Source organism: Novosphingobium sp. PY1, assembly GCF_017312445.1.
In the GTDB taxonomy this organism is placed as follows: domain Bacteria; phylum Pseudomonadota; class Alphaproteobacteria; order Sphingomonadales; family Sphingomonadaceae; genus Novosphingobium.
The window spans coordinates 1-57671 of the sequence record NZ_BLTI01000017.1 but is presented as its reverse complement, the minus strand read 5'-3'; the positions used below and the strand labels follow the sequence as shown (position 1 = coordinate 57671).

The following is a 57671-nucleotide window of genomic DNA, read 5'->3' as shown; positions in this document are numbered from 1 at the left end:
AGTGCAGACCCAGACGAGCCTTGAGCGAGAGAATGCGGGTGATCGCCTCCTCGAGCCGCGCCTCGGATAGCAGGCCCTTACGCAGCCCATCGATCATCAAACGATAATCCTGCTCGGGTACACGGCTGAACAGGAACATGTCGCACCCGTTCTCGATCAGGGCCGGAACGGCTTCGGATCGTTCCATCCAGCTCGTAAGGCCGCCCATGCCGGTGGCATCGGATATGATCAGGCCCTTGAAGCCCAACTCTCCGCGCAGCAGTTCCTCGTTCAGCAGGCGTGAAACGCTGGCCGGCTGAAACGCTTCGCGACCGGCATCGGGCATACGCGCACGGATGTATGCCGGGAATGCGATATGGGCCGACATGACCGTCATCACCCCGGCGCGGATCAAGGAGCCGTAGATGCGTCCGTAGAGTTCATGCCATTCCTCGACCGAAAGCGGATTGACGCTGGTGACAAGGTGTTGATCGCGCTCATCGAAACCATCGCCCGGCCAATGCTTGAGGCATGCGGCGACGCCTTCCTCCTGCAGGACGCGAGCATAGACACTGGCCTGTGCAAGGACACGATCCGGATCGGAACCGAAAGAGCGGGTACCGACGATCGCGCTGCGAAAGGCGGAATTGATGTCGACCACAGGACCGAACGACCAGTCGTAGCCCAATACCCGGCTCTCGCGTGCGACAAGTCGCGCCACCGCTTCGGTTGTCGCCAGGTCGTCGCAAGCGGCAAGGCCCATGATGTTCGGGACTGCCGTCGCGAAGGGATAGCTGATCGTGCCCCCTTCGATGTCGCCGGTGAAGATCGGCGGCACATTGCTGCTTTCAATGGCGAACATCGTCGCATCGCGAAAGGCAGCGAGATCGGGCTTGGGAAAGCGATTGATGCCACCGGGCTTGAGGGCCGGCAATGGCGCCAGCTCCTCGCGGCTGTCCTGCGAGGTGGAGAACACGAAGAGCTGACCGACTTTTTCCTCGATGCTCATCGTATCGCGCATGCGTTCCACCCAGGCCCGGGCGGCATCGTCGATGGTGAGCGGATCGGTGTCCCCCGAAGCAGGCTCAATCATGCGTGCGCGCCCGAAGATCTGGGTTGCGAAGCGCGCTTGAACGGTGCGAAGCGTTCGCGGGCACGCTCAAGCCGGTGACGCATGTCGGCAAGCACTTCGGGATGGCGGTCGGCCTTGCTGTAGTTTTCGGCCGGATCGTCCCTGAGGTCATAAAGCTGCGGATATTTCGGGTCGGTCGGCCGGAAGGCGGCCAGAAAGTAGTCACCCGAGACGAACTTCCAGTGCTGGGTCCGGATCGCGACAGGGTCTTCATTGTCGAACAGGACAAGCTCTTCATGGGGAGACTGCTCCGCGCCGTCGAATATGAGGGAGGAAATGTCCTTTCCATCCAGTTCGACCTCGGGAAGCGGGACACCGGCAAGCGCACAGCAGGTAGGGAGAAAATCGATGGCCATGGCGATCGCATCGCAGTGGCTTGAAGCGGACACGGATCCTGGGCTCCAGGCGATCATCGGCACCTTGCTGGCACCATCGTAACCACCGCCGCCCTTGCGCTGGCGCAGCGGCCCGCTCGAGCCCTCATACCAGGGGCCATTGTCGGAGGTGAAGAGAACCAGCGTGTCACGCTCGATCCCGAGCTTTCGCAGCAGAGCAAGGATACGGCCGACCTTGTCGTCCACTTCTTCCACCGAATCGCCATAGGCTCCCGCGCCGGATCGACCTGCGAACGGTGCAGGCGGGCGGCACGGCAGGTGCGGCGCACTGAGCGCCAGTTCGACGAAAAAGGGCCGCTCCGCGTTCTCGGTGATGAACTGCTCCGCCTCTTCGCAGAAGATCTGCTGAAGCGGAGTGATTTCAGTCGAAACCTGGTGCGCTTCCTTGCCCGCTTCCGCCCGGACCAGAACCAGCGGACTCATGTCATGGCTATAAGGGATGCCGACAAAGCGATCGAACCCATGATGTGTCGGCAGCCAGTCCGGTCCGCGGTGACCCAGATGCCACTTGCCGAACAATCCCGTCGCATATCCTGCAGTCTTGAGCGCGGTGGGAATGGTGACTTCGCTCGTCGGCAGGACGCGGTCGTCATTGTAGAGAATGACCTTGTCGCCAAGGCCCGTGCGCACGGGATAGCGGCCGGTCAGCAGTCCTGCCCGGGAGGGCGTGCACAAGTTTGCCGCCGCATAGAATTGAGAGAACGTGCGCCCTTCGCGCGCCATGCGATCGATGTTGGGCGTCTTGATGCCACGCGCGCCGGTGATGCTCAGATCCCCGTAGCCCAGATCGTCGCACAGGATGACAATGACATTGCGCGGTCTGCGCGCATTCGCTGCCATGGCAGCCGGAGAAGTACACACCGCTGCGGTCGTCATGGCGGTTGCGAGGAAACTGCGTCGGTCCACGGCCTGTACTTTCCCAAAGAGACAAGAGAGCCGGGCGCAAGCGCCCGGCTCTCGGTGCTTTTTAGAAGCGGACGCCGAAGGTGGCGCCGAAGTAACGGCTGGAGTCCTTGTTGTACGTAGCGACCAAATCGTAGGGATTGGCGACGGTCGACATCAACGAGTTATGACCGATGTTGGTCAGGTAATTCGTATCGAACAGATTCTTCACGAATACCGTCAGGTTGTAGCGCTTGTCTGCGGTCGAGACGCCGACCGATGCATCGACAAGCGTATACGCAGGCTGGATAGTCAACGGATCGAGTTCCGAGCTCAGGTATTGCGCACTGGTGAAGTTGACGCCGATCTGAGCGAAGGCATTGAAACGATCACCTTCATAATCGTAGCGCGGGACCACAGAGATGCGCCAATCCGGGCTGGCCTGCAGCGGGCGACCGCGCAGGTTCTGCTGAGGCGTGGCGCCTGCGCTGGTGCGATAGCAGACGTTGATCGGGGTCCCGGTCATGACCGGTGCACCGGCCTGCAGCTGCAGCGCGCAGTTCAGGCCATCGATGTCGATACGCGACTGAGCGTAGGTGACGGCAGCATTGACAGAGAACGAGTCCGAAGGACGCATGGTCGCTTCGATTTCGAAACCACGGGTGCGCGACGAGCCCGCATTGGTGGTCGTGAAACGGATAACGCCTGTGTTCGGGTCCGAACGGTTTGCCTGCACCTGAAGGTTCGAGTAATCCGCCTGGAACAGGGCTGCCGAGATGCTCAGCGTACGGTCAGCGGTGCTGCCCTTGAAGCCGATTTCGTAGGCATTGACGTGTTCAGGCTGGATCGCGTTCTGATTGGCCAGATCGGCTGAGATTTCCATCTCGTAGCCCAGGCCCTTGTAGCCACGGGTATAGGTGCCATAGACCTGCGCATTGCGGCTGAATTCGTACTGCAGGCCGGCCTTGCCGGTCACAGCGGTGTCATGTGCGCTGAAAGTGCCGCTGGTGCTTGCGTTGCCAGGGAACACGTTGTCGCCGGCAACGATCGGAGCAGTGCGAACGCCGCTGTTTGTGCCCTTTTCATACTGCACGCGAATACCGCCGATAGCGCGCAGACCACCGACAAGACGGTAGTCGGCCTGACCGAACGCAGCGATGCTGTCCTGCTTCAGGCGAATGCGGCTCTGAGCCGATTGCCACACGATATTCGTGCTGGCGCACGGTTCGCCCACGACGCCAGCGGTGCAACGTGCGCGGCGGCGGTCGAACGGACGGTCGATGTCACTGTGCATGTAAAACGCGCCAAGGACGTAGTTGAAGTCCGAGGTACCGTTGTTTGCGATGCGCAGTTCCTGCGACCAGGCACTGAGATCGACGATCCCGTGATTCTGGTTCCAGAGCGTGTAAGGCGCGAAGGACGGGGGGCCCAAGTAGATCGGCGTAGTTGCGTTGATACGGTCGATGGGCTGATTAACCTCCAGATCATACTTCTGGTACGCGGTGATCGAGGTGACCGTCGATCCACCCAGGTCCCAGTTGGCCTGAAGCGAGTATGTCTGCGACTTGCTGTTCGCGTAGGTGTCAGTATCTTCGTTGATCGTGCGGTTCTTGCGCGATGCATCGATCGGCCCGACGACCGACTGCAGAACCGGATTCACAATGGAGATCAACGTCGATGCGCAGCAATCCGAGTCGGTCTTCTTGTATTCACCCGTCAGCAGGAAGGTCAGATTGCTGGTGGCCTCCCATTCCAGCTTGCCGCGCAGACCCCAACTTTTCGAGCCGTTGACCCATTTGCCGGTGCCGATGTTGCGGGTGATGCCCTGGACATCGCTATAGAATCCGGAAACGCGGGCACGCAGCGTGTCGGTGATCGGGCCCGAAACAGTGCCGCGTGCACGATACTCATTGTGCTCGGCGACAGTAATCTCACCCTTGCCTTCCAGCACGTCGGAGGGACGCGCGGTGGTTATGCTGATCACGCCGGCAGACGCGTTCTTGCCGAACAGGGTGCCCTGCGGGCCCCGCAGAACTTCGATCCGCTCGATGTCGGCGAGCTCCGAGAAGCCCTGTGCCGATCGTACGGCGACAACGCCGTCCACCACGACGGAAACCGAAGATTCCACACCCTGACCGAACAGCGCCGTACCGACGCCGCGGATTCGGAAGCTTGTGTTGGTTGGGTTTGCGCCCTGCTGGAACGACAGCGAAGGAATGGCAGTGACAAGCGAGTTGGTATCGTTGATCTGGCGCGCGGCAAGCGATTCCGCACTCACCGCAGTGACGGCAAGGGGAACGTCCTGAAGGCGCTCAGTGCGCTTCTGCGCGGTTACGACGATATCGCCCGGCTGAACCTCGTCAGCGGCTTCCTGGGCGAAGGCAGGCGCACTGACAGCCAGAGCTGCGCCCAGCGACAATACAGACACGGCGGACACGCGAATAGCGACTTTCAAAGACATACACTCCCTCCTCATAAACGGTCCGACTACAAGCATGCTGCGCAAGGGCAGACATGTGCGGCGGCTTCGAGTGACTCGATACGTGTAACGCTAAAAGCGCCTTCGACGCCGCGCGTCAACGGAATAATTTTAACGCTAATATATAGGGGCAGAATTGTTGCTGAAATATCACAGGCAGGCTTTTGCCCGCGCGCGCAGGGACTGAGCGGTATAACCCCGGGAATTGGATCCGTACCCTGCTCACTTTCAGTTGCGCATGATTGACACTGACAAGGACTGCACTTTTAGCGTTAAACTAGGTGCGGCCTGTCGCCTTGCGCCTGGGCTTGGATGATGTGCCCCCTTCCCCCGACTTCCATTGATGAGCCAGTTTGGTTCTGGAACGATCCACACGGAAGAGCCGTTACTTCGGAGATTTTCACAGTCGGGCTCGATCTGGGGACGAAAGTGTTCAAGGCGCACAGGCTCGAGGTTAGCCCTCATGCTGTCGAGAATGGATTGGCCAGCGCCTTTTCCCGATGATCGCATGTGATGCCTGAGGCGGATTTGGAAGGAGCGGTCCGATCGCTATTGTTATCCTTGTTGTCGATCTGGCCGAGAACTCTCGCAGCATGGTAGCCATCGATGCGGCGGACACGGTTGCTGTGCGTCGATCCATGCAGCGCCAGACTCTCAATGATCTTTTTGCCAAGATGCCGGCATGACCAAGGAAGCCAGTTTCTCCCCCGTGAGCAGCGCACCCTTTTCCTTCCCTCCAATGGCCCGGCGCTCAATGGTCGTGGCGGCGCTGTCAACGGCGGTGGAGTGGTACGACTTCACGCTTTACCTCTACTTCGCGACGGTACTGGCCCGCGTGTTCTTCGGCGCCGGCGCGAGCTCGATGACCGAGACGCTGGGCGGATTTGCAGTGGCCTACCTCATGCGCCCCTTAGGCGCTCTGGTATTCGGCCACCTTGGCGACCGGTTCGGGCGGCGCGTTGCAATGCTGGGCTCGATGGCGATGATGACAGCGGCGATGGCGGCAACCGCCCTGCTGCCGACACATGCACAGGCCGGGCCTCTCGCGGGCGTCCTGCTGATCGCGCTACGCTGCCTCATGTCGTTCTCGGTTGGCGGAGAGTACACAGGCGTCGTCGCCTACCTGCTGGAAGGCGCCAGCCAAGAACGTCGCGGGCTGGTTACCAGCTGTGCCTCGGCAGCCAGCGAGATCGGCGCCTTGACCGCGGCGGGAGCAGCGGCGCTGATGGTATGGGTCATACCTGAAACCGCACTCGTCAGCTGGGGCTGGCGCCTACCCTTCCTGTTCGGCGCGGCGCTGGCAGGCGTGGTGCTGATCGCTCGTGCCACGCTGGAGGAAACACCCGAATTCACCCGCCAGCAACGCACGGGGAAAGTGCCCCGGCGGCCGATCCGCCAGACGCTCTCGCGCCAGCGCATCGCCATAAGCCGCGGCTTTGCGATTTCGGCGCTGGGATCGATCACCTATTATGTGGGCATTACGTATGTGCCGGTCTTTCTCGATGCCACCGGCACCATGCCCGAAGCGCGTGCATTGTCGATCTCGACGCTCGCGGCGCTGACGGTAATCCTGGTGACGCCGCTAACCGGGCTCCTTTCCGACCGGTTCGGCCGCCGCCCGGTTCTGCTGGCTCTGGCGCTCGGCGGTATCGCGCTGCCGACCAGCCTGTTCGCGGCAATGACCAGCGGCGGTGTGGCGACGTGGGTGGGCGCCTTCATCATGGCAGCGCTGGGCGGCGCAGTGAGTGCGGTAGGCGCGGTAAGCACGGCCGAACAGTTCCCCGGCGAGGGTCGCCTCAGCGGCCTAGCACTCGGCGCGACGACTGCGACCGCCCTGTTCGGCGGCCTAACTCCGCTCGTTGCCCATCTTATCGTGACGCAAAGTGGCTGGGCGGGCGCGCCGGGAGCCATGATCGCCCTGGTAGCTCTCTGCGTGTTCGCAGTATTCTGGCAGATGCCCGAAACGGCGCCAGCGAGAACCGAAGCCTGAGATCCATTCGAAGCGTCACAAGGAATGCTTTCCCACCCCTTCTCACAACTTTGGCAATCGCCAGCGGCCCGACCACAAGTGCCTGGATGAGAGGGCAGCGGCATGAAGGAACGGCTACGTTCCCGAGCAAGATCGATTGCGCCGCGCCGTATCATTTCATGTATTATCGAAGCGGATCAATTGGGAGCTGCTGAATCCATGCTCGAAGAATTTGGGCTGTCCCTCTATTGCGTCGACGGACCGGACGTATCGTTCTTTGGCTTCCCCTATCCGACACGCATGGCTGCCGTGCGGCTTTCGAACGGCAAGGTGTGGATCTGGTCGCCCATCGCGCTGACGGATGAACTGGCCAGCGCCGTCGAAGCGATAGGGCCGGTGAGCTACATTGTTTCACCCAACAAGCTTCATCACTTGTTCCTTCAGCAATGGGCCGAACGATGGCCGGATGCCCGGCTCTTCGCGCCGCCCGGTCTGGCGCGCAAGAGGCCCGAGATGCGCTTCGATGATGAATTGGCCGATCTCCCACCCCCGTGCTGGGCGGCGGACATCGATCAAGTGATCTTTCGTGGCTCATTCGCGATGGAAGAAGTTGTCTTCTTTCATCGGCCATCGAGCACCGCGATAGTCTGCGATCTGATCCAGCGGTTCCATCCCCCATACCTGCGAGGCTTCAAGGGCCTGCTGATGAAACTCGACGGTTTGGCCGGCCAACATGGGAGCACGCCGCGCGAATGGCGGGCGAGCTTTCTGCGGCGAAAGCCGGCCCGCGCCGCGCGTCGCAAGCTCCTCGGTTGGCAGCCGCAACAGTTACTGATTGCGCATGGGAAATGCGAGAAAGCCAACGCCGCAAAAGTCCTCGAAGATGCATTGAGCTGGATCTAGGCTGCGCCCAAAAAGCAGCCAGCCGCCTTGCCGGGCCCCGACCGGAGTTACCTGCCTCAAGCCGCTTCCCGGGTGAGCGCGGTTCGGCGCCAGCTCGCCGGTGCTGAGCCGTAGGCCTTCTTGAAGGCGCGCGAGAATGCGGCCTCGGAATCGTAACCGACCGACAAGGCGATCTGCGCCAGGGACGCGGAAGAATTGCGCAGCTCCTGTGCCGCAATCTGCATGCGCCAATGGTAGAGATACTGGATGGGCGGCTGTCCCAGCAACCGCACGAACCTGTCTGCCAGTGCCGAGCGGGAGAGGCCGACTTCATGGGCTAGGTCGTCGATCGTCCATGCCCGCGCCACATCGCCGTGAAACAAAGAGAGTGCACGCGCGACGAAGGCATCGCGCAAGCCGGCGAGCCAGCCGGTCTGACCTTCGGGAAGAGTTTCCGCATAGCGTCGAACCGTATCCACGAACAGAAGCTCTGACAGCTTGGCGAGGACGGCTTCCGACCCCGGCCGGCCGCCGGCCACCTCATTGGCTGCGAACTGGAAAGTGGATCGAATCCACTCCGCTCCTCCGGCCTCGTCTATGTTGAGGACCAACAATGACGGCAGAGTGGAGAGGACCGGATTGGTCCGGGCGCCATCGCACCCCAGAAACCCGCAGACGATTTTTACAGGCCGGCCGCCACCGCCATGACTTATGGAGAACAGGCCTGAGTCTCCCGGCGGCTTGATCAGGTCGCTGGCGAGAATTGGCGTACAGGAAAACTCGCTTGCGAGAAGGTGCACGTCATTGTGCGGCACCACGACGACTTCGCCGGCCTGCAACCGGTGCACTTTCGATGGCTCGCGTTCAGTCCGCACGAAACATTCGCCATCGACGACATAATGGTAGGGAATCAGATGCTCGGCCGGTTGCATGAACGGCAGGCACAGTTGCGGCGTCATCTGTGACGCGATGCACCAAGGCGCGGTGAAATTGGCGTGCAGGAACACTCCGCCTTTCAGCCGCGCCACACGCAAAACGTCGGAAAGCGGATCCATCGCACTCTCCTGAAGAAGGGCCGGCGTTTCGATCATTTTTCCCGGCGAGCCGATCATAGATCGCAAGGGGGCTTGGGCGCAAAACAAACCTGTGTTCGGAACCGCGGCATCGGTCGGCACCTGCCAAACACCAGAGGCACCTATGCTCCAATTCTGCCGCGAAACGAACAGCGAATGACAAGAAAAAAGCACCGCGCACGCGGGCAAGGCAGCGATCGCGCTGCCAATGGCAAAGGAGCAGCGAGAATGAACGCCTTTACCGAAATCACGCGACCCAATCGCTACCAGCGATGCATCAGCGCTTCCAAGCGCGTGCGCTGGGATATTGACCAAGACGTCATCCGGAACCGCAGGTTTGCGAGGGTGGAGAAATTCCTGCCTGACGGGCTGTCCCTGATCGATGAATTCAAATCGCTTTCCCACGACGAGAAGCGCCTAGTCAGCCAGATCCAGGGCCGGACCTATGCGAATGTATTCGGGCTGGTCGAGCGTTACATCAACGCCAAGATCCTTGAGCTGAGCCAGGATTACTGGCTTGGCGATCAGACGGCGCTGGAGGCTCTCATCCGCTTCAGCGACGAGGAGCTCAAGCATCAGGCCCTGTTCCGGCGGATCGACGCCATGATCGGCGATGTCCTGCCGAAAGGCTATCGCTTCGATATCGACCCCGACGAAGTGGCGGGCGCGGTTCTTGGCAAGAGCACATGGGCCGTCCTGATGCTGACGCTCGACATCGAATTGTTCACGCAAGCCCATTACCGGCAGAGCATCGATTTCGACGCTGAAGTCTCGCCGCTGTTCAGGGACGTGTTCCTCTACCACTGGAAGGAGGAAAGCCAGCACGCGATCCTCGACGAACTCGAACTGCAGCGGCACGACGCTTCGATCTGCGCCGAGGAGCGGGACCGCGGCGTCGACGACTTCATCGCCTTGATCGGCGCCGTCGACGCAATCCTGCAGACGCAATCCGCTTGCGATGCCGCGTACTTCGCGAACGTTTGCGGGCGAATGGTCGATCGCGGCGAAGCCGCCGCAATCGAGGCTGCTTTCCTCAAGGCCTATCGCTGGCAGTACATCCATTCCGGCGCGCAGCACCCGCACTTCGGCGAAGTACTGACCGGGATGGTCACCGAAGTCCAGATGAGCCGCATCGGCGACATGATCGCAAGCCTCGCCTGAAAGACAACAACCCCAGGAAAGAAGAAGGAGACGTATGATGACCAGCGCAACCGAAATGACGAAGCCGGAAATCGTGAACGGCATCAATGTGGACGAACTCAAGGCTCTCGTGGGCGGCGTGGCCGCAGACCCTGAAAGTGGGGCAACCAGCTGGCGCGTATCGACGCAGTGGCAGGGGCAGACCCACTCCCGAAGCAAGGTCGACGGCTTTGGCCTTGCCGGCGAGCACATCGCCCGCCCCTTTACCATCGACATCGATGAACCGTGCGAGCTTGGCGGCTCAAACCGGTTTGCCAATCCACAGGAACACCTGCTTGCGGCCCTCAATGCCTGCATGACGGTGGGCTACGTCGCGCAATGCGCCATTCGCGGCATTGAGCTCGAAAGTCTCGAGATCGAAACCACCGGCGACATCGACCTGCGCGGTTTTCTCGGCCTCGATCCGGCAGTGGCCCCCGGTTACGAGGCCTTGTCCTACACGGTTCGGATCAAGGGCAACGCCACCCCTGCGCAGTTCGAAGAAGTCCACGCTGCGGTAATGGCGACCTCGCCCAACTTCCATAACATTTCAAAGCCGATCGGCCTCGATCCGAAGCTGGTCGTTGGTTGAGACCATTGCCTGCCCCCCGGCCAGGTCGAACCCGCCCGGGGGGCAATAATCGGGAGACGGACCGTGCCCAGGTACAATCTCACATGGTGGTTCTGGTTGGCCACCGACCTGATCCTGGCCAACTACCTGTTCGTCGACCGCAGTTTCATCAGAGGCCTGATCACGCTGAGTCTGGTTCGGTTGCTCAACTCCGGCAGGACCATCGGGCTCAGACTCGAAATCCCAGGCACAAGCAGTGCCCCGTTATCTTTCACCGCATTATCAAGGTGAACGTGAAACGGATTCATGGCAGTCTCGTGCAACCGGGTTGGCAAGAGGAGAGGCCAGATGGAACTCAAGAACCAGACAGATCATATCGCGCTGCTGTCGCTGACGATGGTCGGTTTGCTGATCAAGCGGCTTGACGAGCTCAACCAGCTCGATGAACCGACCCGAAAGCACCTTCACAAGCTGATCGATGGCGTTCGCCGCCATGCCGACAACCATGGCATTGGTGAGCTGAAAGTGCTCTTCGACAATATCGACAAGTCATTGAGCACCTGAATCTAGCGGCGCAGCACTCCGCCTCATGGCTTCAGTCTTTGCGCCGCTTGCGGCAGTGCCGGAGAGGCGGGCAATCCCACGCCTTCCGGCCCCGGCGTTCCGTGCAGTTTTCTGGCGCCGCTTCGAGATCGGTCGGCGCGGGCGAAAATTGGGCCCGCAGCTTGGCTATACGGCTGGCCTGGCAGCGACAGTCATCGAACACTTCGCGGCGCATCTCCACGAACCGGTCCTTCAACTGCGCGGTGATCTGCTCTTTGCCCTACTTGCCGCAGAGATTGTGATCCTCGTTTGGGTCGGTCATAAAACTCTACCTGCGCGAGGGGCTACCTTCAGGATATCACTTCAATGCAGCGCTACACAGTGCAAGCCAGGTGCGGCTTTCGCGGCGAGCTACTGTGCGATGCCTGATCCATATTCCGCACCTGCCGCGCGCCTTGTCTCGCCGTCAATTCGCCAAACGAGCGTTTGGCTTTAGTTCGCGCTAAAAGGCCAATCCAATTCCAATCACTGTTGACTGTTTAGCTGTACGCGCGGTAATGAGACAAGCATCACTTCGACGAAATCAAACATTCTTGTCTGTTTTTGATTCGGTCGATGCCTGCACCCGGAGCATTGAAGACCGGGGCCGGAGGGAGAAAGAAGAGATGCTCGATTCGGTGACAGATCAAAGGCCCGAGAACGACCATGCGCGCATGGAGTACGAACGGGACCGCAAGGCACCGCCCGAAGGTTTTCCCAAGCTACCCGACATTCCCGGCAGCCGCTACACCGATGCCGAGTTCCTGCAGCTCGAAAAGGAGATGATGTGGGACCGGGCATGGCTATACGCCGGCCATGTCGATCAGTTGCCCAATCCCGGCTCCTGGTTCCTCTCCCGCAATTCCGGCGCGCCGATCATCGTGGCGCGCAATCTCGCCGGGGAGATCAAGGCCTTCTACAATACCTGCCAGCATCGCGGCGCCCCCTTGGTGACCGAGGAATCGGGTGAAGGCCGCGGCTTCGTTTGCGGCTACCACGGCTGGAGCTACACTCTCGACGGCAAGCTGACGGCGGTTCGCGACAAGCGCGACTTCGTCGATCTCGACTTCTCCTGCCGATCGCTCGTACCGGTACGCTGCGAACTGCTGGGATCGCTGATCTTCATCAACAAGGATCCGGATGCCCAGCCGCTGATCGAGCATATCGGTCCGATGGCAGCGCAGCTCGAACAGTACCAGCTCGATAAGCTGCGCCTCGTCGACAGCCGCAGCTACGAGGTGGACTGCAACGTCAAGGTCCTGCTCGATGCCTTCCTCGAAGTTTATCACCTCAAGTCGATCCACATCGACACCGTCGATCGATTCCTTGACCACCGCGCGATGATCGTGAGCCTCTGGCCCAACGGCCACAGCCGCATGGCCACGCCCAACCGCCGGCCAGACTGGGTCGATCCCGGTACAGTAGGCATGCCGGAAATTCCGACAATCGGCGAGTTCCCCGCCAAGAACAACGTCAGCTACCAGATCTATCCCAACTTCGTGATGCCTCCGGCACCGACCGGCATCCCGATCCTGCAGTTCTGGCCGCTGGGACCGAAGCGCTCTCGCGTCGTCTCGAGCTGGCTGGCCCCGGATCACGATCCGGAGAACCCCCACCCGCTCTGGACCACGCGCCTCAACAACTGGGAACGGATCCTCTATGAGGACTTGCAGTACGCGCCGCAGATCCAGGAATCGCTGGAAAGCCCCGGCTTCAGGGGCATGCCGCTCAATTACCAGGAACGGCGCATCTACCATTGGCACGAGGAACTTGACCGGCGCATCGGCCTCAACCGGGTCCCCGAACATGCCCGCGTCGAACAGGTGCTGGAGCCCTGGGTCCAGAAGGACTGACCCACCGCCCCGTATTCGACGATACCATTGAACGACAAAAGACAATCGGGAGAGAGCATGGCAGATCTGGCAGGCAAGGTTGCCGTGGTGATCGGCGCAGCGAACCGCGACAACATGGCGCAGGTCATCGCCCGGCGGCTTGCCCACGATGGCGCGCGAGTCGTCGTCGCGGGCAGGAAGGCCGAGGAGCTCGATCGGCTCGCGGCTGAGATCGGCGGCCATGCAGTTGCCGATTGCGATCTCACCAGCGAAGAAGACCTTGCCCGACTGGCGCAGGAGGCGGTCGACACATTCGGCGGCATCGACATCGCCGTCAACGCCACCGGCTGGGGGCTTCTCAAACCCTTCCTCGATACGACCAAGGCCGAGATCGAACGCATGGCAGCGCTGCAGTTCACCGGCGCGGTCCTGTTCTACCAGGCGATGCTGCGCGCCATGCGCGACGGCGGCTCCCTGATCCAGATCTCCTCGGCCACGGCCTCGATCATGCTGGAAGATCATGCTGCATACATGGGCACCAAGGCCGGGGCGGATCACGTGATCCGCTGCATCGCCAACGAGTTCGGCCATCGCGGCATTCGCGCCAATTCGGTGGCCCCCGGCTTCACCGTCACGCCGATGACCGGCAAGGCCGCGCAGAATCCGGGGATCATCGAGAGTTTCACCAAGGAATATCCGCTGGGCCGGGTCGGCACGAGCGAGGACATCGCCGAAGCCGTCGCCTGGCTCGCCCGCGATGCCTGCTTCATGACCGGACAGGTGCTGCAGGTAAACGGCGGCCTCACCCTGCGCCGCAACCCCACCAATGCCGAAATCGTCAGTGCGGTGAAGGCAGCGCGGGCTTCGGCATGATCCGCGGCGTCCATCACCTCGCGATCTCGACACCGGATCTCGAGCGCTTCATCGACCACTATCGCCGCTGGTTCGGGTTCGAACGGGTCGGCGAAGGCGGCTGGGAACGGGGCAATGCGCGCATCGACACGATGGTCGGGCTGGAGAACAGTGCAGCGCGCTATGCCATGATCCGGCTGGGCAACCTGCATATCGAGGTGTTCGAATACGCCAGCAACGATCCCCGCGAGGTATACCCGCGCATGTGCGATCACGGCATTACGCACCTATGCCTTTACTGCGACGACGTCTTTGCCGAATACGAACGTCTGAAGGGCATGGGCATGACATTCAACTGCCCACCAGGAGGGTCCGGCATGACCCGGGCAACTTATGGAAGGGATTGCGACGGCAATGTCGTGGAGCTCCTGCAGATCGTCGATCCCGACTGCACCTTCGCCTTCGAAAAGCAATGCGCGACCTGCTAGGCTTCGGCGATCCGGCCGGCACACAAGGCTCCGCCTGCCGCCCTGCCCCGCCGAATGAAGCGCAACCGAAAGGGCCGCCTGAAGTGTCTGCCGCCAATTGCTTCCCGGACGATCCCGAAATCGAACGTGAACTGGCCTATGCGTTCGAGAGAACCGGTGAGGACCGGTTTCGCGTTGCTCCGGTGCCGAGCGGCCTGCTGCGGCTCTTTGGGGGGATGGTGGTTTCCCAGTGCCTTGCCGCGGCGCGGCTGACTGTAGAGACAGGCAAGGAGGCGCACAGCCTGCATGGCTATTTCTACAAGCCGGGCCAGGTCGACATCGCCAATGACTTCGCCGTGACGCGGGAAATGGACGGGCGCAGCTTTTCCAACCGGCTCGTGCGAATGACACAGAATGGCGAACCGCTCATGAATCTCATGGTTTCGTTCAAGGCACCCGAGCCGTCCGCCTCGCACGCAGTGACGATGCCCGGCGTGCCACCACCCGAGGCCCTGCCCCGTATCAGCGATCTGGTCGAGGATTTCGGCCCTGCCCTGCCCGAACGCCACCGCCCCTTCTGGCAACGCCGCCAGCAGGTCGAATGGCGCCCGGTCGAGCCCTTCCCTTTCGACAACCGGGAAGTCCTGCCGGCAACGCGCCATTTCTGGTTCCGCATACACGGACAAATCGGCGATGAACTCCATGTCCACCAGCGCCTGCTTGCCTATGCTTCGGACCTGCACATCTTCCATACCGGACTTGGCCCGATGGCGCTGGGCTGGGCCAACGATTACCTGCAGACCGCCAGCCTCGATCATGCGATCTGGTTCCACCAGCCTTTCCGTATCGACGAATGGCTGCTCTATGCGCTCGACAGTCCAGCTGCGAGCAATGCCCTTGCGCTGGGTCGCGGCAATGTGTTCAAGCGCGACGGCACGCTCGTCGCCACCGTCAGCCAGCAGGGCCTGGCACGCATTCTCGACGGAAAAAGGGAGGGCAAGCTGTGAGTGCCGATAAATTCAGGCCGCGCGAACCCTATCGCACCTTCGAAGACCTTTCCCTCGGTGAAAGGCGCAAGTCGCGCTCGCGCACGGTCACGCAGGAGGAAATCCTCGAATTCGCCCGGTCCTTCGATCCGCAATGGTTCCACACCGACCCTGAAAGCGCGAAGCAATCGGTCTTCGGACAAGTGGTGGCCAGCGGCATTCATGTCCTCGCCCTGTGGCGCCAGCTCGATCACGAGATCAACTGGGACATCGATTTCGTGTGCGGCGTGGGCTGGGACGAATTGCGCCTCAAGCGCGCCATCCGTGCCGGCGACACGATCCACGTGACCAGCGAGATCGTCTCGCTCGAACCTTCCAGGTCGCGCGCCGACCGCGGGACCGCCAGGACGCGCTATGCCGTGGTGCTGGAGGACGGGACCGAGGCCGTGACCTTCACCAGTATCAATCTGGTCTATACCCGCGATGGCCGTCAGCGGATGGTGGGCACCGCGCAGTAGTCCGCGCGATGCCCGCTCACCCCCTCATGGATCAACGCCGCTGATCGAAACGGCGGCCGAGCATGGCCCCGGCAATATTGACCTTCTGAATGTCGATGGCGCCGCCGGCGATACCCCAACCCCAGGAATCGCGCAGGCGGCGCTCCATCGGGAAATCCTTGGAATATCCGTATGCGCCCATCAGCTGCATGGCATCGCCTGTCACTTCGCGGGCAATGGTATTCGCAAAGCACTTGCCGGTGGAGCTGTGCAGCACCGAGGGCAGACCGTCTTCGGCCTGCGAAGCGGCACGCCATATCAGCAGGCGGGCGGCCTCGACCTTCATCTGCATTTCGGCCAGCTTGAGCTGCACGGCCTGGAACTCGGCGATCGGCTTGCCGAACTGCTTGCGCTCCTGGACGTATTCGCACACGTCCTCCAGCGCACCCGAGGCCTGGGCCAGCGACATTGTCGCATTGCCGCAGCGTTCGAGATCGAAAGCCTCCATCAGCTTCTTGAAACCGCCGGCAGGCACGATGACGTTGTCCAGGGGGATCTCGCAATCGTCAAAGTTCAGGTCCGACGAGGGGATACCGCGAAAGCCCATGAGCTGCTCGTTGGGACCGAAGGACAGTCCCGGCGTGCCCTTCTCGACAAGCACCGCACCGATGCCCTTGGCGCCCGGATCGTCTGACAGGCGGCAGTAGACGACATAGGCATCGGCGTGGCCACCACCCGAGCACCAGCGTTTGGTTCCGTTGATCACGACCTTGTCTTCCCGGACGACACCCTTGGTCTTCAGATCCGTAAGCGCGCTTCCGGCGTCGGGCTCGGACATCGAGACAGCGACCACCATGTCGCCGCTGCACACGGCGGGGACGACGCGCTTGCGCAGCGCTTCCGAACCGAAATGCTCGATGGCGCGGACGGGCCCTACCGAGGATTCGAAGATCGGGAAGCCGACCGCCGAAGAAATCTTGCCGAATTCCTCCAGTACGATCAGCGCCTCGATATTGCCGAGGCCAAGTCCGCCCAGATCGCTGGACACGTTGATGCCCAGAAAACCCAACTCGGCATAACGCTTGACCAGCTCGCGGCTGGGCGGTCGGTTTTCCCGTTCGAGTTGGGCGGCGATGGCCGGCAGTTCCGCGCGGGCGAATTCGCGCGCGGCTTCCTGCAACTGCAACTGGTCGTCTGTCAGCGTGAAGTTCATAATCGGATCACTTTCAGAGCAGGTGAGGCTGTTCGATCAGGTTTGCCAGCGCAGCCATGAAACGGCCGCCGTCGGCGCCGTCGATGGCGCGGTGATCGCACGAGACCGATAGGTTGAGGACTGGCACGATACGGATGGCACCGCCATCGTCGATCGGTTCGGGACGCGCCGTGCCGACCGCAAGGATCGCACCTTGCGGCGGGTTGATGATGGCATCGAATTGCTCGACGCCAAAACCGCCCAGATTCGATAGCGAAAAGCTGCCTCCGGTAAATTCCTCCGGCTTCAACTTGCCGCTGCGTGCCTTCTGGGCAAGCCCCTTCATCGCCGCACTGATCTGTGCGACCGACATGTCGTCGGCATTGAACATGATGGGCGTGACAAGGCCCTTCTCGGTCGCCACGGCAACCGAAATGTCGGCGGCAGCATAGCGATGGATGTCATTGCCATGGACCTGGATATTGACCGCCGGCACTTCCATTAGCGCCAGCGCACAGGCCCTTATCAGGTAGTCGTTGACGCTCGGCCTTTCGCCTTCGAGCCCGGCGCGAAGGGCAAGCAACCGGTCTGCACGGACCCGGCGGCGCACGTAGAAATGCGGGATCTGCTGCTTGGATTCGCTCAGACGCCGCGCGATGGTCCGCCGCATCGACGACATCGGCGCGACGTCGAACCGGTCACTGGCAGACGAAGCGACAGACGGCTGCGATTGCGGCTGGGGCTCAGCCTGCTGTGCAGGTTCCGCTAATGGCGGTGCGGGCTTGGGCATGGCGGCCAGCACGTCTGCCTTGCGGACCCGCCCGCGCGGCCCCGATCCTGCAAGGGAAGCAAGATCGACACCTTCATTCGCGGCGATCCGCCGGGCGACCGGCGTTGCGTAGACATCGGCGTGGGGCGTCGGTGGCAAGACGCCGACAAGCTCAGGCTGCGCTTCGGGCTTTGCGGCCTGATGGACGTCCTGCGCGAAGATCTTCCCTTCCCGGCCCGAGCCGGAAATGGCGGTCACATCGACGCCCAGCCGCTCGGCTTCCTCGCGCGCCCTGGCGGTAATGGCAATTCCCTCAGGCACGATGATGCCTCGGGCAGGCGCGGCTTCCACGCGCCCCGGCGCCGGAGCTGGCGCTGCGACACCCTCGTCATCCGGTCCGAAGCCGGACTCCGAAGGAGTGAAGCCTGCGATCAGCGCGTCGATTTCCGTCGCCGTCGCCTCGCCGCCATCGGAAAGAACGGCGAGCAACGCGCCGACCGGATACGTCTGGCCCGGCTCGGCCAGGATCCGCACGAAGCGCCCCTCGCGCTCGGCTTCGACCTCGTTGGTGATCTTGTCGGTCTCGATGAGCGTGAGGACCGTGCCGCGGGTGAATGGCTCGTTCTCGGCCACCATCCATTCGGCAATCGTACCTTCTGCCATCTCGATGCCCCACTTGGGCATGGTGAAAGGCGTTAGTTTTGCCATGACCGGCCCTCCTAGCGGAATGCGAGGACGCGGCGCACGGCATCCTCGATGTTCTGCGGCGAAGGCACCCAGGCACGCTCGAGGTTGCGCGCGAACGGGATCGGGCTGTGCGGTGCGGTGACCATCGCCGGCGGCGCCTTGAGGCTGGTGAAGGCCCGTTCGGACACCATCGCGGCAATATCGGCGGCCAGACTGCAGCGCGGTGGGCTCTCGTCGACCACGACCAGACGCCCGGTCTGTTCCACCGATTCCAGGATCGCGTCCTCGTCCAGCGGGCTGGTCGTGCGCAAATCGAGCAGGTCCATGCCGATCCCGTCGGCGCCCAGCTTGTCGGCAGCCTTTTCCGAGAAGCTCACCATGCGCCCGCAGGCGACCACGGTCACGTCACCGCCCTCGCGCACGACGCGCGCCTCGCCGAAGCGCTGGCGAAAGTCACCTTCGGGCACTTCGCCCTTCACGCCGTAAAGCGTCTTGTGCTCGAAAAACATGACCGGATCGTCACCGCGCAACGCTTCGGTCAGCAGGCCCTTGGCATCGGCCGGCGTGGTCGGCAGGACGACCTTTAGGCCCGGCATCGAGGTCAACATCGCGTAGACCGACTGGCTGTGCTGCGCCGCCGTCTGCATGCCGGCGCCATAGACCAACCGTACGACCGCCGGGCACCTGGTCTTGCCCCCGAACATGTAGCGGAACTTGGCCATCTGGTTCCAGATTTGGTCGAGGCTGACGCCGACAAAGTCAGCGAACATCAGTTCGGCAACCGGCCGCTTGCCCGAAAGCGCTGCGCCTGCCGCCGCGCCGATGATCGCGCTTTCCGAAATCGGCGTATCGATCACGCGTTCGGGGCCGAATTTCTCCCAGAGCCCCGGGCTCGTACCCCAGATACCGCCGATCGCTTCGGGACCGCCGGCAGTCCCATTGCCGCCCACCACGTCCTCGCCCAGAACGATGATGTCCTCGTCGCGCTCCATTTCAGAGTGAAGCGTGCTGACGATCGCCTCGCGAATATTCATGACTGCCATGGCAAGGCTCCCTCAGTAGTATTCGACGTAGACGTCGTCTGCGACGCCTGCGGGATCGGGCATGTCATCGGCCCGGGCCTCGGCCACGGCCTCGTCGATCAGTGCATCGACTTCGCTGTCGATGGCGTCGAGCTCGTCCGCCGAAAGCAGCGCAGCCTCGGTGACCCGGGCGCGAAAGGCCTTCAGGCAGTCGCGCTCATCACGCAGGCGATCGAGTTCGCCCGGGCCGCGATAGCGCTGGGGATCGCCCTCGAAATGGCCATAGAAGCGCTCGGTATCGAGCTCGATGGCCGCCGGACCGTTGCCCGCCCGGACATATTCGAGCAGCTGCGCAAAAGTCGCATAGGTATCGAAGTAGTCGCAGCCATTGGCCCGCCACGCCTTCATTCCGAAACCCTCGGCACGACTGGCGATGTCGTTCGACGTACCGACCGCATAGGCATCGCCAGTATGCTCGGAATAGTGGTTGTTCTCGAAGACGAAGATCGCCGGGACCTTGGTGACGACGGCAAGGTTCATCGCCTCGAAGGTGGTACCCTGGTTGCAGGCGCCGTCGCCCGAGAAGGCGATCCCGACGCGCCCCTTGCCCTGCAGCCGCGCTGCGATCGCCGCACCGACCGCCTGCGGTGCGCCGCCGCCGACGATGCCGTTTGCACCCAACATGCCCACTTCAAGGTCGGCAATGTGCATCGACCCGCCCCGGCCCTTGCAAAGCCCTCCGGCCTTTCCGTAGATCTCCTTCATCATTCCCTTCACGTCGCAGCCCTTGGCGATGCAGTGGCCGTGGCCGCGGTGGGTCGAGACGATCTTGTCATCCACGGTGAGCTGGTCGCAGATGCCAACGGCAACCGCTTCCTGCCCGGCATAGAGATGGGTGAAGCCTGCGATCTCGCCGGTCTTGATCTCGTCGTGCAGGCGTTCCTCGAACGCGCGGATCGTCTTCATCCGGCGATATGCACCGAGCAGTTCGTCGCGATTGAATTGCATGCCCTCTCCCCCGGCAAATGCGTGTGGCTAGATATCGCCCGGCTGTTTCTGGCCGGGCCCGTAGATGTAGTCGTCGAGTGCGGAGTGGAAGTGCCGGATCCGCAGTTCCTGGTCTCCGATCCAGAGACCGGGAAAATGATCCGACTGCATGCCCAGCTGCACCGTCGGCAGATTGAAGGCATCCTGGTCGAGCACCTGGCCGATGGTCTTGTCGCCGTGCCGGAAGCGCTGGTGACGCACGCGCTCGGGCCATTCCTCGCCCTCGGGAACGATCTCGAACATCCAGATGTCGTAATACATCTTGTTCGGATCGCTCGCGTGTGGGCGCTGACGGAACAACATGATGTCGTCGGCATGCACGTTGACCGAGATGTTCGGAAATATCAGGTAGTGATAGTCGTCGGTCAGCTGGTCGTCATTGAGCTCGGAGTAGTCCTTGCCCTGCTCGGCCCCGTGCTCACGCTTGAACAGCTGGACGTCACGGCGGATATCGCTGACGCGGCCTTCATATTCGGCCGGGTCCATGCCGGCATTGACCATGATCTCATGGATGGCCGGCGGAATCTGACTGGGCATGGCCACGCGCGGACTGATCGCCGCGAACGGGATCAGATAGCGACTGTGCTTGCCGTAGCAGTCGATCTGGACGTTGATGTCGTCGAGATACCACTGCAGCTGCGGGTGGATGCCCTGCACGTGATAGGTCTCGTTGAAGGCATCGACCGAGGTCTTCCAGTTGCAGTCCCATTCCACGGTAATGTCGCGCTTCCACGCCATGCGTTCGGGATGATAGGGCTCCAGGTGCTGGCGCATCGGTGCGATGAAATCATCGAAGGGCTCCACCTCGGTATCGAGCGAGAACCACACGAAGCTGTTCCACTCGACACAGGGCAGCGACGTGGCCGCCATGCCCGGAGGACCACCCTGGAAGAAAGTGCACATGTCCGGAATATGCTCGAGCCTGCCGTCGAGACCGTAAGTCCAGTGGTGGTACATGCACTTGAAGTTCTCGGCATTGCCACGCCCTTCGGGCCGCAGGCGATTGCCGCGATGCAGGCAGACATTGGGAAAGCACCGCACCGATCCGTCGATCTGGCGCACGATCAGCACCGATTCCTTGCCGATGTCGGTGCAGATGTAGTCGCCCGGTTCCCTGATATCGTCCGAGCGGCCGCCCAGAAGCCAGACCTTGGTCCAGACCCGTTCCCACTCGAGCTTCATGAACTCGGGTGAATAGTAACGCTCAGCCGGGATCAGCTCGGTGCCCAGTTCCGGGTCGGGAGCCTTCTCGACAGGCGTTCCATTGCCGGTGGTCTCCGGGTCGACACGCGGCACATCGACGACGCGTCTCACGTCCATCGCTGCCGCGTCCCATCCCATGACATGCCGTTTCATCAGAAGTGCGTCCGGTTGGTATAGCCCCCGTCGACCACGAGGTGCGATCCGTTGCACCAGCTCGCGGCCTCGCTGGCCAGGAAGACGATGGCCCTGGCCACTTCATCGGGCCGTCCGAGGCGCCCCATCGGCTGCTGGCGAAGCTGGGCCTTGTAGAATTTCTCCATTGTGCCCTTGATCATGTCCCAATTGCCGCCTTCGAACTCGATCGGTCCGGGCGAGACGACATTGACGCGAATGCCGTCCTTGCCATGGAACAGCGCAAGCTGCTTGCCCCAGGTGACCAGGCTGGCCTTGAGAGCGTTGTAGGGCTGCGGCCCGCCCATGGCCTCGAGCACGGAAGTCGTCGCAATCAGGACGATCGAGCCCTTACCTTGCTCTGTCATCGTCGGCACGACGCCTTCGACCGCACGCACGGCGCCCATCAGGTCCAGTTCGAAGGCATTGTACCAGTACTTCTCGGTACCCATGCCGCTGCCGGCGGAGGTAAATGGCACAAGGATATCGACGCCGTCCAGTTCCTCGATGGCCCATTCGATCCAGGCCTTGTACTCATCGGGCTGCTTGGCATTTGCCGGCCTGCCGACCACGCGGGTGCCATACTTGCTCAGCTCGGCGACGGCGTCCTTGACGCTGTCTTCGCTACGCGCGGTCAGCGCGATGTCGCAGCCTTCGCGCGCAAGAACTTCCGCCACGGCATAGCCGATACCACGCGCTGCACCCACGAGGATAGCCTTCTTGCCTGCCAGTCCCAGATCCATCTCACCTCGTCCTTGTCGTTACCGGATCACAGCGCTTCTTCGCTGCGAATGCCATGCAATCTCGTCTCCAGTCTAAGAGACTCCCCCCGGCCCGCGCAATAAAAAAGACAATCACGACTGCTTTTTTATGAATCCGCGCAATGCCGTCAAGCGGTCTGCAGTTCGGCAATAAGATCTTCGCGCAGGCGGAATTTCTGAATCTTCGAAGTCGACATCGGCCATTCATCGACGAAGCGGACATGGCGCGGCACCTTGAAACCGGCGATGCGACCCTTGCAGTGCTCGATCAGTTCCTGTTCGCTTACGCTTTCCCCATCCGCCAGTTCGACGAAGGCAGCCGGCACTTCCACATAGCGATCGTCGGGAAGTCCGACGACTTGCGCCAGCTTCACCGCGGGATGGGTCTGCAGCATCGCCTCGATCTCGGCTGCGGCAACATTCTCCCCGCCGACCTTGAGCATGTCCTTGAGCCGGCCGTGGAACATCACGTTACCCTGCGCATCGATCGAGCCGATATCGCCGGTGTGGAACCAGCCGTCGCGGATCGCCTCGGCGGTCTTGTCGGGGGCATTGTAATAACCCTGGAGCACGTTGGGTCCGCCCAGCACGATCTCGCCGCGCTCGTCCGGTCCGCAGTCCGCGCCGGTCTCGGGATCGACGATGCGTACCTTCCATTCATCCAGTGGTACGCCGCATCGCCCCGTGCGCACTTCGTAGCTGTCGGACAGGCGGCTGGTCGAAACCGTGCCGGCCGCCTCGGTGAGACCGTAAGTGCCGACCTGGATCGTGTGCGGCATCGCCTCGGAAACGGCGAGCTTGATCCATTCGGGCTGGACCGCGAAATTCGAGTTCATGACACGCAGGCGCGAAAGGTCCGTCTTCTCGAAACTCGGGTGGGTAATCAGGCCCTGCATGATCGTCACGAAGCTGGGATAGGCAATCGTCGCGCCTTCCCGGCCAAGCATCTCCAGCCCCACGCCCGCATCGAAATGGGGGATCGTCATGTAGGCACCGCCCAGATCGAGGATCATCGTCATCGGCAGGATTCCCGCGATGTGGAAGATCGGTAGTGGAGACCAGACCTTGTCCTGCGCGGTGCATTCGTAGCGCACACCGAGGTTGCGGCTGTTCGCCACTTGCGCGCGGTGGCTGATCATTGCGCCCTTGGGATTGGCCGTCGTCCCCGATGTATAGAGGATCATCGAGGTATCGCCCGGTTCCACCGCATCGATCCGCACGTCGATCTCGGCTTCATCGACTCTCTCGCCTGCCGCCAGCGCAGCGCGGGCGGAAATCAGATAGGCCGCGCAGTTCTCGTCGAGACAGACAATGCTGCGCAGGCGCGGCGCTTCCTTGAGCGAGAGCCGCCACGCATCCGTCTGATGCACAAGCGAGGGCATTGCCGTTTCGAGCCGGAGGCCGAAATCGACGCTTTCGGCGACCTTGCCGGTCGTGATCACCGTCACGAGATCGGCATTGGCCACCACATAGCCCAGTTCGCTGGCCTGGTAGCGGGCATTGACCGGAACCGCGACGGCCCCGGCCATGGTGATCCCATAGAATGCCGTGATGAAATCGATACAGGTAGGCAGGAGGATGCCGACGTGGTCACCGGGCTTCACGCCCATTGCAACAAGCGCCTTGGCCCAGTCGCGGGCAGCCCGGTTCAACGCCTCATAGCTCAGCCGCCTGTCAGGAAACACGATCGCATCGCTTTTACCATGACGCCCCGCCGAAGCGCGGACCATCGCGCCCATGGTCAGGATCGGCTTTTGATCGCCCATCGCCTGCTCTCCCAATCTTTGCCTTGATCCGCGATGCGCCCGCCGAACGACGAGTCAGACCGAGGACCTTCGTTTGCAGCGAGCTTATCAAGGCAAACGGAAAAGACAATCATTCATGTCTGTTTTAATTTTGGAGAGCATGGTGGCGTTTCGGGCAGGCCGTTTGCGCCAACAGCGCAGTGCCTGGGCGACTCGCCGTGCTTGCGCTCAATATTGCATTGGGATTACAGGGCCTGTCCAAACACCTAGCCGCAGCATTTGGCGGTTCGATAATTTCAGGCGAATCACATGGCCCTATCGCGCACCAAGTCGACCCGCACCGCCAAGGCGGCCCCGAGCCGCAGCACCGGCGGCACGCTGCAGGCCGCCAAGGCTGCGCAGACGCGCAGCCGCTTGATCGAGGCCACGATCCGCTGCCTGGTCAAGTACGGCTACGCGAACACAACGACGCCGCGCGTCGCGCAGGAGGCGGGACTTTCGCGCGGTGCGATGATGCACCACTTCGAGAACGGCGCGGCCCTGATCAAGGCCACGATCATCGAATTGCACGAGCGGCGCCTGCGCGCCTTTCGTCGCGCCGCGGAAAAGCCCGAACACGATGTCGACAATCTGACCGAGACCTATTGGGCGCAGGTTCAGAAGCCCGGATTCATCGCCTTCCACGAGCTGGCCGTCGCCGCGCGCACCGACAAGGAACTGTCCGACATCCTGGTACCGCTGCAGGAGGAGTTTCGCGCGCGCTTCAACGATCAGGCACAGGCCCTGTTCCCCGAATGGCGCAGTTCTCCCGAAAAGTTCGACCTGGCCATGAACCTTTCGCAGACGATACTCGAGGGCATGTCGATCGCGGTCCAGACGGGCGCGATGTCTTCCGAAAAGGTTCCCGCTATGCTGCAACACCTCGAAAACCAGATTCGCGAGCTCATGCCGCGAGAGCAATCCTGATCGCAAACACCGCAGGCCCAGGCGCCGCGAGAGCCGCCCGACATCCTTAAAAACAATCTTGTTTGTCTTTTTGATGCTCTGGCGTTACGTTGCTTTCCGGCAGAGGGAACAAACGGCGCAGTCCGGCCCTTGCCGTTGATTAGCAAGGACAAACGAATTGAGCGCCCCAAAGACCTTCGAACCCAAGATCTTCCGGCCCGAAGACGACGGTCCCGACCGGCCGCGCCGGGGACTGGACGACGATTCGCTGCGCACGCAAACGACGATCTACCGCGATGACCTGCTCGCCGGACAGACCGTGCTGATCACAGGCGCCGGAAGTGGCATGGGCAAGGCCGCGGCCTACCTCGCTGCAAGGCTTGGCGCTCAGGTCGCGATCTGCGGGCGTGACCCGGAAAAACTCGAAACCACGGTCAAGCTGGTACGCGAAGAAACCGGCAGCGAAGTCCTCGCCGTGCCTACCAACATTCGCGATCCGGAAGCGGTCGAGGCGCTGATCGACAAGGTGCACAGCCACTTCGGCGGCATCGACACCATCGTCAACAACGCCGGCGGGCAATTCCCGCAGGATGCCATCGACTTTTCCCGCAAGGGCTGGCTTGCCGTCATCGATACCAACCTCAACGGGACCTGGTGGATGATGCAGGAAGCCGCCAAGCGCTGGCGCGAAATCGGCAAGCCCGGAAACATTATCAATATCGTCGCCAACGTCGAGCGCGGCATGCCGCAGGCTGCGCATACCTGCGCCGCGAGGGCCGGCGTGATCTACCTGTCCAAGACGCTGGCCACCGAATGGTCGCGCTGGAACATTCGCGTGAACTGTATCGGTCCCGGCGTGATCGAAACCGAGGGCTTCCGCATGTATCCCGAAGAGGCGCTTGCCCGCTTCCACAAGGCCAACCCCATGAAGATGCGCGGCAATGCCTGGGACGTGGCCGAGGCGATCGCCTATCTTGCTTCGCCTGCAGCCCGCTTCATCAATGGCGACCTGTTGATCATTGACGGTGGACAGGCGCAGTGGGGGGTCATCTGGCCGGCCGGGATGCCGGACTATTTCAGCGAAGACGGCGCGGCCTGAAGCGGCGCTCAATCTGCACCAAAACAAGCTTAAACGAATCGGGAGAAGAGGATGGGCCGGGTAGAAGGCAAAGTCGCGCTGGTTACCGGCGGCGGGTCGGGTCTGGGCGCTGCGGATTGCGAAGCCCTGGCGCACGAGGGCGCGACCGTGGTGGTGACTGACGTCAAACTCGAGCCCGCGCTGGCCGTAGCCGACCGGATCGGGAACGGCGCACTCGCCATGGCGCTCGACGTTTCCGACGAGGCTCAATGGATCGCGGTCATGCAGGAAATCGAGGCGCGCTTTGGCCGGCTCGACGTGCTCGTCAACAACGCGGGCGTCGTGCTCAATGCCGATGTCGAGGACACGACGCTGGAGCAGTACCGCTGGGTCAACGCGATCATGTCGGACGGCGTCTTCCTGGGCTGCAAGCATGCGATCCCGCTAATGAACCGCAATGACGGCGGTTCGATCATCAACATGAGTTCGACCGGGGCCCTGCTCGGCTATCCGATCTTCTTCGCTTATTCCGCCGCCAAGGGCGCGGTGCGGGCGATGACCAAGTCGGTCGCCGTCATGTGCCAGGAAAAGGGTTACAAGATCCGCTGCAATTCGGTCCACCCCGGCGCGATCGAGACGCCGATGGTGCAGACCGCCGAAGGCCGCGCGCCTCAGGAAGTGGCCGAGGGCGTCCTGCCCCCGGGAACGCCGGGCCACCCCAAGGACGTCGCCGCCCTCGTGCTGTTCCTGGCCTCCGATGAATCGCGCTTCATCAACGGCGCGGAAATGGTCATCGACAATGGCGTGACAATCCGCCCGTTCTGATCTGGGCCCAAGAAAATTCGCCGCTGCGACCTGCCTTGAGGCGGTTCGCAGCGGCGAGGGCAAAAGCGCAAGGCTGGCCTCCAGGGCCGCGCTTCTAGTTTTCCATCCAGCGATCCAGTTCCTTGTGGAAGTGGCGCAGGCGCGCTTCCTGCTCGCACCAGAGCGGGCCGCGAAATCCGCGCGAACGCGCGCCCTTCTGGACGATCGGCAAGAGGTCCGAGTCCTGGTCCAGCACTTCGCCCATTCCCGGCGGCTCACCCAGGGAGGTATGGACGACTTCGGGCCTTGTCGCTCCGGTCACATCGACCTCCTTGCCAAGCCCCATCCAGCCGGGAGCCCCGTAACCGGGCGCATCGACGTGGCGGTACATGATCGTGGTGTCGTAAGTGAACTGCTCCGGATCGCTTTCATGCGGCTTGAAGCGATGGAGAAAGACCGCTTCGGGATGGCAACCGATCTGCATGTTCGGAAAGATCCCGAAAATGGTGCTGTCGGTCAGCTGCGCATCGGAAAAGTGCGAGTAGTCGAGCCCGATCTTCGCCGCGCGCTCACGCTTGGCATGGGCAACGGCCGCGCGGCTTTCCATCGCCGTGCCCGAGAAGCTCTGCGGATCGATCCCGGCGTCGGCCAGCAGCATGGCGATGCCCGGATTGATTCCCTCCTGATCGGGAAAGTGCGAGTTGGGCTGCGCCATCGGTACGAACTGGCGGCTCAGCCCGCCGGGGAACAGATCGATGTGGGTGCGATCGTCGATCACGCCCATCGTCTGCGGGTGGATCGCGTGGAGATGATAGCTCTCGTAGAAAGCATCGATCCCGCCCTTCCAGTTCGCCGCCCAATCCGACCGGCGATGCTGGACGACATGCATCAGGTCGATCCGATAGGTCTCGAGCATGGGCAGCAGGGGCCCCAGATACTCCTTCAGCGGCGGCACGTCGTCCGACATCGAGATGAACACCAGACCGACCGCCTCCTCGGCGCGCACCGTTGTAAGGTCGGTGCCATGGCACAGGACTTCCGGCCGGAAGGTTTCCTCGTCGGTGACCTTCTCGTTCTTGCCGTCGAGGCCGAAACGCCAGGAATGAAACGGGCAGGTGAAACTGTCCTGACTGCCCATCTCGCCCGTCACCAACTGACTGCCGCGATGAGGACAGACATTGTAGTGGGCAGCGACAGACCCGTCATTCTGCCGCACCACGATGAAGCTCTCGGGACCGATGTCGAACTTCACCCAGTCGCCCGCCTCGGGCAGGTCGCTTGACGGTGCGGCGAGCAGCCATGTCCTGGTAAATACCTTTTCCCATTCCCGCGCGAAAAACTCGGGCGAGGTGTAGCGGGTCGGATCCAGCCGCTCCGTCCCGTTATCTATCGCAGGGGCGGGCTTGTCGAAGGGATGCTGCGAGCCCTTGTGAACTGCCCAGCTTCTGGGGTCATAGTTCACGCGCTCTTCTCCCCTTTCATCCGGCGATCCAGCTCGGCGTGGAAGTGACGCAGACGGCCTTCCTGCTCGCTCCACAAAGGACCGCGGAAACCGCGCGAACGCGCACCTTTCTGGACGATCGGCAGGAGATCGGAGTCCTGATCCAGCACTTCGCCGAGCCCGGGCGGTTCGCCAAGCCCGGTATGCACGATCTCCGGGCGCGTGGCTCCCGATAGATCGACATCTTCCCCGAGCCCCATCCAGGCAGGAGCACTGTACCCCGGCGCATCGACGTGCCGATAAAGGATGCAGGTGTCGTAGGTGAACTGGTTGGGGTCGCTCTCATGCGGGACGAAGCGATGAAGGAAGATCGCTTCGGGATGGCACCCGATCTGCGCGTTCGGAAAGAGCGAATAGACCACCGAATCGCTGAGCTGGCTGTCGCTGAACCGCTCGTATCCCAGGCCCAGTTCCTCCGAGCGTTTGCGCTTGGCCTGCTGGACGGCCTCGCGGGTCTGCGCCGCCGTACCCTGGTAATTTTCCGGGTCGATGCCGGCATCGCGGAGCATGAGCTGGATGCCCGGATTGACCGTCTCCTGATCAGGATAGCGTGCGGCAGGCTGGGCGAAAGGAACAAACTGGCGGGACAGGCCGCCCGGCCACAGGTCGATCTGGGTGCGATCGTCCATCAGGCACTGGGTTTGGGGATGAACCGCGTGAAGATGGTAGATTTCCGCGAAGGCATCGACACCGCCTTTCCAGTTCGCGCCCCAATCGGACCGGCGGTGCTGGACGACGTACATCTGGTCGATGTCATAAAGCTCGAGCTGCGGCAGGATCGGGGCGAGCCACGTTTTCAGGGGCTCGATCTGCGGATCCATCGAGATGAACACGAGACCGACCGCGACTTCACAGCGCACCGAAGTCAGGTTGCGGTCGTGGCACAGCACTTCGGGGCGGAAAGTCTCTTCGTCCGTGACGGCAACGTTCTTGCCCTCGAGGTCGAACTTCCAGCTATGGAACGGACAGGTGAAACGCTCGAGCGATCCGAAGTCGGTCGTCACGAGCTGGCTGCCACGGTGCGGGCAAACGTTGTAGTGCGCGTGAATCTCGCCGTCGTCACCCCGCACGATAATGAAACTTTCGGGGCCGATGTCGAACTTGAAGAAGTCGCCCTCCTCGGGGATGTCGGAGGCTGGACCCGCCAGCAGCCAGCTCTTGGCGAAGACCTTGTTCCATTCCTCGCGCATGAAGTCGTGATCGAAATACCGTTCCGGTGCGGGGCGGCCGGTGCCGTTGTCGATCTGCGGCGCACGCTCGTTGAACGGATGAGGTGTGCCGACGTGGATATTCCAGTCGTCGAAATCGAGCTTCATCATGGTCATCCCTCTCCATTTGGGATTTGTAACGGCGTCTCAACTTGCCGTCCTGATCCTTCCCCCGGTCCGGCTTCTCGCCTGTCCGACTCCGCGGGGGGTAGACTTGCATTAAAAAACAGTCATGATTGTTTTGCAAGCTGCTTTGCGAATTGTTCGATATTCAGCGGCACGGGAGAGACGAAAGATGAGCCTGACTTACGGAAAGACATTCCAGATCGCCTATGTCGTGCCCGATGTGGACGCGGCGATCGACCACTGGACCGGCGCGATGGGGGTCGGACCTTTCTTCGAGTTCCCGCTGCCTCTGCCCTTCGAGGAGCTGGCCGTGCGCGAAGAGGCCGTTCCGCTCGACGCCGACATTTTCGGCGCGATCGCCGTGAGCTACAGCGGGGACACGATGATCGAGCTGATCCAGCCGGGCACCGCTCCTTCCACCTATCGCGAATTCCTGGAATCGGGCCAAAGCGGCGTCCACCATTTCGGGACTTTCGTGGACGACTACGAAGCATGCATGGCGCGTGTGCGTGCACAGGCAGTGCCCGTCCTGCTGGAAGGGCGCCTGCCCCTCTCGCGCTTCGCCTACCTCGACACCGCCCGCCAGGGTCTCAGCCCGATCATAGAGATCATCGAGCCCTATCCGGCCATGCACGAAACCTTTGCCATGATCCGCGAAGCCGTCGACAACTGGGACGGCAAGGAAGGCCGTCGCTCGCTGTAACGCCGGGACGCGCGGCTGCGGCAAGGTAGCCGGAGCGATCCGGCTGCCCCGCCTCTTCCGTTATAGTCCAGCCAGCACTTACCGAGAGGCGGGCAGTGCGAAGGCAACGACATAGTCGCCCGGTGTCGTGCCCATGTACATGTGCCCGCCCGATGCGATCACCACATACTGCCTGCCGGTCTTCGACGAGACGTAAGTGATCGGCGTCGCCTGGCCGCCTGCGGGAAGCCTGCCCTTCCACAACTCGCGGCCCGTCGCCGTCTCGAAGGCGCGCACGTAGTTGTCCATGGAAGCGCCGATGAAGGTCACGCCGCTGGCGGTATTTACCGAACCGCCCAGGTTGAAGGCACCCGGCACCTGAATGCCCAGTGGCGCTGTATCCTGCGACGTACCGAATTTGCGCTTCCAGGCCAGCTTGCGGGTCTTCAGGTCGATCGCGGCGATATGACCCCAGGGCGGCGCCTCGCAGGGAATGCCAAGCGGCGAGAGCATCGGCAGCAGGCTCACGCCGTAATTGGTGCCGACCTGCGGCAGGTAGCCGGGCGCATGCGAATCCCTGGCATCAGCGGGCCTGTCGGTATCGGCACCGTGCCGGAACAGCCGTACCTCCTGCGGCACTGCCGAGGAATTGACGATCATCAGGTGCCGCTGCGGATCGATGCTGACGCTGCCCCAGTTGAGAATCCCGAATGTCCCCGGCCACTGGATCGCGCCCCGCTCGGAAGGCGGAGTGAAGGCCCCGGAATAGTCCAGCGATCGGAAACGGATGCGGCACCACATCTGATCGAGCGGTGTTGTCCCCCACATTCCCGCCTCGGTCAGCGGATCGGGCGCGAAGGAGGGAAAACCGGTCACGAAAGGCTGGGTCGGCGAATACGTCTCCCCCGGCAAGGTGCCCTTGGGCACGGCACGCTCCTCTACGCCGACGAGCGGCTTGCCGGTCGCGCGGTCGAGGATGAAGATGTCGCCGCGCTTGGTCGGTGCGGCAAGCGCCGGGACCGTGCGATTGCCGACCGGGAAATCGAACAGCACCGGCTGGGCGGGCACGTCGTAGTCCCACAAGTCGTGATGCACGGTCTGGAAATGCCAGCGCACTTTGCCGGTCGCCGCGTCGAGCGCCACGATCGAACTCGCATAACGCTCCAGCATCGGCGTGCGGTGGGTGCCGACATGATCGGGCGTGGCATTGCCGGTGGGCAGATAGACGAGGCCGAGCTTCGGGTCGGCGCTGAACGCGCTCCAGGCATTTGCCGAACCGCGCGTCCAGCCCTCACCCGGGCCGGGCATTGGCGCATCGTCGGGACGGCCGCTGTCCCAGGCCCAGAGCAGCTTGCCGGTCTTTACGTCATAGGCGCGAACCACGCCCGATGGATCGAACCTGGAGAAGTTGTCGCGCACATAGGACCCCAGGATCGCGGTATCGCCCACGATCGCTGGCGGCGAAGTCGTGTAGGACATGAGCGGATCGATATGCCCCATGCCGGCATCGAGATCGACGCTGCCGTCCTTCCCGAAATCGCTGCAAGGCGTGCCGGTCAGGGCATCGCTGGCGAGCAAACGACCGTCCAGAGTCGCGCTGATCACGCGCTTGGCGCATGCACCCTTCGCGGCAGGGTCGCTGTGATAGGAAACGCCCCGGCAATTGAACATCTGGGCATTGCCGGGCTTCGCGTGGGGATCGCGCATCCACAGCTGCTTGCCGGTATCGGCATCGAGCGCGAAGACCTTGCCCGTTGGCGAGCAGAAATAGAGCCGGTCATCGACCATCAGCGGCGTTGCCATGAACGAAATCGGCACCTTGATTTCAGGCCGCTTCTCGACCGTATCGCCCGTCTCGAAGGACCAGGCCTTCTCCAGCTTCGCCGCGTTGCCCGGCGTGATCTGCCCGGCAAGCGAATGACGCGTACCCGAGGCATTGCCGCCATAGGCCGTCCATTGCGTTGCACCCGGGTCCACTGCCGGCACCGGGATCGCCTGTGCCATCCTGCCTGCCCCGACCAGATAGACCGGAACATTGGCGTAAGCGACAACGAGCACGAGAACGCACAGCAGACCCGCTGCGCCGGGAAGAAAGCGCGTGGCCTTGTCCCCGGCATCGGTCAGCGCCCGGCGTGCGGGCGGCAGGGCAAGGACCAGCGCGATCAGCGCGGGCCCGGCAAGGCGCGGCAGCAATTGCCAGAAAGCTCCGCCCACTTCCCACAGCGCCCAGCCCAACGTTGCCAGCAGCATCGCGGCATAGACCCAAAGCCCCCGGCGATCTGAACGCCAGATCAGGCCCGCCGAGGCGAGGCAGGCGAACCCTGCAAGCAAATAGTAGAAAGAACCGCCCAACAGGACGAGGCGCAGGCCTCCGCCGGCCAGGACCAGACCCACGATTGCCAGAAATCCGCCGACCAACCATCGCGGCCAGCGCGGCGACCTGTTCACTTGCGCCATACTCATGCTCTCCCCTACCCTTATCGTCCTGTCACCGATCCATAGCCGGCACCTTCTGTGCAGGCGCGGAAGATCAGCCGGTTTCGATCACCGCAATCGGCGCGCGAACATCGACCGTTTCGCCTTCCTGGGCGACGATTTCCAGCAGGGTTCCGGAAACCGGCGAAGGCACTTCCACAGTGGTCTTGGCCGCTTCGACTTCGACGAGATTCTCCCCTTCTTCGACCTTGTCCCCGGGACCCTTGAGCCATTTGACGATTTCGCCGTCCTGCATTCCCATGCCATATTGCGGGAGAACGACCGTAAATTGCGCCATGCGTCTTCCTCCTCAGGCCGGAACCGATGCGGCCGCGCCGACAAGCCTGCGGGCGGCATCGACGATCCGCTCGACCGAGGGATAGAGCGGCTTTTCGATGTGCGGACTGAACGGCAGATGGGTATCCGGCGTCGTGACGCGCACGACGGGAGCGCGCAGGGCGTGAAACGCATGTTCCACGATCGTGGCCGAAATCTCGCTGGCCGCGCTGCACGTCATGTGCGCGGGATCGACGCAGATCGCGCGGCCTGTCTTGCGCACCGACTGCACGATCAGGTCGCGATCGAGCGGGGCCAGCGTGCGCGGGTCGACAACTTCGATCGAGATGCCTTCCCTGGCCAGCTGCTCGGCGGCCTTGAGAGCCACGTTGACGCCGCCGGCAACACCAATGACACTGATGTCGGTGCCTTCGCGCTTGATATCGCCCTTACCCAGCGGAATCACGAAATCGGGATCGTCGGGAAGCTCGGACTTGTTCATCCAGCAGGTCGAATCCTCGAAGCTGAGGACGGGATTGTCATCGCGCACCGCGCCCTTGAGCAGCCCCTTCATGTCATAGGCATTGGAGGGGGCGATGATCTTGAGGCCAGGCATGTTCATGAACATGGAATAGGGCCGGTCGGAGTGCTGCGCCGCGTTGGAATTGCCGTAGAACAGGCATGAACGCAGCACCAGCGGCAGACGCGCCTGCCCCCCGTAGATGTAGCGGGACTTGGCGATGATCGAACAGATCTGGTCCATCGCCGGAAACAGGAACGAGGAAATCGTGGCATCGACGATCGGACGCATGCCGACCATCGCCGCACCTCCGGCTGCGCCGATGAAACCGTTTTCCGAGATCGGCGTGTCGCGCACGCGTTCCTCGCCGAACATGTCGACGAAGCCGGTCGTGGTCCCGAAGACATTGCAGCGAATATCCTCGCCCATCATGAAGACGCGTTCGTCGCGCTGCATCTCCTCCATCTGGGCCTGCCGGATCGCTTCGAGATAGGTTGCCTTTGCCATGTCGCTCTCCTCCTCAGGCGTGGGCCCGGACGTCGTCGGGAATGGGAAGTCGCTCGACCAGGACATGATCGAAGGCTTCCTCGAATTCGGGATAAGCGCTTTCGCGCGCGAAGCTCAGCGCATCGGCCACTTCTTCGGCAACCGCCTTCTCGATGGCGTCGAGATCGTCGGCTGACACTCCGGCCGCTTCCAGCCGCGCCCGGTAGAACACAATCGGGTCCCGGCCGAGCCACTCGTCATGCTCCGGTCCGCGCGGGGTCAATTCGCGGCCCATGTTCACGGCATGATCGCCATAGCGATAGGTCTTGGTCTCGATCAGCGTCGGCCCCAGCCCTGCGCGGGCACGATCGACGGCCTCGCGCACCGCATCCTCCACGGCGTCGACATCCTGTCCGTCGACGATCACGCCGGGAATGCCATAGCCCTTGGCGCGATCCGCCACATTTTCGCCGGCAACGGCATGGCTGGTCGGCGTGGACATGCCGAAGCGGTTGTTCTCGCATACGAAGATCGCGGGCAGCTTCCACACTGCGGCCAGGTTCATGCCTTCATGCACCGCGCCTTCGCTCGACGCGCCATCGCCGAAAAAGCAGAGCGCCACGCGGTCCAGCCCCTGCAGCTTGGCGCCCAGTGCCGCGCCTGCGGCGACAGGGGCGCCCGACCCGACGATGCTCGTCTCGCCAAGGCTGCCCATCGCGAAATCGGACAGGTGCATCGAGCCGCCCTTGCCCTTGCACACGCCGGTCGCCTTGCCGAGCAGCTCGGCCATGAGCGGGCGCAGGGCCGCGCCCTTGGCGATCGGATGCCCGTGACTGCGGTGATTGCCGACCATGTAGTCGTCGTCGCGCAGCGCCATGCAGGCGCCGACGCCAGAGGCTTCCATTCCCGCGTACGTATGCAGGGCGCCCGGAATCTCGCCCTGGGCATGGATGGCCTCCGCCTTCGCTTCGAACTGGCGAATGCGCTGCATCCGCCGGTACTTCTCGATCTTGCGATCGTTGTCGCCTGCAAGGCTCATCTTATCGTTCCTCTCTCAAGCAGCACCGGCAGGCTGCGCCATGGCGCGGTCCGCGGTTTGGGCAACGATCAGTTCGAGCGGGGCCTGGTACATCGACTCAGGCCCGTCCTTCGTGATCGCGTAGACGTTTTCCATGTGGCAGGGGCCGAGCTTCGCGCCGAAGTAGAGACTGTCGAGCGAGATCAGCATGTCCTCCTCGAGGACGAAGCCCTGCTTCACCCCGGCAAGGCCGGCGGAAGGATAGGGCAGCGGGATTTCGAGCGGCATGAGGCCAATCCCGTGGGCGACGACCAGCAGCTTCTCCGGCGTGGCCACGCCCTTCGACTTCAGGTATTCATACCCGATCTGCGGGAGGTCGGCGGTGCGGACGCCCGGACGCAGCTGCTCCACCATAATCAGGAAGGCGTCGCGCAGGATATCGTGCTGGCGGCGGTATTCAGCGCTCGGCTCGCCGATGACGGCGGTGCGGTTGATGTCGACCCAGAGGCCATCATGGATGCCCTGGGTTTCGAGGATGACGATATCGCCGCGCCGCAGGGCCCGGTTGCCCTGGGTGCGGAACAGGTCCGGGATGAAGTCATCCTGCTCGTATGCGCCGCCGAAGAGCATGGCGCCTTCGTCGACGGGGATGACTTCGTGGCGGACCATGAAATCGCAGATGCGCGCCTGCACGTCGTTCCAGTCCGCACCTTCATGAAGAATTGAGCCGGCATGGGCGATGATCGCGTCGGCAATCCTGCCCACCTTGCGATAGCGCGCCAGTTCCTCTTCGGTCTTGACGACCCGCACCCGGATCAGGAAGTCGAGCGCGTCCGAGTACCGGTGCTCCAGCCGTGAGCGCAGCTTCTCCGACACGCGTGGCTCATCGAAGCCGATCGCCTTTCCGGTCATGCCGTTATCGGCCAATGCCGAAGCGATCGCGGCGACGATGTCGCCCTGGCACTCTCCGGCAATCGCCCCGGCCAGCGACATGGCATCGTGCGCCAGTTGCCCACCCTTGCGATCGGGATCGATGTAGCGGCTCACCTCGCAGAAGTTGAGCATGTCGAACGTGCGCACTTCCCCGAAGGTACAGCGTTCTTCCTGACGGTTGAGGACGGCGACGATGCCCAGGTTCGCCTCGGGAATGACCAGGGTAAGCGGCTTGTCCGGATCGGCGTAGACGATCGCGGCGGCCACCGGCTCCATCTGGCCCCAACGTTCGAGGACGGAGTGATAGCCCGTCGCATAGCGCACATCGTGCGGGTGGCTGAGCACGACTGCGTCCAGCCCTTCCGCGGCAAGCATGGCGCGCAGGCGGTCCGCGCGCGGGTTGGACGCGCTCGTCATGCCGCTTCTTCCATTCCTTCGTTGGCGATGTTGGAGCGAACCTCACCGCTGGCGACATCCCGCAGGAACTCATGATTGAGGATGAAGCGGATCTCGCCGTTCTCTTCGGTGAAGGCCACTGCGCCGTGGCCCATGAACAGATATTCGGTGACTTCATCGCAGCGCGCTTCGCTGTGTCGAGAACCGATCGGCTCGTATCCGTAGGTCCCTGCCGGCGCCGAGCCGACGTCGTAGATCAGTTCGCCCTTGGTCACGAAATACTGCCCGTGCCCGAGATGCCAGTGCGGCGCGAAAGTTGCGCCCGGCTCCATGTGGACCCACAAGACCCAGTCGCCGGTTTCCTCGCTGTAGCGCAGCAATCGGATCGTCGTGCCCGTGCCGAGCTCGACTTCGCGGCAGTCGTTGATGTTGACGATGAGGTCACCCAGTTTTCCCGGATCGTGTTCTTTCGTCATGGTCGCTCTCCTCTTTGGCTCTGTTCTGTCTTGTGCTGGCAGCGCCGTGTGCACGTCAGCTGAGAAATGGGTCAGCCTACCGGCGAAGTGGGGTCACTGCGCGGTGTAGCCGCCGTCCACGACGAGCTCCGATCCATGCATATACCCCGATTCATCCGATGCGAGGAATCGCACGGCCTTGGCGATGTCGATGGGCTCGGCCATGCGCCCGATCGGATGGGCCGGGGCAAGGCCTTCGGCAGCCTGTTCGACACTCTCGGCAAAGCCGTTTTCGACGAAGCGCTGCAGGATGTGATCGACCATACCCGTCTTCACGCCGCTGGGGTGAACGCTGTTGAAGCGCACCTTGTAGCCAAGAGCGGAGAACTCCATTGCGCAGGCCTTTGCGAACAGCCGTACCGCGCCCTTGGACGCACAATAGCCGGTATGCAGCGGCGAACCGATCAGGCCTGCGACCGAGGAGATGACGACGATGGACGCGCCATGCGGCAGTTGCTGTCCAGAGCGGCTCATCAGCGGGATGGCCACCTTGGTTCCGAGGAACACACCGTCGACATTCACCGCCATCTGTTTGCGCCACTGTTCGAGCGAGGTATTCTCGAGCTTCTCGACGACGACGATGCCCGCGACATGGACAAGGACGTCGAGTTTGCCGTGATCGCGCTCGACTGCGGCGATGACATGCTGCCAGGACGCCTCGTCGGTAACGTCCAGCCGGTGATAGGCAGAGGACTCGATGCCCTCGTTCCAGCCGCCGCCGTCCTCGGGCAGGTCCGCCCCGATCACCGTGGCGCCCGCCGCCCCCAGGGCACGGCTGGTTTCCTTGCCGATCCCCCCGGTGCATCCTGTGACAAGGGCAATGCGTCCTACAAGCGATCCGATCATGCAGTCTCTCCCATAACTGGTGCATCTCCAAGCAGCTCGAAGCTGCGAATGTCGGCCTCCCCGTCGATGCAGGACCAACCTTCGTCCGCCATCGCGACGTGGTAAGGGCGGCTGGCGTGGTCCTTCCACGCCTGGTGACTGGTGAACATCTCGGTGAAGGCAAAGGCATTGGGCTCGGTTTCGGAGCGCATGACCTGGAACAGCAGGGTCTCCGTCTCGTTCGCGCGTACGTCCTCCTGCAGCTGGGTAATCAGCTCGATGAAGCGCTCCGTCTTGTCCGGTTTGGTGCGGACATGCATGATGACGCCAATCATGGGAGAGACCTTTCCGTATGTGGGGGCAATTGCTGGAAGAAGCTGCAAGGGCGGCGCAGGGGCCGAAGCCGGAAGCGGCAAGGCCGCTGATTGCGCGGCTGCTGGAAACCGCACCGGGCGATGCGGATGCGCTGACACTGGCCGGCATCGTTGCCCAGCGCACGGGCGAGAGCGATGAAGCCATCGCCGCCTTCACCGCAGCGCGCGACGCCGATCCCGGCGATCCGGGCCGGCATCAGAACCTTGCCGTCGCGCTCAAGAACAAGGGCGCCATCGTCGAAGCCCTGGCCGCCTTTCGCGCAGCCCTCAAGCTGCGGCCGGGCCATGCGGCCACGTTGGCGAACCTGGGTTCCTGCCTGATCGCCGCGCAGCAATACGGCGAGGCAGTCGATACACTTGAAGCCGCGCTCAAGGCTGCACCGGGCCATCCCGATGCGCACCTCAACCTGGGCGTGGCGCTCTCCCGCCTCGGCCGGCACGAAGAGGCCGCGCGCCATTACCGGCTGGCGCTCGATGCAAGGCCCGGCCATGCCGAAAGCGCGCTCAACCTTGTCGATGCGCTTGCCGCGCTCGGCCGCCGGGAAGAGGCTGAAACCCTCGCCCGGCAGGTGCTGAACGCCCTTCCCGGCCATGTCCGCGCGACGAACCAGCTCGGGCTGCTGCGCGAAGCCGCAGGCGATGCCCGGGGCGCTGCCGAGGCCTTCCGCACCGGTTTCGATCCTGCTGCGCCCAGCCACGTGCTGGGCGTAAATCTCACCCGCGCGCTTATACGCGCCCAGCGTTTCGAAGATGCCCTGGAGGTCAGCGGCTGCCTTCAGAGCGCCTCGCCGTCGATCACCACGCCGCTTGCTCTCTCGCTCGCGGCGCTGGAAAGACTGGGCCGCGCCAAGGAACGCGACGCGCTTATGGCGACCGACCGTTTCGTGACGGTGCACGACATCGAGGCCGTTTCCGGCTTTGCCGATCTGCGCCAGTTCAATGCCCACCTCGTCAATGAGCTGCGCAATCAACCCTCGCTCACCGAAGAACCCGAAGGCCTGGTAACCCGCGGCGGACGGCAGAGCGACGACTTGGCCAAGGCACAGAGCCCCGCCATCGCGGCCCTGTGTGCCCTCGCTGCGGCGAGGCTTGCCGACGAGCACGCGCGTCTTGCCGCAATGGCGACCGACCATCCCTTTCTCCGCGCCCTGCCTGCCGAATGGAGCCTGACCCTGTGGGGCACGATCCTGCGCCCCGGTGGAGAAGTCGGCGCGCATATTCATGCGCCAAACTGGATTTCCGGGGTCTATTACCCCGAATACACGACCCCCGCAGATAGCTGCGACGAAGGCGCCTTCGCCATCGGTATCCTTCCGCGTGAACTTGGCGGTGGCGGCCCGACGCATGTGATGCAACCTCGCGCGGGCCGCATGATCCTGTTTCCCTCCTACCTCTGGCACGCCACGATGCCTTTCGGCGGCAGTGAGGAACGCGTCAGCTTTGCCTTCGATCTCGTGCCGGCTGGCGTCGGCCAGCCGCATCGCCTGCGATAGCGCAAAGGCACTCCCCCGGGGCGGGAACGGGATCCGCCCCGGGGGACGACCGCTGGCGCTGAGGCAAGGAGAGGCCCCCGGCACCATCGATCAGAACTTCGCCGAGCCTTCGACGCCGAAGGAGCGCGGCGGTGCGTAGTTCGTGAAGTTGAACAGGCCGGCAACCGAGTTGGCCGAAACGCGATAGACTTCATCCAGCAGGTTGCGACCGAATATGGCGATGCGATACCTGTCGCCGGGATCGGTCCAGGCGATGCTCGCCCCGACCAGGGTCCGCGCCTCGCCCTGCGAGTAATCTGCATTGAGCGTCGTGGATTCGAATTCCGACTGGTAGTTCACATCGGCACTCAGCGCGATGGTACCCCATTCCGCCGGCGGGAATTCGTAACGGGCATTGCCGCTGAGCGTCCACTTGGGCGCATTGCGCAAGTGAAGATAGGACGCATCGTCATTGGTGCCATCGCCATCCACATCGGTAAAGAACTCGAGGTACTTGGCTCGCTGCCAGCCGAGCGCGGCACCGAGCGTCAGCCCCTCGGTGGGGGCAGCCGACGCCTCGACTTCAAGACCGTAGACCTTCGCCTTGCCAGCGTTGGTGGTGCGGGTCTCCTGTCCCGGCAGACCGGAGATCGGATCGATGAAGGGAACGACGGCATCTCGCTGGAGATCGTTGTACTTCACGTAGAAGGCGGCAAGGTTGACGCGCAGGACGCGATCCGCCGTTTCCGTCTTCAGGCCGAACTCGAAGCTGTCAGCGGTTTCTTCCTTGAAAGGCAGCGCGGACGTGGCCGACATCGCCTGTTCGTTGTAACCGCCCGACTTGTAGCCCTGGCTATAGGTGAAATAGTTGTTGATCCCCGGCGCGATTTCCCAGCGATAGCCCGCGCGCATGGTAGGGCGATCGAACTTGGCGCTGTCGGTATACTGCGGCCAGAACCCGGTTTCGACCAGCGAACGGCGAACCTGCGGCTGCACCGCGAAGCTCTTGTTCTCCTTGGTGTAGCGCGCTCCGACGAAGATCGAGAACGGATCGGCCACTTTGTATTCCGCCTCACCGAATACCGCATAGGAATCAACCTTGTAGTTGGCCGTCGACAGGTTGGGATCGGTGAGCGCGGTCGGATCGCCGAGGAAGCGCAGGAAGCCAAGGAAGCTGGTCGCATTGGCGTCCATCTTCTGGCCCCAGTACATCGCGCCGACCGTGAATTTGATACGATCGGAGAAGTCCGAGGAGAATCGTGCCTCGACGCTGTACTGCTTGCGCGTATCGTCGCGGGTGGAGACGAACAGGTAGGCGTTCTCACCGGTGTAGTCTGATGGCAGCGACGATTTCACCCGGCGCCAGCCGCCGACCACGGTGATCGTGCCCGCGCCTTCAAGAGTGTGCTCGCCGCGCAGGTACAGCCCGTCCACATCGATGCGGTGCCCGCTCAGGGTGCCGGGACAGGTCGCTGCCGTGGCCGAACCTTGGCATAGGGTCGTGCCGGTATCGAAGGGGCTGGCGCCGGTCGTCTGGATGCCCGGGAAGCCCAAGACATCGAACAGGAAGCCCGGCGGCGTCTCGTTCACCGAGGGCGGAGAATCCCCGCGATCGCGCAGGATCTCATAAGTGGCCATGATGTTGGTGTCGGCGGTCGGCTCCCACAGCAGCTTGGCGCGGCCACTGAAATACTTCGATCCGCCCCAGCGCTGTCCACGACCCGGGACGCCCTGGATACCGTCGACGTCGTTGTTCTTTGTCAGGTGGTAATAGCCGTCGCTCTCCTGGAACGAACCGGCAGCGCGGAAATAGAGGTTGTCGGTGAAGGGGATGTTGATCGCCGCCTTCACGTCCTTGGTATTGAAGCTGGAATAGCCCAGACGGACCTCTCCGCTGAAGCCCGGTTCGGGGCGCTTGGTGATCACGTTGACGACGCCGCCGACGGTGTTCTTGCCGAACAGTGTTCCCTGCGGTCCGCGCAGGACTTCGATGCGGTCGATATCGAAGAGGTCGAAGAGCTGGGTTTGCACATGGGCAAGCACGAAGTCATCGACGACGACCGCAACGGCCGGCTCGAAAGTCAGGATGATGTCGCCGGTGGACTGGCCGCGAATGCCGATCGAGGCGGCGTTGAAGCCCGGGACATTGGTGATGACCACGTTCGGCACGTCGCCGGCAAGTCCGCGGATGTCGGTTGCGAACTTGTTGTCGATAGCCGAGGCCGTGAAGGCCGAAACCGCGACCGGGGTATCCTGAAGCGACTCCGAGACGCGCCTTGCGGTCACGATGATTTCCTCAAGGCCGCTTGCCTTCTGCGGGGCACCCCCGCCTTCGCCGCCTGCGGAATCAGGCGCCGTCTGCGCCAGGGCTGTCGTGCTTGCCGAAGCGAGCAGACCGGTGACAAGCAGTTTCAGGGCGCAATTCAGGTGTTTGTTGCCGATCATAACGTTCCCCTCATCCATCGACTGCCTTGCTGTTGCGGCAGTTCGAATCACCGCGCCATTTTTCGTGCGGCTCCTATAAATGAGTGCACATGTTCATTTTTGTGAAGAGAAAAAATACAAACATGTATGATCTTTTTTTGCCGCATCGCAACGGCAGGCAGACAAGAGGGGATTGCTTTGGGCGCACTTACGCTCGTAGAAAACGGCAGAACGGCAAAAGGAAACGCAGTGCCAGAACGCGATGCTGCAGCGCGAAAACAGCCCGCGAAAAAAATGCCATCGATTCGGCGTCGCTACACCAGTCCTGCCATGCGCGAGCGGCGAAAGCGCATCGTCGACACCGCGCACCGCATCCTTGGCGAAGGCGGGGTGACCAGCCTGACGATCCGGCGCCTGTCGCTGGAGGCACAAGTCGCGCAGCGTACGATCTATCGGCTGTTCGGGGACAAGGACGGCGTCGTGTGCGCCACCGTCGTCGATCGCATGAAGGAAGTGCGCGAGCACATCGCCCGCCGCAAGCAGACCTACACGCTCGATGTCGTCTTCTCGGAGCTGGACTGGATGGTCAGCGAAATGGAACGCGACACACTCTATGCCCGGGTTGTCGTCGGTTTCGTGTTCGCATCCGAGCAACGGCAACTCGAGGTGCGGGAACTGACCTCAGTGGCCTACAATCGCCTCATGGCGTGGTACGCGGTAATGAAGGCAGAACATCGGGTACGCGACGACCTCGACATCGAGCAACTCGCCCGCGAACACGTGATGCACGAATTTCTTGTCTATCGCCGCTGGTCGCTGGGAGCCTGCGACAGCCCGCAATGCCGTCTGGAACTGCACGCCTGCTTCCTGAAAACCGCAGCACTGGTACTTCTGGGAGATGACCGGGAAGAATACCTGCGCAAACTCATCGAGATCCAGAAACTGCTGAATGAACTGGCATCACAAGCAGGCAGCACATGACGCCGCAAGGCGCAAACGGGAGAAAACCTGAAATGACCCAGACTGAAATCAATCTGGCAGAACTTTCCGCGCGCGAAGCCATTCGCGAACTGCGCATCGCCTATTCGACCGGTTTCGACACCATCGATGAAGAGGCCGTCAGGCAAAACTTCGCGAGCGATATCGTATGCGCCTATCCCGCGGCTTACGGCGGCAGCTTCGAAGGAGCCGACGCGGTGATCGAGCTGTTTCGACAGACCTGGCAGCATTGCCAGGGACCTCTGGACACCCTGCACCTGATCGCCAACCACTCGATCACATTGACCGGCCCCGATACTGCCAAGGGACATTGCCTCCTGCTCGACCTCATAACCCGCCAGACTGCGGCATCGCCATTCGCCACGCGAGGCGGGCACGACAATCCACTCTTCCTCATCGGCCGCTATGACGACGAATATGTGCGCGAGGACGGTCGCTGGAAGTTCCGCAAGATCGCCCTCACCGCGCTTTGGCCCGAGCGGCACTGAAGCCACCGGCGGCGCAATTGTCTTGAACAGCGAACATGCCCTGCTGGCCGACCTCGAGGGCGCTGGGGTCAGCTTCACCGTCCACGATCATGTTGCCGTGGCAACGGTAGAGGACAGCGCCGAGGTGACCGGGCATATCCCCGGTTATCACACCAAGAACCTGTTCCTGAAGGACAAGGCAGGCCGCTACTGGCTCATCACCATGCCGGGAGAAGAACGCGCGGACCTCAAGTTGATCGCTTCCCGGCTCGGCGCGGGCCGCCTTTCTTTCGGCAAGCCGGGCGCGATGAAGGAACTGCTGGACGTGATCCCCGGGGCGGTCACCCCGCTCGCCGCCTTCAACGATCGGGCGGGGCTGGTCACCGTCGTGCTGGACGCGGCATTCGCGCCGGAGGAAACGATCAACGTGCACCCCTTGCGCAATACAGCGACGCTGTCCCTTCGCACGGCCGACCTCGTCGCAGCGCTGGAGCGGTGGGATCACCCGCCCATCGTGCTATCGCTCCAGACCGAAGATTGAGGATCAGCCTTCTCCGGCTGCCTCCATGTCCTCACGCTTCACACTGCGGTGATCGTCCTCGTTGAGGCCCTGTTTCCAGTAACTGGAGATGTAGAGCTCGGCCGGACCGAGACCGCGCTCGGTCCGCAGGTACTGGCGCATCCCGCGCATCGCCGTAAATTCGCTCGCGGCCCAAGCGTAGACCTTGCCCTCGGGCCAGGCAACAGCGCGCACCGCATCGACCAGCAGGTCGGGCTGCGAGCCCGGCACCGGGTTCACCAGCCAGGTTACCGTGACACCTTCGGGCGCATCGATGGCCTGCTTGTCCGACTCGCTCTGGATCTCGATAATGGCAATGCCCCTGGCATCGCGGTCGAGCGCTTCGAGGTTGACACCGATGGCGGGCAAAGCCGTCATGTCGCCCGCCACGATGTAGAAATCGAGACCCGAGGGTAGCGGCTTCGCAGGCCCCGGACCGCCAAGCTCGACGGTCTGCCCGGGCCGGGCCTGCAGAGCCCATGCGGTGGCAGGGCCCGCATGACCTTCGCCGGCTCCATGCAATGCAAAATCAATATCGATCTCGCCCTCGCGCTGGTTGCGGATGGTGTAGGTCCGCACGGTCGGCTTCATCGCTCCGGGAGCCGGGGGAAACATGAACTTAACGTAGCCGCCGGCACTCCCTTCGGGATAGCCGGCCATGCCTTCACCGCCCAGTGTGACACGCAGAAGCGAGGGTGAAACCATGCGGCTGGAAACGACGGTCATCTGACGGGGTGCAGGTCTGGCCACGCGAAAGACTCCTTGTTGCGATCAATTTGCAGCAAGGGATAGGGACCGGCCGGTACATTGCAATCGCGGCCGCCCTCACGCGGCGCGTTCGTAACCAATTATGATCTCGGCCTCGCCAAACTTATCGCGTGCCCGTCCGTCCACCGGGGGATCAATCCCCCGGCTTCATGACCGATCCGGCGACATCTTCCTTGCTGCCCTTGCGCAGCACCTCCGCGCGCGAACGGATGTACTGGCGCAGTCCGGCGAGGTCGGCCTGCGTGAATTCCCCGAACTGGGGCATGCCATTGGGCACGAGTGCCCCGTCCTTCACCACCGACGCGAAGGCGGAAGGGTCGGAAGGGATCGCCGACGTGCGCAAGTCGGGCGCGGTACCGCCGCCGATCGCAGCGGTACCGTGGCAGACGGCGCAGCGAACGTTGAAAATGCGCTCACCCTTCTGCCCCAAAGCGGTATCGGGCGTGTAGCCGGGATCGTCGAAAGCGACCGGCTTGTAGGGCGTCTTGGGGGGCAAGGTTCCCTTTGCGCCCAGCGCGAAGGTCAGAACGCGGCGCTGCTGGGTGCGATAGTCGATGCCGTACTTGGCGAACATCGGACCGAAAAGTCCGGCGCTCGTCCCGATCCCGGCGACGACCGTCACATATTGCTTCCCCTTGACTCTGTAGGTGATGGGAGGCGCAACGACGCCCGCCTTGGCATCGAAGTTCCACAGGCGCTTGCCGGTTTCGGCATTGTAGGCCGAGAAGCCGCCGTCTGGCCTGCCCTGGAAAATGAGATTGCCGCCCGTTGCCATGATCCCGCCGTTGAGATGCACCTCCATCGGGATTTTCCAGCGCGCCTTTTGCGCGACAGGGTCCCAGGCGACCAGCCAGCCGGTGATCTTCTTCCCGGCATCGCCGATCGAATAGCCCACCCCGGGGGAGAGGCCCATACCGCCGGACCACTTGAAGTTCTCGCGCGTAATTCCGGTGTCGTCGTAGGTCACCTGCAGATCGATGGCCGGAATGTAGGTCAGTCCGGTCTTGGGGCTGAACGCCATCGGCATCCAGCTATGCGCGCCGATCGGGGTCGGCTTGAAGGTCACCGGGCCATTCTCGTATCGGACATTGGGCTTCTCAATCGGGCGGCCCGTCTTCAGGTCGATCTTGCTCGCCCAGGTTACCTCGACGAAGGGCTCGGCCGAAATCAGCTTTCCGTCCTTGCGGTCGATAACGTAGAAAAAGCCGTTCTTTGGCGCCGTCATGACCACCTGGCGGGGTTTTCCGTCGATTTCCAGATCGGCCAGCTCCATATCCATCGAGGCATTGAAGTCCCAGCTCTCGCCCGGGTTGATCTGGTAGTGCCACTTGTACTTGCCGGTCTTGGCATCGAGCGCGACGATCGAGCAGACGAACAGGTTGTCGCCCTTGCCCATCGAGCGGATCTTGTGGTTCCACGGCGCCCCGTTGCCGGTGCCGATCAGGATCTGGTCGTTGGCCTTGTCATAGGTAATGGCGTTCCAGACGCTGCCTCCACCGCCATAGTTCCACCAGTCGCCGGACCATGTCTTGGCCGCCATTTTCATGGCGTCGTCTTCGAACCCGTCTGCGGGGTTGCCCGGAACCGTGTAGAACTTCCAGAGGAACTTGCCCGTATCGGCATCCCATGCGGTGACAAAGCCGCGCACCGGGCTTTCATCCGAACCGCCGTTACCGATGATCACCTTGCCGTCGAAGACCCGGGGCGGGCCGGAGATGAACAAGGGATCGTCCTTGCCGAAGGTTTCGGCAGTCCAGACAGGCTTGCCGGTCTTCTCGTCGATCGCGATCAGGCGGCCGTCCTGCGTCGCGGTGATGACCTTGTGGTTCCAGTAGGCGATACCGCGACTGCCCCAGCCCTGCCGCAGCTTGATGCCGGACGCTTCGGGCGCGCGGGGATCGTACGTCCATTTCACCTTTCCGGTTTCGACATCGATTGCGCGCACGACGCTGTAGCCGCTTGCCAGATAGACGGTCCCGCCCACCTCGATCGGCCCGGTCGCCGGATTGCCCGGCGGGAGATCGACGGACCAGGCAAGGCCCAGCTGATCGACGTTACCGTCATTGATCTGGTTGAGCGGGCTGTAATGCTGCTCCCCGTAGGTCCGCCCGAAGGCGGGCCAGTCCTTGCCGTCGCTGCCATCGTCGAGCTGGGCGAGCCATTGCTGGTCCGCCTCTGCGCCGCCCGCGTCCTGCGCGCTGCCGCCCTTGCAGGAAGTCAGGGCAAGAGCCAGGGCAGCCACCAGCATGAGGCGCGGGGCGGCATGGCGGGGGGTATGTTTCACGCTCATCCTCTCTCGGGCCGTTTGCCTGCACAAAGCCGGACGCGGCCTCTTCCTTTGCGACGCAAAAAAGGAAAAGGGGCCCCGCCGCGATGACGGCAGGGCCCCATGATCCTTACTGGTACTGACCGAACTTCACGCCCAGTTCGACACCGAAGTAGCGCGGTGCGCCGTATTGCGAGTTCAGCCACAGGCCGGCCACGTTCTGGACCGCCACTCGATAGCGCTTGTCGGTCAGGTTCTTGCCGACGGCGCGGATATAGTACTTGTCGTCCGCCTGGGCGAGCGTGATCGAAGCGTTCACGAGCGTCCGGGAATTGAGGAAGGTATTGCCCAGCGGATCGTCGATCGCCTGGGTATTCAGGTTACGCCCGCTATAGGCGACATTGCCGTTGAAAGTGATCTTGTAGGCATCGCCGAGCGGCACACTGTAGGTACCGTCGAGCGTCCACTGCCACTTCGGCGCACGGTCGAGAGGAGCAGAGGAGAGATCGTATCCGGCATTGTCCGCGGTATACGAATTGTACTTGCCGTCCTGGTAGCCCAGCACGCCGCGCAGGGTCAGGCCTTCCACCGGATTGGCCTGCGCTTCGACTTCGAGGCCCTTCACGGTCGCGCTGGCCGCATTGACGAACAGCGTCACCTGGTTGGGCTGGCCGTTGACCTCGATCGGCACGTTGAGCTGCTTCTGAAGGTCCTGGTACTTCACGTAGAAGGCGGTCGCATTGAACCGCAGGCGATTGTCGAGGAACTGCGACTTGAAGCCCAGTTCGTAGCTGTCGGCCTTTTCCGGATCCGTGGCACGGGCAGCGGCACGGAACGCGTCGAGATCTTCGCCGAAAGCCGCGAAGCCGCCGATCTGGTCGTTGAAGCCGCCGCCCTTGTAGCCGTGCGAATAGGTGCCGTAGACGAAGAGGTCATCGGTAGCCTGGTAGCTCAGGCTCGCGCGGTAGGTCGGTTCGCGCCACTTGTCCGATACGGTGACGACGCCGGCGGGATAGTTGTAGACGCTGGCGTCAAGCGCGTGCTCGATCGTCAGCGTGGGATCGAAGCCCCCGCCCAGCGCCGGGATGAAAGTCTGCTGGCGGCCGTACCAGGTCTTGTCGTCCCAGGTATAACGCGCACCGGCCGAAAGGGTCAGCTTGTCATTGAACTTGAAAGTGCCCTCGAAGAACAGAGCGCGCGACTTGGCCTTCTGCGCGTTGCATAGCAGGTAAGGCGTGTTGTTCCACTCACCGAACGGCAGCGGACCCGACGTCAGGTCGAGGAAGCCGAGGATCTGCGAGACGCAGAAGTCGATCTTGTCACGCTGGTAGAAACCGCCGGCAACGAAGTTGAACGGACCCTGGAAGTCCGAAGCAAAGCGCAGTTCCTGCTGCCAGGTCTTGCGGTCGTCATCGCGGGTTGCGTCGAAGAACGAGAGCAGTTGCCCGTCGCTGCCCTCAGCCGTCGCGCCGGCGTAGGAATTCGGAATGCGCGAGCGCTGGAAGCGATAGCCTGACACCGAGGTGAAAGTACCGAAGTCGGCATTGTATTCGATGTTGGCATAGATGCCGTCCACCGAGATCCGCTGCCCCTTGCCCATATAGAGAAGCGCGTCGTTGCGGCCGGTATAGGCGGCACGATCCAGCGGATCGGTTCCCTGCGCATTGGGATCGGTCAGACCGAGCAGATCGGTAAGGAACGCATTGCTACCGGTATAAAGATAGTTCTCGTTGACCGAGGGAACCACTTCGGAGCGGTCGCGAATCCATTCGTACTGGAACAGCGCGCTGAGTTCGGGTGTCGGTTCGACCAGCAGCTTGGCGCGGGCCTGCCAGACATCCTTGCCGCCCAGCGTCGCGTTGTCGAGGCATCCCGTCGAGCCTTCGAACTTGTTGGTCACGAACCCGGTCACAGGGCCATAGCAGGCCCCGTTCTTGTAATAGCCGTCAGACTTCTCGTACCCGCCAACAAGCCGCACGGCGGCGAAGTCGCTGATCGGCACGTTCATGGCGGCCTGGATCTTCTTCTCGCCGAAATCGCCGAATTCCATGCGGCCTTCGACGCCTACGTAATCGATGATCGGCTTCTTGGTGCGCACGGTGACGACGCCGCCCGTCGTGTTCTTGCCGAACAGTGTGCCCTGCGGACCGCGCAGGACTTCGACCTGGGCGACATCGAAGGTGTCGAGCAACTGGGTCTGGACCGAGGGAACCACGAAGTCGTCGACGAGAACTGCAACCGGCGGTTCGAAGTATACGATGATCGAGGTCTGGCCCACGCCGCGCATGGCAAAGCTGGCCGCGTTGAAGTTTGCGATCGTCGCGGCAGAGAAGTTCGGCACGAACGCGGCGAGATCGCCAAGGTCGCGCGGGCTCGCCTGCTGGATCAGGGAACTGTCGACCGCCGACACCGATACCGGGGTCGACTGGAGGTCGGTAGCGCGGCGGGTAGCGGTCACGACGATTTCGGCCAGACCGGTGGACGTCGCTTGCGACTTGGCCGGTTGCGCCGCATCCTGAGCGCCCGCGCTACCGGTTGCATCCTGCGCCCAGGCGGGGCTGGCCAGCATTCCCGTAATCAGTGCCAGCGCACATGTTGACCCATAGAGCCTCTTAGTCAGCATTCGCTCTCTCCTTGTGGCCTCGCCATTGTTTGCGAGTTGACTGACTGGATAACAGGATTTTTTCGTGAAGCAATCAATCATGTTTGTTTTTATTGGCGTTAGGGCGAAGTGTGCCTTTGCCGCATCAGTCAGGCTGCGATCCTCCCCGGCGATGCACCGCATGGGCGAGCACCAGACGCCAGATATGATGCATTCATGATTGTTTTTATTCTGCACTTGCCTATGCTGCCGTGAAGACCATGCCGGTGGCAGCGACCGCCTCGGCGAAGGCCCGGGAGAGCAACGAATGGATGGACTGGAGGCCCGCGTCGCGAGGCTCGAAGCCGAATCGCAGATCCGGCAGCTCATCGCCCATTACAGCTTCGATATAGACGATCGCCTGATCGAATCCGTACGCTCGCTGTTCACCGAAGACGGCATCCTCAGGTCCGCCGACGGTGTCATGTATGCCAAGGGTGCCGATGACATCATCGAACAGTATCATGGTCGCTTCGATGTCCTGGGCCCGGGCCACCATTTCATGCACGACATACAGATCGATTTCGCGGGCGACGGCTCCCGGGAGGCGACCGGTCGCGTTTCGGGCCATGCCGAACTGATGCGCAAGGGCCAGATGATGGTTGCCGCGATACGTTACGCAGACCGCTACCGTCATACCGATCAGGGCTGGAAGTTCGCCGAGCGCGTCATTTCCTTCCTCTATTACGTCCCCTTGTCCGAGTACCCGGATATCCTGCTCAAGCCCGATCGCAATCGGGCCTACGACACACCGGCCCCCGGTGACTTCCCCGAACACCTGCCATCGTGGATCGCCTACGAAAAATCGCGCGGCCGCGCCTGAGGAGAGAGTACATGGCCTTCAGCTTCCTGTCCCGTTTTCGCATCAAGGACGAAAGACAAGACGACTTCATAGCCATGGCACGGCAGATGGAAGAGCTTTCCAAGCAGGAACCGGGAACACTGCACTACCAATTTTTCCGTCTAGGTGAGCCGGGCATGTTCGCCGTGTACGAAAGCTTCGTCGATGAAGCCGCCGACAAGGCGCACATGGAATACGACCACAACAAGGATCTGATCGAACGCATCGTCGGCTGCATGGACGGCAGTTACGAGCGCGAGCTGCTGTTCGATCTCGAACCGCATCGGAAAGGCTGAAGCGATGGCTGGCAAGAGCTTCATCGCGCGTCTGCGCACCAAGCCGGAAATGCGCGAGCGCATGATCGAATTGCAGGCGGAGCTGAAGAGCCTCGTCTTCGAACATGAACCCGATGCGCTGGTCTACGAATTCCTCCAGTCGCAAGACGATCCCGACCTGTTCCACGTCGTCGCCACCTTCCGCGACGAGGCTGCCTTCGACAAGCACATGCACATCGACTTCCATGATCGCCTGGTCCCCGGCATCCTGGAATGCCTGGCACAGGACATGGAACTCACTTTCCACACTTCGCTCGGCTAGGCGGGGATTGCCCGGCAGTCTCTGGAAAGAAGATTGCCGGGCCGGAACTTACTCGCCCTGCTCTTTCAGGAACAGCAGCGCGCCCGCGCCGATGAGTGAGCCCATCGCCATGAGCAGGGAAACGTAACCCAGCCCCAGTCCGGCATTGAACAGCAGGCCCGCAACAATCGGGCCAAGCGCGGCGCCGCCCCTGCCTATACCGATGGCAAAGCCCGTACCGCCGGCTCGCACCGAAGTTGGAAAACCCTTGGCAAACAGGGCATAGAGACCGACCACCGCCGCATTCGTGCAGAACCCCGCCGCCGCTGCCACCATCGCCAGGCCAGTGAGCGTTTCCTGTTCCTGCCCGAACAGCGAAACGAGCACGGTCGAAGCCAGCATTGCCGCGATCACCAGCGCGCGAACGCCGAAGCGGTACGTCAGCAGGCTCAGCAGCGAGGCGCCGAGCAGGCCGCCGACATTGGCCCAGACCAACACGTCGCCGGCCTTCGACGCGACGTAACCCATGTCGACCACGATCTTCGGGATCCACTTGATGATGTAGTAGAAGGTCATGATGTGGCAGAAGTAAGCGAGCGTCAGCAATATCGTGACGCGCGCGAGGCCCGGCGCAAACAGCTGCGCGATCGAAACCTTGGGCGCCTTCTCAGGCACGGGCGGAAGCGCCTGTGCGATGTCATGCCCGAGGCGATGCAGGGTGACATTGATCCGCTCAAGCGCATTGGGGCCGCGCTTTTGCGCGAGATAGCCGATCGATTCCGGCAGCAGTACCCAGGCGATCGGCAGGAATACCGCCGTGATGACCGCCCCGAAGGTAAACACGTCACGCCAGTGTCCATCGGCAAGCAGATTGGTCGCGATGGAACCGCCGATGATAGCCCCCATGGGATAGCCCGCCGCCATGATCGCCACGGCCAGGTTACGGTGGCGATCGTTCGAGAACTCGGCGACCAGCGCATTGGTGCAGGCAAGCATGCCGCCAATGCCGAGCCCGGTGACAAGACGGATGAGGGAAAGCTCGAAGACGGAATTGGCGAGTGTCGCCATGCCCATGCCCCCGGCCATGATGACCAGGCAGCCCAGCACGGTCGGTCGGCGTCCGATGCGATCGGCAACGTTGCCCAGCACCAGCGAGCCGACTGCCATGCCGATCAGTTCCATCGACAGGACAAGGCCGAGGGCGGCTCGGTCGATGCCCCACTCGCTGGCAATGCCCGGCGATGCGAAGCTGATCGCCAGCACGTCGAAGCCGTCAAGTGCGTTGAGCAGGATACACAGCGCCACGGCTGCAATCTGCAGCGGCCGCATCGCGCCTTGGGACAGGATGGACTGAGGGTCTTTGGTCATCATCTCACTTGATCGTTGGGCATCGCCTGCTGCGGCGATTGCTGGTCTGCGGCGCGGTCGATCCGGCCATAAGTCCTGTCGAGCCAGAAAGCGGCGAGCATGATCGCCGGCACAGGAAGCGCGAGGCTGAGCAAGGCCGTACTGCCGGCAACGTCGTGCATCGTCACGAAACCGATCAGCAGCGGTCCGCAAAGCGCACCGAACCGGCCCAGGCCGAGGGCCCAGCCGATGCCTGTCGAACGCAACTGGGAGGGATAGAACTGGGATGCCGCCGCAATCATGCCCTTCTGGCCGCCACCTATGCCGATGCCGGCAAGCACCGCGGCAAGCAGAAACGGCTTGCCGCCCTCCCCTGCGCTCAGTCCCAGCAGGACGATGCCAGCAAGGCCGATTGCGCTTACGCAAACAAGCGCCCGGAAGGGGCCCATGCGATCGGCCCACCAGATCATCGGCACGGCGCCGACGGCATTGCCCACGGTAAACAGGTTGGCAGCCGTCACTGCATCGGCATAGGTCATGCCCTCGCGTGCAGCGAGCAAGGGTAGCCAGCCCTGCACGGCGTAAAAGAGACCGAGCCCGAAGGAGCACATCAGCCAGAACAGCAAGGTGCCCTGCCGCAGGTCGGACGCGAACAGGGATGCGAGAGGACGCGATTGCGGCGCGTGAGGCAGGCGCGCGGGAAGCGCATGCCACAAGAGGGCCGCCGCGATCAGGGCAGCCGGCAGGCTCAACCCCCAGGCTGCGCGCCAGCCGTACAGGGGAACAAGCCAGGCGCTTGCCAGCCCTGCGGCAAGAAAACCCATGGAATAGGCAACATAGATCCCGACGACCTGCGCACCGCGCCACCGCTGGGGACCGTGCTGGCTGGCCGCCGATACGGCGCAGGGGAACGCCGCGCCAATGGCAATGCCGACAAGAACCCGTCCAAGGATAAGGATTTCGACATTCGGTGCGACGAGGCAGATCCCCATTGACGCGGCAAGGCCAAGCATGGCCGGGCAGACCACTGCACGCGGTCCCAGCCGGTCGGCCAGGGGGGCTATGAAAAGGTAGCCAAGCAAGAGGCCGAAAATGGCTGCGCTGAGAAGAGGCCCGATCAGGCTTTCGGCAAGGTTCCAGTCATGCACGAGCCCGGGCATCGAGAAGCTCAACGTCTGGAACGCAATGCCGCCTGCAAATAGGGCCATGGCGCAACCCAGGATGAGTTGGACGCCGCGGAATTTGCTCAGGATCACCCCGTATACCTCTCCCGCCGGCAGCCCAGCCGACGGGAGGCGGCCCAGCACTCCAGCCGGCATGGCAAGCAGGAATACCGGACCGATCACGGCGTCAGAACCGCAAGGTCAACATCGTCTTCACGAACAGGTTATCGCCATAACCTGCGCGGCGTAAGACCTTACCGGCATCGGCATAATTGACCATGCCGGCCAGGGCGACGTGGGGGTTGAGAGACCAGTTGGCCTTGAGGCGCGCGATGTTCGCCACGTGCTTCCCGGCAACGTTCTGCGTGCCGGCATAGGCCTGTGCATTGCCGCGATAGGCCGCGTCGTTCTCGTTCGGGCGCCAGTAGGATCCCCATTCGGCGCTCACCTGCAGTCTGCGCGTGGGCGAGAAGCTGATCGTGGGCGCAACACCCATGGTGTTGATCGCGCCGACGAAGTTGTCGTCGCTGAAGATCACCGTGGCATTGTAGAGGAAATTGAAGGAGCCGACCTTGCCGGCGCCATCATAGGTTCCGCCACCCGAGGCATAGTCGGCATGAAAACCCAGGCGCGGCGCCGACTTGCCCTTCCCCAGCCCCAGCGACTGGTTGGTGCTCACCGCCCAGGCATCGACACGCCGACCGGCAAAGCGGCCGTCCTGCTTGATCGCCGCCCAGTCGAAGGACAGGTTGCCGCGCGAGCCCCACAGCCGCGCACCATAAGTCTCGCGCCGGTCCTTGCCGCTGATCGGGCCAAGCTTCCGGTCGGTGTCCTCGAAGTGGTAATAGAACGGATCGAAGAAGATCCGTCCCTTCCCGGCATCGCCCTCGCCGGTAAGCAGAAAGCTGCCGTAAGCGCCGGTCAGCGTCTCGCCATTGCCGATACCGTCATCGAGGAAGCCGTTGCCCGGATCGGTCGGCTCGAAATAGAACGCACTGAAGCGGAAGCGCTTCCAGTCCATCGACAGCCGCGCGCCGTTCATCGAGACTCGGATGTTCGGGTTGTCGCGCAGGCTGATGATGAAGCGCGGACCGTCGAAGAATTCCTGCCGGCCGATCGTGACGCGCGCCAGGCCCGATGCCACAGGAGCGCGCACCTCGGCGAAGAGTTGCTGAACGACCAGGTCGTTCTCGAAGTTGGCAAGGTGACGGGTTTCGTTCTTGCCGGAGATATGTCCCGATGCGAGTTCGCCATAGACCCGCACCGCCGGGCCTATCCTCAGGTCAGCCCCCAGGGTGGTACGCGAGAGGATTTCGATGCGCTCCGTGGAATCGCTTAGCAGCGGCCGCGTCGAAACGCTGACGCTGGTGCGCTGGTCGCCGTTCAGCGACAGGGAAATGTCGCCATTGCCATCAAGCGGGATATACTTGAGCGGCGATGCCCAGTCGCGCTTCGCCTTGGGATTGGCCAGGAACCGCCAGTCCTCCGCACCGCGCAGCATCGTATAATTGGGGCCGGTGCGCGGCCCCTGCCCATCGGCTTGCGCAGGATAAGGCGATTTCAGCGGGTCGCGCGCCGATGGCGCGGCTGCGGCCCTGGCATTGGAAGGAGTCGCTTCGGCGATCGGCTGCACAGGCCCCTGCCGCTCGGCTCCGGCCGTGGCTGCGAAAGCGCAGCCCGGCACCGTGAGACCGAACATCAGAACCGTGGACAGGCTTCGATCGCGTAGCGGGTGTGTCCGGTTACGCTTGGTCATGTCCCTGGCTTTGCTTAACCGAGCGGAATTTCCATCAGGTCGCGACCGACCACGATCTCGCCCTTGTAAGTGCTTGGCGGCTTCGTCGCGCCACATGTCATCGGTGATCCAATCCATGTCTCCGGGCACGAAGTGACTCAGCACCAGCTTCTTCACGCCCGCGCGCTTGGCGATCATGCCGACCTGCTCGGCTGCCGTGTGGCTTTCGAGAATGTGGTTGCGGAATGCCGCTGACCCGTTGGCGCGCTTCACCAGCGCATCGACACCCGGGACGTAGAGCACTTCGTGCACCAGCACATCGGCGCCCCTGGCGAAATCGGCCAGCGCCGGATTGTAGGCGGTGTCGCCGGAATAGACGACCGAGCCGTAAGGCGTCTCGAACCGGTAGGCGAGGTTCTCCATCGGCGGGTGCGGCGTCGTGAAGGCGGTAACCGTCACGCCGTCTGCCGACATGACCGTGCCCTGCGATTGGCGGAAATCGTGAGGACGCAGGAACGTGCCGGGGTGCGGCTTGCCTTCGTCGGCCATGCGAATGCGGATGTCCTCGCGGTTGAGGTGCCAGTAGTCCGCGGCAAGGGCCTCCATGCCCGCTGGGCCATAGGCGTCGATCGGGCGACGCAGCACACCGGCTGCCCAAATGTTGTAAACGAGATTGCCGAATTCGAGCTCGTGATCCGAATGCATGTGCGAAATGAAGATCGCGCGAATATCGGACAGATTGAGCCCTGCCTTCACGATTTGCGAAGTCACGCCCATACCGGTGTCGATGACATAAACGTTGCCGTCCACGACGAGGGCATTTGCCGGATTTGAGCGCTTGCCGCCAACCCGAGGTCCTCCCTTGGTGCCAAGCAGGACGAGCTTGGCGCCCTTGGCAGTCTTGGTCTCGGGTCCGCCTGCCGTTGCGGCCAGGGACATGACCGGGGCTGCAATCATGCCGCTGGCAGTCAGCGCCATTGCGGTGCGCAGCATGTTGCGCCGGTTGAGCATGGGCATGCGCGATTCGGAAAACATCAGGTTCCTCTCCTCCACAATCGAACGCGGCATTGAGCCGGTTGCTGCCGATCTATCATCGAGTCTGAGGTCTCGTCAATGCGAATCCGAGTCGCATTCTGTTTCATTCAGCTGGACAAGGACGTACAGATCGGCGATCCCACTCGGCATGGCTGACGGGGAGGCGACATTCGACATTGAGGAAAACCTGACGAAAGTCGGGGTAATACCGACACTTCAGGCCCGCAGCCGCACCTTGCGCAATCGTCTGATCCAGGAAGCCTTGCGGATCGCTCGCAAGGTCCCCTTCGACGATGTCAGCATCCATGAAATTTGTGCGGCGGCCGGCTGTTCTACGGGTGCCTTCTACTCGCGCTTTCCCGACAAGATCACGCTTTTCAAGGCCGTTATGATCTTCGCAGCCGCCGAATCGGGCCCCATGCTCGAAAGCATGGTGCGTTCGCTGCCTTTTGAAGAAATCCTGCCGAAATTGATGGCCAAGCAGGTCGAACGCTTCCAGAAACAGGAAACGTTCTTCCGTTCGGCCTTCAAGGTCAGCCTCGATTCGCCCGAGGCATGGGAACCGTTCCGGCGCAATGCCAACAGCCTTGCCAAGGCCTATCTCGAACGCGTGCAATCCCATCCGGATATTGACCAGGAACGGGTCAAGCCGGATCGGGTCCTATGACCGTGTTGTTGAGCACACCGTACATCACCTGAAAGGCAAATAGTCTTACTGCGTCACAAATGACTCGTTCATTCTGGCGCAGCATGGACATCGTGTCAGGCGTCGCGCCACTGCTGTGGTCAGCATTTTACGCAGCGTTGCGATCGAATTCGAGGTGTGGCGTTCGGGCCGTATCGGTATGTCCAAGGGATCGCG

50 protein-coding genes (1 of these 50 running past the window's edge) are annotated in these 57671 nt (G+C 62.6%); 22 read left to right on the top strand and 28 right to left on the bottom strand.

Translation table 11 applies throughout. The annotated features are described in order from the left end of the window. The 3 genes from J3474_RS21130 to J3474_RS21120 all read right to left on the bottom strand — a co-directional run. Nucleotides 1–1072, bottom strand: partial view of a glycoside hydrolase family 3 protein gene (locus J3474_RS21130; RefSeq protein WP_207095504.1) — the 5' portion only. It extends 617 nt beyond the left edge of the window; only the first 1072 of its 1689 coding nucleotides appear in the window; its start codon is at nt 1070–1072; its stop codon lies beyond the left edge, outside the window. Continuing rightward, nucleotides 1069–2382: a sulfatase gene (locus tag J3474_RS21125; protein WP_242528532.1), complete on the bottom strand. Its 1314-nt coding sequence runs from the start codon at nt 2380–2382 to the stop codon at nt 1069–1071. Before J3474_RS21125 ends, J3474_RS21130 begins: the two co-directional genes overlap by 4 nt. A gap of 91 nt (nt 2383–2473) precedes the next feature. Further along, on the bottom strand, nt 2474–4849 hold the full coding sequence (locus J3474_RS21120) for a TonB-dependent receptor (protein ID WP_013836723.1): 2376 nt from the start codon (nt 4847–4849) through the stop codon (nt 2474–2476). A gap of 700 nt (nt 4850–5549) precedes the next feature. Between J3474_RS21120 and J3474_RS21115 the strand changes: the two genes are divergently transcribed. Both J3474_RS21115 and J3474_RS21110 read left to right on the top strand, forming a co-directional pair. Next, nucleotides 5550–6857: an MFS transporter gene (locus tag J3474_RS21115; RefSeq protein WP_242528531.1), complete on the top strand. Its 1308-nt coding sequence runs from the start codon at nt 5550–5552 to the stop codon at nt 6855–6857. 102 nt (nt 6858–6959) lie between these two features. Further along, on the top strand, nt 6960–7739 hold the full coding sequence (locus tag J3474_RS21110) for a DUF4336 domain-containing protein (protein WP_242528530.1): 780 nt from the start codon (nt 6960–6962) through the stop codon (nt 7737–7739). Nucleotides 7740–7795: 56 nt separating this feature from the next. Here J3474_RS21110 and J3474_RS21105 read toward each other — a convergent pair whose 3' ends face one another. Further along, complete coding sequence (locus J3474_RS21105) at nt 7796–8830, bottom strand: AraC family transcriptional regulator (RefSeq protein WP_207095503.1); 1035 nt, start codon at nt 8828–8830, stop codon at nt 7796–7798. A 189-nt stretch (nt 8831–9019) separates the two neighbouring features. Here J3474_RS21105 and J3474_RS21100 point away from each other — a divergent pair, with 189 nt between their 5' ends. The 8 genes from J3474_RS21100 (at nt 9020) to J3474_RS21065 (ending at nt 15778) form a co-directional block, all read left to right on the top strand. Beyond that, a complete protein-coding gene (locus J3474_RS21100) occupies nt 9020–9952 on the top strand; it encodes a hypothetical protein (RefSeq protein ID WP_207095502.1) in 933 nt (310 codons plus the stop codon). Between the two features lie 37 nt (nt 9953–9989). Then, a complete protein-coding gene (locus tag J3474_RS21095) occupies nt 9990–10562 on the top strand; it encodes an OsmC family protein (protein ID WP_242528529.1) in 573 nt (190 codons plus the stop codon). Between the two features lie 327 nt (nt 10563–10889). Next, nucleotides 10890–11105 (top strand): hypothetical protein, encoded by a 216-nt coding sequence (locus J3474_RS21090; RefSeq protein ID WP_207095500.1) that lies wholly within the window; start codon nt 10890–10892, stop codon nt 11103–11105. A gap of 644 nt (nt 11106–11749) precedes the next feature. Continuing rightward, entirely contained in the window at nt 11750–12976 is a 1227-nt protein-coding gene (locus tag J3474_RS21085; protein WP_013836717.1) for an aromatic ring-hydroxylating dioxygenase subunit alpha, read from the top strand. Nucleotides 12977–13033: 57 nt separating this feature from the next. Beyond that, nucleotides 13034–13828, top strand: coding sequence for an SDR family oxidoreductase (locus J3474_RS21080; RefSeq protein WP_207095499.1), 795 nt, complete (start codon nt 13034–13036; stop codon nt 13826–13828). Then, on the top strand, nt 13825–14295 hold the full coding sequence (locus J3474_RS21075) for a VOC family protein (RefSeq protein WP_013836715.1): 471 nt from the start codon (nt 13825–13827) through the stop codon (nt 14293–14295). Before J3474_RS21080 ends, J3474_RS21075 begins: the two co-directional genes overlap by 4 nt. Next, a complete protein-coding gene (locus J3474_RS21070; protein WP_207095498.1) occupies nt 14280–15281 on the top strand; it encodes an acyl-CoA thioesterase II in 1002 nt (333 codons plus the stop codon). Before J3474_RS21075 ends, J3474_RS21070 begins: the two co-directional genes overlap by 16 nt. Beyond that, nucleotides 15278–15778 carry a MaoC/PaaZ C-terminal domain-containing protein gene (locus J3474_RS21065; RefSeq protein ID WP_207095497.1) on the top strand — a complete coding sequence of 167 codons (501 nt, stop codon included), beginning with the start codon at nt 15278–15280 and terminating at the stop codon, nt 15776–15778. The genes J3474_RS21070 and J3474_RS21065 overlap by 4 nt, the downstream gene beginning before the upstream one ends. Nucleotides 15779–15809: 31 nt before the next feature. Here J3474_RS21065 and J3474_RS21060 read toward each other — a convergent pair whose 3' ends face one another. The 7 genes from J3474_RS21060 to J3474_RS21030 all read right to left on the bottom strand — a co-directional run bounded on the left by J3474_RS21060 (nt 15810) and on the right by J3474_RS21030 (nt 24375). Further along, a complete protein-coding gene (locus J3474_RS21060; protein WP_207095496.1) occupies nt 15810–16970 on the bottom strand; it encodes an acyl-CoA dehydrogenase family protein in 1161 nt (386 codons plus the stop codon). Nucleotides 16971–16983: 13 nt separating this feature from the next. After that, on the bottom strand, nt 16984–18426 hold the full coding sequence (locus tag J3474_RS21055; RefSeq protein WP_207095495.1) for a dihydrolipoamide acetyltransferase family protein: 1443 nt from the start codon (nt 18424–18426) through the stop codon (nt 16984–16986). Between the two features lie 11 nt (nt 18427–18437). Beyond that, complete coding sequence (locus tag J3474_RS21050; RefSeq protein WP_013836710.1) at nt 18438–19448, bottom strand: alpha-ketoacid dehydrogenase subunit beta; 1011 nt, start codon at nt 19446–19448, stop codon at nt 18438–18440. Between the two features lie 12 nt (nt 19449–19460). After that, nucleotides 19461–20435: a thiamine pyrophosphate-dependent dehydrogenase E1 component subunit alpha gene (locus tag J3474_RS21045; RefSeq protein ID WP_013836709.1), complete on the bottom strand. Its 975-nt coding sequence runs from the start codon at nt 20433–20435 to the stop codon at nt 19461–19463. A 27-nt stretch (nt 20436–20462) separates the two neighbouring features. Next, nucleotides 20463–21830 (bottom strand): SRPBCC family protein, encoded by a 1368-nt coding sequence (locus tag J3474_RS21040; RefSeq protein ID WP_232512353.1) that lies wholly within the window; start codon nt 21828–21830, stop codon nt 20463–20465. Next, complete coding sequence (locus J3474_RS21035) at nt 21830–22591, bottom strand: SDR family NAD(P)-dependent oxidoreductase (RefSeq protein ID WP_207095494.1); 762 nt, start codon at nt 22589–22591, stop codon at nt 21830–21832. Before J3474_RS21035 ends, J3474_RS21040 begins: the two co-directional genes overlap by 1 nt. A 146-nt stretch (nt 22592–22737) precedes the next feature. Further along, a complete protein-coding gene (locus J3474_RS21030; protein WP_207095493.1) occupies nt 22738–24375 on the bottom strand; it encodes a class I adenylate-forming enzyme family protein in 1638 nt (545 codons plus the stop codon). A gap of 288 nt (nt 24376–24663) precedes the next feature. On the opposite strand from J3474_RS21030, the gene J3474_RS21025 reads away from it, so the two are divergent. The 3 genes from J3474_RS21025 to J3474_RS21015 all read left to right on the top strand — a co-directional run bounded on the left by J3474_RS21025 (nt 24664) and on the right by J3474_RS21015 (nt 27202). Further along, nucleotides 24664–25320 carry a TetR/AcrR family transcriptional regulator gene (locus J3474_RS21025; protein WP_013836705.1) on the top strand — a complete coding sequence of 219 codons (657 nt, stop codon included), beginning with the start codon at nt 24664–24666 and terminating at the stop codon, nt 25318–25320. Nucleotides 25321–25477: 157 nt separating this feature from the next. Continuing rightward, nucleotides 25478–26398 (top strand): SDR family oxidoreductase, encoded by a 921-nt coding sequence (locus J3474_RS21020; protein WP_013836704.1) that lies wholly within the window; start codon nt 25478–25480, stop codon nt 26396–26398. A gap of 51 nt (nt 26399–26449) precedes the next feature. Further along, on the top strand, nt 26450–27202 hold the full coding sequence (locus tag J3474_RS21015; RefSeq protein WP_207095492.1) for an SDR family oxidoreductase: 753 nt from the start codon (nt 26450–26452) through the stop codon (nt 27200–27202). 94 nt (nt 27203–27296) lie between these two features. On the opposite strand, the gene J3474_RS21010 is transcribed toward J3474_RS21015, so the two are convergent. Together J3474_RS21010 and J3474_RS21005 are read right to left on the bottom strand one after the other, a co-directional pair. After that, nucleotides 27297–28643, bottom strand: coding sequence for an SRPBCC family protein (locus tag J3474_RS21010; protein ID WP_207095491.1), 1347 nt, complete (start codon nt 28641–28643; stop codon nt 27297–27299). Beyond that, nucleotides 28640–29998: an SRPBCC family protein gene (locus tag J3474_RS21005; RefSeq protein ID WP_207095579.1), complete on the bottom strand. Its 1359-nt coding sequence runs from the start codon at nt 29996–29998 to the stop codon at nt 28640–28642. Before J3474_RS21005 ends, J3474_RS21010 begins: the two co-directional genes overlap by 4 nt. Nucleotides 29999–30185: 187 nt before the next feature. Between J3474_RS21005 and J3474_RS21000 the strand changes: the two genes are divergently transcribed. Continuing rightward, entirely contained in the window at nt 30186–30719 is a 534-nt protein-coding gene (locus J3474_RS21000) for a VOC family protein (protein ID WP_207095490.1), read from the top strand. 78 nt (nt 30720–30797) lie between these two features. Here J3474_RS21000 and J3474_RS20995 read toward each other — a convergent pair whose 3' ends face one another. The 8 genes from J3474_RS20995 to J3474_RS20960 form a co-directional block, all read right to left on the bottom strand. Further along, nucleotides 30798–33155 carry a membrane-bound PQQ-dependent dehydrogenase, glucose/quinate/shikimate family gene (locus J3474_RS20995; protein ID WP_207095489.1) on the bottom strand — a complete coding sequence of 786 codons (2358 nt, stop codon included), beginning with the start codon at nt 33153–33155 and terminating at the stop codon, nt 30798–30800. A gap of 73 nt (nt 33156–33228) precedes the next feature. Continuing rightward, nucleotides 33229–33471: a biotin/lipoyl-containing protein gene (locus J3474_RS20990; RefSeq protein WP_207095488.1), complete on the bottom strand. Its 243-nt coding sequence runs from the start codon at nt 33469–33471 to the stop codon at nt 33229–33231. Nucleotides 33472–33483: 12 nt separating this feature from the next. Beyond that, the gene (locus J3474_RS20985; RefSeq protein WP_013836697.1) at nt 33484–34476 is read right to left on the bottom strand and encodes an alpha-ketoacid dehydrogenase subunit beta; all 993 of its coding nucleotides are present in this window, start codon (nt 34474–34476) and stop codon (nt 33484–33486) included. 13 nt (nt 34477–34489) lie between these two features. Beyond that, on the bottom strand, nt 34490–35494 hold the full coding sequence (locus J3474_RS20980; RefSeq protein WP_207095487.1) for a thiamine pyrophosphate-dependent dehydrogenase E1 component subunit alpha: 1005 nt from the start codon (nt 35492–35494) through the stop codon (nt 34490–34492). A 15-nt stretch (nt 35495–35509) separates the two neighbouring features. Further along, entirely contained in the window at nt 35510–36823 is a 1314-nt protein-coding gene (locus J3474_RS20975; protein ID WP_207095486.1) for a Xaa-Pro peptidase family protein, read from the bottom strand. Then, a complete protein-coding gene (locus tag J3474_RS20970) occupies nt 36820–37278 on the bottom strand; it encodes a cupin domain-containing protein (protein ID WP_013836694.1) in 459 nt (152 codons plus the stop codon). Before J3474_RS20970 ends, J3474_RS20975 begins: the two co-directional genes overlap by 4 nt. A 93-nt stretch (nt 37279–37371) precedes the next feature. Further along, nucleotides 37372–38163: an SDR family oxidoreductase gene (locus J3474_RS20965; protein WP_207095485.1), complete on the bottom strand. Its 792-nt coding sequence runs from the start codon at nt 38161–38163 to the stop codon at nt 37372–37374. Continuing rightward, complete coding sequence (locus J3474_RS20960; protein WP_207095484.1) at nt 38160–38477, bottom strand: putative quinol monooxygenase; 318 nt, start codon at nt 38475–38477, stop codon at nt 38160–38162. The genes J3474_RS20965 and J3474_RS20960 overlap by 4 nt, the downstream gene beginning before the upstream one ends. 17 nt (nt 38478–38494) lie before the next feature. On the opposite strand from J3474_RS20960, the gene J3474_RS20955 reads away from it, so the two are divergent. Beyond that, nucleotides 38495–40009: a tetratricopeptide repeat protein gene (locus J3474_RS20955; RefSeq protein ID WP_207095483.1), complete on the top strand. Its 1515-nt coding sequence runs from the start codon at nt 38495–38497 to the stop codon at nt 40007–40009. A gap of 90 nt (nt 40010–40099) precedes the next feature. Here the strand turns inward: J3474_RS20955 and J3474_RS20950 are convergent, their stop codons facing one another. Then, a complete protein-coding gene (locus J3474_RS20950; protein WP_207095482.1) occupies nt 40100–42433 on the bottom strand; it encodes a TonB-dependent receptor in 2334 nt (777 codons plus the stop codon). A gap of 309 nt (nt 42434–42742) precedes the next feature. On the opposite strand from J3474_RS20950, the gene J3474_RS20945 reads away from it, so the two are divergent. From J3474_RS20945 to J3474_RS20935, 3 genes are read left to right on the top strand one after another with little or no spacing between them, the layout of a single operon-like run. After that, on the top strand, nt 42743–43393 hold the full coding sequence (locus J3474_RS20945) for a TetR/AcrR family transcriptional regulator (protein ID WP_242528528.1): 651 nt from the start codon (nt 42743–42745) through the stop codon (nt 43391–43393). Nucleotides 43394–43425: 32 nt separating this feature from the next. Then, the gene (locus tag J3474_RS20940; RefSeq protein ID WP_051009932.1) at nt 43426–43899 is read left to right on the top strand and encodes a nuclear transport factor 2 family protein; all 474 of its coding nucleotides are present in this window, start codon (nt 43426–43428) and stop codon (nt 43897–43899) included. A gap of 22 nt (nt 43900–43921) precedes the next feature. Further along, a complete protein-coding gene (locus J3474_RS20935; protein WP_232512347.1) occupies nt 43922–44419 on the top strand; it encodes a prolyl-tRNA synthetase associated domain-containing protein in 498 nt (165 codons plus the stop codon). A 3-nt stretch (nt 44420–44422) separates the two neighbouring features. Here the strand turns inward: J3474_RS20935 and J3474_RS20930 are convergent, their stop codons facing one another. The 3 genes from J3474_RS20930 to J3474_RS20920 all read right to left on the bottom strand — a co-directional run bounded on the left by J3474_RS20930 (nt 44423) and on the right by J3474_RS20920 (nt 50094). Continuing rightward, nucleotides 44423–45187 (bottom strand): siderophore-interacting protein, encoded by a 765-nt coding sequence (locus J3474_RS20930; RefSeq protein WP_242528527.1) that lies wholly within the window; start codon nt 45185–45187, stop codon nt 44423–44425. 151 nt (nt 45188–45338) lie between these two features. Beyond that, nucleotides 45339–47489, bottom strand: a complete 2151-nt coding sequence (locus J3474_RS20925; RefSeq protein ID WP_242528526.1) for a PQQ-dependent dehydrogenase, methanol/ethanol family — start codon at nt 47487–47489, stop codon at nt 45339–45341. 112 nt (nt 47490–47601) lie between these two features. After that, nucleotides 47602–50094 carry a TonB-dependent receptor gene (locus J3474_RS20920; RefSeq protein WP_013836685.1) on the bottom strand — a complete coding sequence of 831 codons (2493 nt, stop codon included), beginning with the start codon at nt 50092–50094 and terminating at the stop codon, nt 47602–47604. A 286-nt stretch (nt 50095–50380) separates the two neighbouring features. Between J3474_RS20920 and J3474_RS20915 the strand changes: the two genes are divergently transcribed. From J3474_RS20915 to J3474_RS20905, 3 genes are read left to right on the top strand one after another with little or no spacing between them, the layout of a single operon-like run. Further along, entirely contained in the window at nt 50381–50935 is a 555-nt protein-coding gene (locus tag J3474_RS20915; RefSeq protein ID WP_013836684.1) for a nuclear transport factor 2 family protein, read from the top strand. A gap of 11 nt (nt 50936–50946) precedes the next feature. Continuing rightward, nucleotides 50947–51249: a putative quinol monooxygenase gene (locus tag J3474_RS20910; protein ID WP_207095480.1), complete on the top strand. Its 303-nt coding sequence runs from the start codon at nt 50947–50949 to the stop codon at nt 51247–51249. A gap of 4 nt (nt 51250–51253) precedes the next feature. After that, nucleotides 51254–51550 carry a putative quinol monooxygenase gene (locus J3474_RS20905; protein ID WP_207095479.1) on the top strand — a complete coding sequence of 99 codons (297 nt, stop codon included), beginning with the start codon at nt 51254–51256 and terminating at the stop codon, nt 51548–51550. 48 nt (nt 51551–51598) lie between these two features. On the opposite strand, the gene J3474_RS20900 is transcribed toward J3474_RS20905, so the two are convergent. The 3 genes from J3474_RS20900 to J3474_RS22820 all read right to left on the bottom strand — a co-directional run bounded on the left by J3474_RS20900 (nt 51599) and on the right by J3474_RS22820 (nt 56809). Further along, nucleotides 51599–52897, bottom strand: coding sequence for an MFS transporter (locus tag J3474_RS20900; RefSeq protein WP_013836681.1), 1299 nt, complete (start codon nt 52895–52897; stop codon nt 51599–51601). Beyond that, nucleotides 52897–54132 (bottom strand): MFS transporter, encoded by a 1236-nt coding sequence (locus J3474_RS20895; protein WP_242528525.1) that lies wholly within the window; start codon nt 54130–54132, stop codon nt 52897–52899. The genes J3474_RS20900 and J3474_RS20895 overlap by 1 nt, the downstream gene beginning before the upstream one ends. A 94-nt stretch (nt 54133–54226) precedes the next feature. After that, complete coding sequence (locus J3474_RS22820) at nt 54227–56809, bottom strand: alginate export family protein (RefSeq protein ID WP_242528524.1); 2583 nt, start codon at nt 56807–56809, stop codon at nt 54227–54229. On the opposite strand from J3474_RS22820, the gene J3474_RS20880 reads away from it, so the two are divergent. Further along, nucleotides 56784–57476 carry a TetR/AcrR family transcriptional regulator gene (locus J3474_RS20880; RefSeq protein ID WP_242528523.1) on the top strand — a complete coding sequence of 231 codons (693 nt, stop codon included), beginning with the start codon at nt 56784–56786 and terminating at the stop codon, nt 57474–57476. The two genes, J3474_RS22820 and J3474_RS20880, sit on opposite strands and share 26 nt — an antisense overlap. Nucleotides 57477–57671 lie beyond the last annotated feature (195 nt).

Bases quoted from the DNA above. Each gene is read 5' to 3' on its own strand.
- J3474_RS21015 (WP_207095492.1), top strand. From the start codon at position 26,450: ATGGGCCGGGTAGAAGGCAAAGTCGCGCTGGTTACCGGCGGCGGGTCG.
- J3474_RS20950 (WP_207095482.1), bottom strand. From the start codon at position 42,433: ATGATCGGCAACAAACACCTGAATTGCGCCCTGAAACTGCTTGTCACC.
- J3474_RS21035 (WP_207095494.1), bottom strand. From the start codon at position 22,591: ATGGATCTGGGACTGGCAGGCAAGAAGGCTATCCTCGTGGGTGCAGCG.
- J3474_RS20955 (WP_207095483.1), top strand. From the start codon at position 38,495: ATGTGGGGGCAATTGCTGGAAGAAGCTGCAAGGGCGGCGCAGGGGCCG.
- J3474_RS21075 (WP_013836715.1), top strand. From the start codon at position 13,825: ATGATCCGCGGCGTCCATCACCTCGCGATCTCGACACCGGATCTCGAG.
- J3474_RS21120 (WP_013836723.1), bottom strand. From the start codon at position 4,849: ATGTCTTTGAAAGTCGCTATTCGCGTGTCCGCCGTGTCTGTATTGTCG.
- J3474_RS21060 (WP_207095496.1), bottom strand. From the start codon at position 16,970: ATGAACTTCACGCTGACAGACGACCAGTTGCAGTTGCAGGAAGCCGCG.
- J3474_RS20915 (WP_013836684.1), top strand. From the start codon at position 50,381: ATGGATGGACTGGAGGCCCGCGTCGCGAGGCTCGAAGCCGAATCGCAG.
- J3474_RS20920 (WP_013836685.1), bottom strand. From the start codon at position 50,094: ATGCTGACTAAGAGGCTCTATGGGTCAACATGTGCGCTGGCACTGATT.
- J3474_RS21085 (WP_013836717.1), top strand. From the start codon at position 11,750: ATGCTCGATTCGGTGACAGATCAAAGGCCCGAGAACGACCATGCGCGC.
- J3474_RS21105 (WP_207095503.1), bottom strand. From the start codon at position 8,830: ATGATCGGCTCGCCGGGAAAAATGATCGAAACGCCGGCCCTTCTTCAG.
- J3474_RS21045 (WP_013836709.1), bottom strand. From the start codon at position 20,435: ATGCAATTCAATCGCGACGAACTGCTCGGTGCATATCGCCGGATGAAG.
- J3474_RS21000 (WP_207095490.1), top strand. From the start codon at position 30,186: ATGAGCCTGACTTACGGAAAGACATTCCAGATCGCCTATGTCGTGCCC.
- J3474_RS21030 (WP_207095493.1), bottom strand. From the start codon at position 24,375: ATGGGCGATCAAAAGCCGATCCTGACCATGGGCGCGATGGTCCGCGCT.
- J3474_RS21095 (WP_242528529.1), top strand. From the start codon at position 9,990: ATGACCAGCGCAACCGAAATGACGAAGCCGGAAATCGTGAACGGCATC.
- J3474_RS21055 (WP_207095495.1), bottom strand. From the start codon at position 18,426: ATGGCAAAACTAACGCCTTTCACCATGCCCAAGTGGGGCATCGAGATG.
- J3474_RS21100 (WP_207095502.1), top strand. From the start codon at position 9,020: ATGAACGCCTTTACCGAAATCACGCGACCCAATCGCTACCAGCGATGC.
- J3474_RS20960 (WP_207095484.1), bottom strand. From the start codon at position 38,477: ATGATTGGCGTCATCATGCATGTCCGCACCAAACCGGACAAGACGGAG.
- J3474_RS20965 (WP_207095485.1), bottom strand. From the start codon at position 38,163: ATGATCGGATCGCTTGTAGGACGCATTGCCCTTGTCACAGGATGCACC.
- J3474_RS21115 (WP_242528531.1), top strand. From the start codon at position 5,550: ATGACCAAGGAAGCCAGTTTCTCCCCCGTGAGCAGCGCACCCTTTTCC.
- J3474_RS21125 (WP_242528532.1), bottom strand. From the start codon at position 2,382: ATGACGACCGCAGCGGTGTGTACTTCTCCGGCTGCCATGGCAGCGAAT.
- J3474_RS20905 (WP_207095479.1), top strand. From the start codon at position 51,254: ATGGCTGGCAAGAGCTTCATCGCGCGTCTGCGCACCAAGCCGGAAATG.
- J3474_RS20980 (WP_207095487.1), bottom strand. From the start codon at position 35,494: ATGAGCCTTGCAGGCGACAACGATCGCAAGATCGAGAAGTACCGGCGG.
- J3474_RS21090 (WP_207095500.1), top strand. From the start codon at position 10,890: ATGGAACTCAAGAACCAGACAGATCATATCGCGCTGCTGTCGCTGACG.
- J3474_RS21080 (WP_207095499.1), top strand. From the start codon at position 13,034: ATGGCAGATCTGGCAGGCAAGGTTGCCGTGGTGATCGGCGCAGCGAAC.
- J3474_RS21050 (WP_013836710.1), bottom strand. From the start codon at position 19,448: ATGGCAGTCATGAATATTCGCGAGGCGATCGTCAGCACGCTTCACTCT.
- J3474_RS21110 (WP_242528530.1), top strand. From the start codon at position 6,960: ATGAAGGAACGGCTACGTTCCCGAGCAAGATCGATTGCGCCGCGCCGT.
- J3474_RS20900 (WP_013836681.1), bottom strand. From the start codon at position 52,897: ATGACCAAAGACCCTCAGTCCATCCTGTCCCAAGGCGCGATGCGGCCG.
- J3474_RS20940 (WP_051009932.1), top strand. From the start codon at position 43,426: ATGACCCAGACTGAAATCAATCTGGCAGAACTTTCCGCGCGCGAAGCC.
- J3474_RS20985 (WP_013836697.1), bottom strand. From the start codon at position 34,476: ATGGCAAAGGCAACCTATCTCGAAGCGATCCGGCAGGCCCAGATGGAG.
- J3474_RS20880 (WP_242528523.1), top strand. From the start codon at position 56,784: ATGGGCATGCGCGATTCGGAAAACATCAGGTTCCTCTCCTCCACAATC.
- J3474_RS21005 (WP_207095579.1), bottom strand. From the start codon at position 29,998: ATGAAGCTCGATTTCGACGACTGGAATATCCACGTCGGCACACCTCAT.
- J3474_RS20995 (WP_207095489.1), bottom strand. From the start codon at position 33,155: ATGGCGCAAGTGAACAGGTCGCCGCGCTGGCCGCGATGGTTGGTCGGC.
- J3474_RS21070 (WP_207095498.1), top strand. From the start codon at position 14,280: ATGCGCGACCTGCTAGGCTTCGGCGATCCGGCCGGCACACAAGGCTCC.
- J3474_RS20990 (WP_207095488.1), bottom strand. From the start codon at position 33,471: ATGGCGCAATTTACGGTCGTTCTCCCGCAATATGGCATGGGAATGCAG.
- J3474_RS20970 (WP_013836694.1), bottom strand. From the start codon at position 37,278: ATGACGAAAGAACACGATCCGGGAAAACTGGGTGACCTCATCGTCAAC.
- J3474_RS21040 (WP_232512353.1), bottom strand. From the start codon at position 21,830: ATGAAACGGCATGTCATGGGATGGGACGCGGCAGCGATGGACGTGAGA.
- J3474_RS20945 (WP_242528528.1), top strand. From the start codon at position 42,743: ATGCGCGAGCGGCGAAAGCGCATCGTCGACACCGCGCACCGCATCCTT.
- J3474_RS20975 (WP_207095486.1), bottom strand. From the start codon at position 36,823: ATGACGAGCGCGTCCAACCCGCGCGCGGACCGCCTGCGCGCCATGCTT.
- J3474_RS20910 (WP_207095480.1), top strand. From the start codon at position 50,947: ATGGCCTTCAGCTTCCTGTCCCGTTTTCGCATCAAGGACGAAAGACAA.
- J3474_RS22820 (WP_242528524.1), bottom strand. From the start codon at position 56,809: ATGTTTTCCGAATCGCGCATGCCCATGCTCAACCGGCGCAACATGCTG.
- J3474_RS21025 (WP_013836705.1), top strand. From the start codon at position 24,664: ATGGCCCTATCGCGCACCAAGTCGACCCGCACCGCCAAGGCGGCCCCG.